The sequence below is a fragment of the Myxococcota bacterium genome, assembly GCA_035498015.1.
Classification (GTDB): Bacteria; Myxococcota_A; UBA9160; order SZUA-336; family SZUA-336; genus VGRW01.
In genome coordinates this window covers 1-43,744 of record DATKAO010000068.1, presented here as the reverse complement: position 1 = coordinate 43,744, position 43,744 = coordinate 1, and the positions used below count along the sequence as shown (strand labels likewise).

General features: G+C 70.6%; 41 protein-coding genes. 20 read left to right on the top strand and 21 right to left on the bottom strand.

Translation table 11 applies throughout. The annotated features are described in order from the left end of the window. The 7 genes from VMR86_05550 to VMR86_05520 form a co-directional block, all read right to left on the bottom strand. On the bottom strand, nucleotides 1-483 hold a 483-nt coding region (locus tag VMR86_05550), incomplete at its 3' end, for an FAD:protein FMN transferase (GenBank protein ID HTO06506.1). Further along, complete coding sequence (locus tag VMR86_05545; GenBank protein ID HTO06505.1) at nucleotides 480-1,016, bottom strand: hypothetical protein; 537 nt, start codon at nucleotides 1,014-1,016, stop codon at nucleotides 480-482. The genes VMR86_05550 and VMR86_05545, both read right to left, overlap by 4 nt. A gap of 4 nt (nucleotides 1,017-1,020) precedes the next feature. After that, entirely contained in the window at nucleotides 1,021-1,569 is a 549-nt protein-coding gene (locus VMR86_05540) for an FMN-binding protein (protein HTO06504.1), read from the bottom strand. Then, nucleotides 1,547-2,896, bottom strand: a complete 1,350-nt coding sequence (locus tag VMR86_05535) for a hypothetical protein (protein HTO06503.1) — start codon at nucleotides 2,894-2,896, stop codon at nucleotides 1,547-1,549. Before VMR86_05535 ends, VMR86_05540 begins: the two co-directional genes overlap by 23 nt. Nucleotides 2,897-2,986: 90 nt before the next feature. Continuing rightward, a complete protein-coding gene (locus VMR86_05530; protein ID HTO06502.1) occupies nucleotides 2,987-6,142 on the bottom strand; it encodes an efflux RND transporter permease subunit in 3,156 nt (1,051 codons plus the stop codon). 1 nt (nucleotide 6,143) lies between these two features. Further along, nucleotides 6,144-7,280 (bottom strand): efflux RND transporter periplasmic adaptor subunit, encoded by a 1,137-nt coding sequence (locus VMR86_05525; protein HTO06501.1) that lies wholly within the window; start codon nucleotides 7,278-7,280, stop codon nucleotides 6,144-6,146. Next, nucleotides 7,277-7,909 (bottom strand): TetR/AcrR family transcriptional regulator, encoded by a 633-nt coding sequence (locus VMR86_05520; GenBank protein HTO06500.1) that lies wholly within the window; start codon nucleotides 7,907-7,909, stop codon nucleotides 7,277-7,279. Before VMR86_05520 ends, VMR86_05525 begins: the two co-directional genes overlap by 4 nt. A 102-nt stretch (nucleotides 7,910-8,011) precedes the next feature. On the opposite strand from VMR86_05520, the gene VMR86_05515 reads away from it, so the two are divergent. The 8 genes from VMR86_05515 (at nucleotide 8,012) to VMR86_05480 (ending at nucleotide 17,686) form a co-directional block, all read left to right on the top strand. Next, complete coding sequence (locus VMR86_05515; GenBank protein HTO06499.1) at nucleotides 8,012-9,163, top strand: pyridoxal phosphate-dependent aminotransferase; 1,152 nt, start codon at nucleotides 8,012-8,014, stop codon at nucleotides 9,161-9,163. Between the two features lie 35 nt (nucleotides 9,164-9,198). Continuing rightward, on the top strand, nucleotides 9,199-9,846 hold the full coding sequence (locus tag VMR86_05510) for a TetR/AcrR family transcriptional regulator (protein HTO06498.1): 648 nt from the start codon (nucleotides 9,199-9,201) through the stop codon (nucleotides 9,844-9,846). Next, nucleotides 9,843-10,748 carry an SDR family oxidoreductase gene (locus VMR86_05505; protein HTO06497.1) on the top strand — a complete coding sequence of 302 codons (906 nt, stop codon included), beginning with the start codon at nucleotides 9,843-9,845 and terminating at the stop codon, nucleotides 10,746-10,748. The genes VMR86_05510 and VMR86_05505 overlap by 4 nt, the downstream gene beginning before the upstream one ends. A gap of 25 nt (nucleotides 10,749-10,773) precedes the next feature. Then, nucleotides 10,774-11,637, top strand: coding sequence for a MaoC/PaaZ C-terminal domain-containing protein (locus tag VMR86_05500; protein HTO06496.1), 864 nt, complete (start codon nucleotides 10,774-10,776; stop codon nucleotides 11,635-11,637). 14 nt (nucleotides 11,638-11,651) lie between these two features. After that, nucleotides 11,652-12,848 (top strand): lipid-transfer protein, encoded by a 1,197-nt coding sequence (locus VMR86_05495; protein HTO06495.1) that lies wholly within the window; start codon nucleotides 11,652-11,654, stop codon nucleotides 12,846-12,848. 9 nt (nucleotides 12,849-12,857) lie between these two features. After that, a complete protein-coding gene (locus tag VMR86_05490; protein ID HTO06494.1) occupies nucleotides 12,858-14,321 on the top strand; it encodes an MATE family efflux transporter in 1,464 nt (487 codons plus the stop codon). Between the two features lie 196 nt (nucleotides 14,322-14,517). Then, nucleotides 14,518-17,214: a thrombospondin type 3 repeat-containing protein gene (locus VMR86_05485; GenBank protein ID HTO06493.1), complete on the top strand. Its 2,697-nt coding sequence runs from the start codon at nucleotides 14,518-14,520 to the stop codon at nucleotides 17,212-17,214. A 16-nt stretch (nucleotides 17,215-17,230) separates the two neighbouring features. After that, complete coding sequence (locus tag VMR86_05480; protein ID HTO06492.1) at nucleotides 17,231-17,686, top strand: DUF1232 domain-containing protein; 456 nt, start codon at nucleotides 17,231-17,233, stop codon at nucleotides 17,684-17,686. On the opposite strand, the gene VMR86_05475 is transcribed toward VMR86_05480, so the two are convergent. Together VMR86_05475 and VMR86_05470 are read right to left on the bottom strand one after the other, a co-directional pair. Further along, nucleotides 17,683-18,228: a hypothetical protein gene (locus VMR86_05475; protein ID HTO06491.1), complete on the bottom strand. Its 546-nt coding sequence runs from the start codon at nucleotides 18,226-18,228 to the stop codon at nucleotides 17,683-17,685. The two genes, VMR86_05480 and VMR86_05475, sit on opposite strands and share 4 nt — an antisense overlap. Before the next feature lie 26 nt (nucleotides 18,229-18,254). After that, nucleotides 18,255-20,045, bottom strand: coding sequence for an AMP-binding protein (locus VMR86_05470; protein HTO06490.1), 1,791 nt, complete (start codon nucleotides 20,043-20,045; stop codon nucleotides 18,255-18,257). A gap of 37 nt (nucleotides 20,046-20,082) precedes the next feature. Here VMR86_05470 and mazG point away from each other — a divergent pair, with 37 nt between their 5' ends. After that, nucleotides 20,083-20,742 carry a nucleoside triphosphate pyrophosphohydrolase gene (gene mazG / locus VMR86_05465; GenBank protein HTO06489.1) on the top strand — a complete coding sequence of 220 codons (660 nt, stop codon included), beginning with the start codon at nucleotides 20,083-20,085 and terminating at the stop codon, nucleotides 20,740-20,742. 14 nt (nucleotides 20,743-20,756) lie between these two features. Beyond that, on the top strand, nucleotides 20,757-23,192 hold the full coding sequence (locus VMR86_05460; GenBank protein ID HTO06488.1) for a CoA transferase: 2,436 nt from the start codon (nucleotides 20,757-20,759) through the stop codon (nucleotides 23,190-23,192). Between the two features lie 6 nt (nucleotides 23,193-23,198). Here VMR86_05460 and VMR86_05455 read toward each other — a convergent pair whose 3' ends face one another. After that, nucleotides 23,199-24,332, bottom strand: a complete 1,134-nt coding sequence (locus VMR86_05455) for an L-dopachrome tautomerase-related protein (GenBank protein HTO06487.1) — start codon at nucleotides 24,330-24,332, stop codon at nucleotides 23,199-23,201. A gap of 97 nt (nucleotides 24,333-24,429) precedes the next feature. Here VMR86_05455 and VMR86_05450 point away from each other — a divergent pair, with 97 nt between their 5' ends. Beyond that, on the top strand, nucleotides 24,430-24,795 hold the full coding sequence (locus VMR86_05450; protein HTO06486.1) for a hypothetical protein: 366 nt from the start codon (nucleotides 24,430-24,432) through the stop codon (nucleotides 24,793-24,795). A 77-nt stretch (nucleotides 24,796-24,872) separates the two neighbouring features. On the opposite strand, the gene clpA is transcribed toward VMR86_05450, so the two are convergent. Together clpA and VMR86_05440 are read right to left on the bottom strand one after the other, a co-directional pair. After that, nucleotides 24,873-27,152 carry an ATP-dependent Clp protease ATP-binding subunit ClpA gene (clpA, locus tag VMR86_05445; GenBank protein ID HTO06485.1) on the bottom strand — a complete coding sequence of 760 codons (2,280 nt, stop codon included), beginning with the start codon at nucleotides 27,150-27,152 and terminating at the stop codon, nucleotides 24,873-24,875. After that, nucleotides 27,149-27,499, bottom strand: a complete 351-nt coding sequence (locus VMR86_05440; protein ID HTO06484.1) for an ATP-dependent Clp protease adaptor ClpS — start codon at nucleotides 27,497-27,499, stop codon at nucleotides 27,149-27,151. Before VMR86_05440 ends, clpA begins: the two co-directional genes overlap by 4 nt. 44 nt (nucleotides 27,500-27,543) lie before the next feature. On the opposite strand from VMR86_05440, the gene VMR86_05435 reads away from it, so the two are divergent. Both VMR86_05435 and VMR86_05430 read left to right on the top strand, forming a co-directional pair. Further along, nucleotides 27,544-28,683, top strand: a complete 1,140-nt coding sequence (locus VMR86_05435) for a GNAT family N-acetyltransferase (GenBank protein HTO06483.1) — start codon at nucleotides 27,544-27,546, stop codon at nucleotides 28,681-28,683. A gap of 7 nt (nucleotides 28,684-28,690) precedes the next feature. Beyond that, nucleotides 28,691-29,539: a DMT family transporter gene (locus VMR86_05430; GenBank protein HTO06482.1), complete on the top strand. Its 849-nt coding sequence runs from the start codon at nucleotides 28,691-28,693 to the stop codon at nucleotides 29,537-29,539. On the opposite strand, the gene VMR86_05425 is transcribed toward VMR86_05430, so the two are convergent. Beyond that, on the bottom strand, nucleotides 29,527-30,279 hold the full coding sequence (locus tag VMR86_05425) for a lysophospholipid acyltransferase family protein (protein HTO06481.1): 753 nt from the start codon (nucleotides 30,277-30,279) through the stop codon (nucleotides 29,527-29,529). The two genes, VMR86_05430 and VMR86_05425, sit on opposite strands and share 13 nt — an antisense overlap. Nucleotides 30,280-30,349: 70 nt before the next feature. On the opposite strand from VMR86_05425, the gene VMR86_05420 reads away from it, so the two are divergent. Next, nucleotides 30,350-30,907: a YkvA family protein gene (locus VMR86_05420; protein ID HTO06480.1), complete on the top strand. Its 558-nt coding sequence runs from the start codon at nucleotides 30,350-30,352 to the stop codon at nucleotides 30,905-30,907. Between the two features lies 1 nt (nucleotide 30,908). Here the strand turns inward: VMR86_05420 and VMR86_05415 are convergent, their stop codons facing one another. Next, the gene (locus tag VMR86_05415; protein HTO06479.1) at nucleotides 30,909-32,063 is read right to left on the bottom strand and encodes a PilZ domain-containing protein; all 1,155 of its coding nucleotides are present in this window, start codon (nucleotides 32,061-32,063) and stop codon (nucleotides 30,909-30,911) included. A 158-nt stretch (nucleotides 32,064-32,221) separates the two neighbouring features. On the opposite strand from VMR86_05415, the gene VMR86_05410 reads away from it, so the two are divergent. Next, nucleotides 32,222-33,007 (top strand): enoyl-CoA hydratase, encoded by a 786-nt coding sequence (locus VMR86_05410; GenBank protein ID HTO06478.1) that lies wholly within the window; start codon nucleotides 32,222-32,224, stop codon nucleotides 33,005-33,007. A 3-nt stretch (nucleotides 33,008-33,010) separates the two neighbouring features. On the opposite strand, the gene VMR86_05405 is transcribed toward VMR86_05410, so the two are convergent. From VMR86_05405 to VMR86_05390, 4 genes are read right to left on the bottom strand one after another with little or no spacing between them, the layout of a single operon-like run. Continuing rightward, a complete protein-coding gene (locus VMR86_05405; GenBank protein ID HTO06477.1) occupies nucleotides 33,011-33,643 on the bottom strand; it encodes a transglutaminase family protein in 633 nt (210 codons plus the stop codon). A gap of 8 nt (nucleotides 33,644-33,651) precedes the next feature. Beyond that, nucleotides 33,652-34,104 carry an OsmC family protein gene (locus tag VMR86_05400; protein ID HTO06476.1) on the bottom strand — a complete coding sequence of 151 codons (453 nt, stop codon included), beginning with the start codon at nucleotides 34,102-34,104 and terminating at the stop codon, nucleotides 33,652-33,654. A 10-nt stretch (nucleotides 34,105-34,114) separates the two neighbouring features. Further along, nucleotides 34,115-35,212 carry a ferritin-like domain-containing protein gene (locus VMR86_05395; protein ID HTO06475.1) on the bottom strand — a complete coding sequence of 366 codons (1,098 nt, stop codon included), beginning with the start codon at nucleotides 35,210-35,212 and terminating at the stop codon, nucleotides 34,115-34,117. After that, on the bottom strand, nucleotides 35,212-35,877 hold the full coding sequence (locus VMR86_05390) for a helix-turn-helix domain-containing protein (protein HTO06474.1): 666 nt from the start codon (nucleotides 35,875-35,877) through the stop codon (nucleotides 35,212-35,214). The genes VMR86_05395 and VMR86_05390 overlap by 1 nt, the downstream gene beginning before the upstream one ends. A gap of 179 nt (nucleotides 35,878-36,056) precedes the next feature. Here VMR86_05390 and VMR86_05385 point away from each other — a divergent pair, with 179 nt between their 5' ends. Genes VMR86_05385 through VMR86_05370 form a run of 4 tightly spaced genes read left to right on the top strand, consistent with a single transcriptional unit; the run spans nucleotide 36,057 to nucleotide 39,962 of the window. Beyond that, nucleotides 36,057-37,241, top strand: a complete 1,185-nt coding sequence (locus VMR86_05385; protein HTO06473.1) for an ATP-binding protein — start codon at nucleotides 36,057-36,059, stop codon at nucleotides 37,239-37,241. Next, nucleotides 37,238-38,161, top strand: coding sequence for a tetratricopeptide repeat protein (locus tag VMR86_05380; GenBank protein HTO06472.1), 924 nt, complete (start codon nucleotides 37,238-37,240; stop codon nucleotides 38,159-38,161). The genes VMR86_05385 and VMR86_05380 overlap by 4 nt, the downstream gene beginning before the upstream one ends. Then, nucleotides 38,158-39,033 (top strand): tetratricopeptide repeat protein, encoded by an 876-nt coding sequence (locus VMR86_05375; protein ID HTO06471.1) that lies wholly within the window; start codon nucleotides 38,158-38,160, stop codon nucleotides 39,031-39,033. The genes VMR86_05380 and VMR86_05375 overlap by 4 nt, the downstream gene beginning before the upstream one ends. Further along, the gene (locus tag VMR86_05370; protein ID HTO06470.1) at nucleotides 39,030-39,962 is read left to right on the top strand and encodes a tetratricopeptide repeat protein; all 933 of its coding nucleotides are present in this window, start codon (nucleotides 39,030-39,032) and stop codon (nucleotides 39,960-39,962) included. The genes VMR86_05375 and VMR86_05370 overlap by 4 nt, the downstream gene beginning before the upstream one ends. A gap of 1 nt (nucleotide 39,963) precedes the next feature. On the opposite strand, the gene VMR86_05365 is transcribed toward VMR86_05370, so the two are convergent. From VMR86_05365 to VMR86_05355, 3 genes are read right to left on the bottom strand one after another with little or no spacing between them, the layout of a single operon-like run. After that, complete coding sequence (locus tag VMR86_05365; protein HTO06469.1) at nucleotides 39,964-40,968, bottom strand: phosphotransferase; 1,005 nt, start codon at nucleotides 40,966-40,968, stop codon at nucleotides 39,964-39,966. A gap of 29 nt (nucleotides 40,969-40,997) precedes the next feature. After that, entirely contained in the window at nucleotides 40,998-42,263 is a 1,266-nt protein-coding gene (locus tag VMR86_05360) for a DegT/DnrJ/EryC1/StrS family aminotransferase (GenBank protein HTO06468.1), read from the bottom strand. Nucleotides 42,264-42,315: 52 nt separating this feature from the next. Then, on the bottom strand, nucleotides 42,316-42,753 hold the full coding sequence (locus VMR86_05355) for an META domain-containing protein (protein HTO06467.1): 438 nt from the start codon (nucleotides 42,751-42,753) through the stop codon (nucleotides 42,316-42,318). Between the two features lie 211 nt (nucleotides 42,754-42,964). On the opposite strand from VMR86_05355, the gene VMR86_05350 reads away from it, so the two are divergent. Next, on the top strand, nucleotides 42,965-43,744 hold a 780-nt coding region (locus tag VMR86_05350), incomplete at its 3' end, for an NAD(P)/FAD-dependent oxidoreductase (GenBank protein HTO06466.1).

Below are 43,744 nucleotides of genomic sequence, written 5' to 3'. Positions count from 1 at the left end.
GGCATCGACCGCCACGCGCTCCGCGCCCACCCGCGCGCGCGCCGCCGCGAGCTCGGCCGCGCCGGGCAGCCGGCCCGCCTCGGCCGCCGCCTTCCACAGCGCGATCAGCGGCCCGACCGTCACGTCGAACGTGCCGCGCGTTGCGGGCGTCAAGGCCAGCGAGTCGGCAGTGAGTCGCGCGAGCGCCGGCGACACGCGCTGCGGACCGCGGCCGGCGGCGCGGTTCAGCGCCGAGACCTCGCTCGCGGCGTCGAAGGTCGAGCTCGCGTGCTCGAGCGCGGCCACCGAGGCGAAGCTCTCGCGCAGCAGCGCCTCGCCCGTGGCGCGGTCCGGCGCGCACAGGCTGATCTCGAGCACCGTGCCCATGCGGTACTGGCCGTCGGAGACCATGGCGGGACACACCACGCGCGCATCGGGCAGGGGCTCGGGCCGGGCGCACGCGAGACACGCCGCGAGCGCGGCCGCGCGCGCGCCGCGCCTCAATCGAGCTCCTCGTCGTCGTCGAGCTCCGCGCCGTTCTCGCCGCTGCGGTAGTTGTCGGAGGTGCCCGACAGCACCGACCAGACCGCGAGCCCGACCAGCGCCGCCAGACTGCCCTGGAGCGCCAGGAAGCCGGCGATCTTCGCCCAGGCGAAGCCCGGAGACACGAAGCGCACCAGCCAGCCCGAGCCCTCGTCGAGCAGCGCCGACAGGAAGGGAGTCACGACGAGCGCAATCTTGGTGCGGTTGCCAAGCGGCACGAACAACACCAGGTGCGTGAGCACCATGAGCAGCATGCCCATCGCGAACAGGTGGAAGTGCGAGATCTCGAGCATGCCGAGATAGCTGCGCGGCTCGGTGAAGGCCTGCTCCGAGCCCAGGTAGTAGCTCACCACCGACGCCGGAGTGAGCGACATCTTGGAGAAGTAGAGCAGGGCGTTCGTGACCCAGAGCAGCGCGACGTACAGCGAGTAGAGCAGCACGATCACCTGCAACAGGCGGTTCCGGCTCATCTCGCCCGAGACCACGAAGCGCATCGACTCACCCCCCCGCGGGCTTCTGGATCAGCACCTGGTACAGCGCGAGCGCCGTGCGCACCGCGCGAGTCACCGACTGCGACGACAGCGTGGCGCCCGTGATCTGCTGGATGCCGCGCTTGAGCTTGAGCTCGTCGTCGAGCTTGCGGCCCTCGAACAGCGCGAGCCAGCGCGGCGGCGGCTGGAACTCGGCCGGCTCGTGGAAGGCCAGGATGCGCAGCGAACGCACCGTGCCCTCGGGAGTCAGCACGACCAGCAGCGCCTCGGGCAGCGTGCGCACGGTGCGCAGGTCGAGCAGCGCGTAGCCCAGCGTCTGCCCCGCGCGCCGCGCGGTGTGGATCGTCCACAGCTTGCGGTCGACCTCGGTCTCGGCAAGCTGGCGCACGCGCTCGACCTGCGCGTCGTCGAGCACGTAGCTCTTGGCCTCGATCGCGTCGGCGTCGGGGAAGGCGTCGTGCAGCGCCGCGTCCTGCGTCGCGTAGACGGTCGCACGCGCCGGGCCCGCCGCGAGCACGAGACAGAGCGCGAGGCTAGAACACCAGCCCGAAGCCAAGGTCGACCTGATCCCCCACCTTCCCGGCAAAGTCGTCGACGTTGCGATAGTCGAGCTTCAGCACGACGTTCGGGATCGGCTTGAACTGAATGCCGGGCACGTACACGCGCTGCTTCCACTGGCGATCCGCGACGAAGCCGGACGGGACGTTGTTCTGTGTGTCGAGATACTCCCAGCGGAAGAACGGCTCGAGAGACATCTCCGAGCCGGGCGACAGCAGCGGCATGACATCATACGCGACCTCGCCGTAGCCGCCCAACATGCGGCTCGAGATCACCGGCTCGTCGTGGTCCGCGGCGCTGAACAGGCTCGACAACTCACCCGCGTTGCCGATGTGCGACTGCGCGTACAGCGCGCGCAGGGTCAGCCCCTGCCAGCGGTAGATCGAATGCAGCTCCCAGATCGAGACCGGTGCCTTGGGCAGCTTCTGCTCGCTGCCCAGCACGTCGATCTTCTGGTTCTGACCCGAGTTGCCCTGATAGTACGAGGTGCCGAGTGACAGGCCCGCGAGCGGCTCCCACTCGAGCCGGCCCACGAACGCGAGATCGTTCGCGAGCGCCTCGCTCGCGGCCTGCCGGCCCTCGCGAATGCCGCCGCTCTCGAAGCCCTGCGCGTTCAGGCCGTCGACGAGATACACGCGGTAGCTGAGCTGTTCGCCGATGCGGCCGTACACGCCGGCTCCGTAGTCCGACCAGGTGGTGGGAATGATCGCGGTCTCGACCTGCGGCTTGAAGGTCGAGTAGTAGAAGGGCGGCTCGTGCACCTCGTTCAGGATGCCCATCGGCAAGAGCAGCACGCCGACGCGCGCGTTGATCTCGGGCTTGAACATGAAGTCCAGCGTCGAGAACTCGACCGTGACCGAGCCGTTCTCTTCGGTGGTCGCGTTCTCGAACTCGATCTCCGAGGTCCAGGCGATCCAGTCGTTGAACTTGTAGCCGAGATACAAGACCTCGCGGTCGAGGTTCGCCTCGTTGTCGCCGCGCGCGTCGCCCATGTCCTTGAAGCCGTAGTGACCCTCGACGTAGCCGCCGATCGAGACGCCTTTGGCGATCGAGTAGACCTTGGCGGCCGCGGGACCGAAGCCGTTCTGCGCCTTGAGCTCGGTCTCCTGCTCGGGCGCGGCCACCTGGGCCCGCAGCTTCTCGACCTCGTCGACCACGGTCGAGAGCTGGCGCTTCAGGTCCGCGATCTCGTCGTCGCGCGCGACGTCGCGGTCACTCGCGGCGGGCGCGGGCGCCGGCGGGTCGGCGCAGGCCGGCGGCGCGCCCGCGAGCGCCCACAGCGCGCAGCAACCCCACCCCAAACACACCACGGCTCGGACGGACATCGACGGCCCTCCCTCTGAAACCGATTTTGATAATCGTTATCAAAAGGAGTCTAGCCGGAGTGCGAAAGCGCGGTCAAACGCGCCCCTGGGCTAGGCGGCGGGCTTGTCGGCCTGGGGCAGGGTGTGCTCCGACGCGCCGCGCGGGGCCTGAGGGGCGGCGGCGTACGGGCGCCGGCGCAGCGTGCGCTTCAGCCACTCGATGCCGTCGTCGAGCTTGATGTAGAAGACCGGCACGATCAGGAGCGTGAACACCACCGACGACAGCATCCCGACCGCGGTCGCGACCGCCATCGGCTGGCGTGTCTCGGCGCCAGGGCCGACGCCGAACGCGGCGGGCAGCACGCCGAAGATCATCGCCACGCCGGTCATCAGCACCGGCCGCATGCGGATCGGCGCAGCGCGGCTCATGGCGGTGACCTTGTCGAGGCCCTCGGCGCGCAGCTGGTTGGCGTAGTCGACCAGGAGGATCGAGTTCTTGGTCACCAGCCCGAACAACAGCAGGATGCCGATCATGCTGAACAGGTTGATCGTGTTGTGAGTCAGGAGCAGGCCGCCCAGCGCCCCGACCATCGCGAACGGCACGGCGAGCATGACGGTGAGCGGGTGCACCAGGCTCTCGAACTGCGCGGCCAGCACCATGTAGATGACCAGGAGACCCAGGCCCACGGCCAGCAGGAACTGCTTGCCGCTCTCCTGGAGTGACTGCGCCGAGCCCGACAGTCCCAGCGTGATGTCCTCGGGCAGGACCTCCTTGCCCACCGCGAACGCGTCCTCGATCGCGGTGCCGAGCTTCTTGTCGGGGGTGAGGTTCGCAGTGACGGAGACGCTGCGCTGCCGGTTGCTGCGTGTGATTTCCGAGGGCGCGGCGCCCGTCTCGAGCTTCACCAGGTTGCGCAGCGAGGTGAGCTTGCCGTCCATGCTGCGCACGTAGAGCTGCTCGATCGCGTCTGGAGTATCTCGGTTCTGGCGGTCGAGCCGCATGCGGATGTCGAAGCGGTGGCCGCCGTCCTTGAATTGCCCGACCTCGAGCCCGCCGATCAGGAGCTGCACGACTTGCGAGAGCTGGGTCGCGTCGACGCCGAGCTCGGCGGCTTTCTCGCGATCGGGCAGCACGCGCACCTCGGGCAAGCCCAATTTCAAGCTCTTGTCGATGCCGACGAAGCCGCCCTTCGCGCGCAGCCGTGCGATGAACTTGTCCGCGGCCTCGTCCAGGTCCTGGAGCGCAAGGTTCCCGCGCAGCATGACCTCGAACTGCGCCTGGCCGCCGCCCGCCTGCATGACCGACGGGTCCATGATCTTGATGTTCTGCCCGGGTACGGCTTCGAGCACGGCGCGTGCGTCCTCGATGATCTGCTGCACGCGGCGCTGCCGAGCGCGCAGCGGCTTCAACGTCGCGAACATGATCCCGCGGTTCGCGCGCGGCACACCGTCGGGACCGCCGAGGCCCACCGCCTCGAACAGCCCCACGAGCTCGGGCTGGGCCATCACGTACTTCTCGTTCACGTCGAGCATCGCCTCGGTCGCGGCGAGTGCCGTGCCGGGCGGTGTCTCGAACATGGAGAAGAACATCCCGCGGTCGGAGGGCGGGAAGAACTCCTTCTCGACCCGGCTGAACATCACCACGATGGCGACGAAGGAGAGCGCGGCGAAGCCCAGCGTGGGCCACTGGTGCGAGAGGGTGAAGCGCAGGCCGGCGCGGTAAGCCTGCTCGAGCTTCTCGAACGCGCGCTCGAGATAGTGGTAGATGCTGCCGTGCGCGCGCTCCTTGGGCGGCGGCACGCGCGCCGCCAGCATGGGAGTCAGCGTGAGCGCGACGAACAGCGAGATCAGCACCGAGCCCGCGACGGTGAGCCCGAACTCCGACAAGAAGTTGCCGATGATGCCCTGCACGAACACCACGGGCAGGAACACGGCCGTGACCGAAAGCGTCGCCGCGGTGGCGGCGAAGGTGATCTGGCGCGTGCCGTCGCGCGCGGCCTCCATGGGTGACTTCCCCATCTCGCGGTGCCGCTCGATGTTCTCGAGCACGATGATCGCGTCGTCGATCACGACGCCGATCGCCAGCGCCATGCCGAGCAGGGTCATCGTGTTCAGCGTGTAGCCCGCGATCCAGACCAGCGCGAAGGTGGTGATGAGTGACACGGGGATGGCCGTGGCCACGATCAGCGTGGGCCGCGTGCGGCGCAGGAAGACGAACACCGTGAACACCGCGAGCAGCCCGCCGAACACCAGCGCGAATTCCGTCTCGGACACCGACTCGCGAATCGACTGCGAGAAGTCGATGAAGCCGTGGCCGTCGCCGATCGTGATGCCTTCGGGCAGGAGCGGCCGGAGCTGATCCAAGCGGCGCTGCACCTCGTCGCAGATCGCGACCGTGTTTCCGCCCGACTGCTTGCGCACCCCCACGCCCACGGTCTGGATGCCGCGGAAGCGCGCGGTCGCGCGCACATCGTCCTCGCCGTCCTCCACGCGCGCCACGTCGCGCAGGAGCACCGGCGCGTCGGGCCGCTGCGCGATCACCATCTTCTCCATGGCGTCGACCGAGTGGAACTCGGCGTCGGTCTTCACCGTCCACTCGACGCGCTCGCCCTCGACCAGCCCGCCGGGAATGTCGACGTGCTCGCGGCGCAGCGCGTTCATGATGTCGGTGGCCGCCAGCCCGCGGGAGCGCAGCGCCTCGCCGTCGACCCAGATGCGGATCGCGCGGTCGCGCCGGCCGAACAGCTGGATGCCGCCCACACCCGGGATCGTCTCGAGCAGCGGCTTCACGTGCCGGCGCACGTACTCCGAGGTCTCGACCGGCGAGCGGTTCGAGCTGAACGGGATCCAGAGGATCGCCTGGTCCGAGAAGTTGAGCTTGCTGATCGTGGGCGGCTCGACCTCGCGCGGCAGGTTGCGCCGCGCCTTGCCCACCTCGTCGCGCACGTCCTGGATCGCGCGGTCGAGGTTGGTGCCGAGCTGGAACTCCACGGCGATCTGCGAGATACCCGTGATCGAGGTCGAGCGCAGCTCGCGCACGCCGGCGATGGTGTTCAGGTTCTCCTCGAGGACGTCGGTCACGTCCTCCTCCATCGCCTCGGGGTTCGCGCCCTCGAGCGTGGCCACCACCATCACGTTCGGGAATTCCATGGGCGGATACTGGTCGACGCCCAGCCGAGTGACTCCCAGCACGCCCGCGACCACGAGCGCGAGCATCATCATCCAGGTCAGGACAGGCCGCTGGATCGCGATGTCGGAGAACGTCATGTCACTCGGTCCGCGCGGGCTCGTGCGCGACGCCGCTCGCCACGTCGGGCTCGGTCAGGCTGCCGTCGGGGTTCCGGATCGCCACGATCGCGCCGTCGACCAGCGCGGTGTGCCCGCGAGTCACGACTTTGTCGCCGTTCGCCAGGCCCTCGACGACCTCGACCTTGCCGCCCTTGTGCGCGCCGGTCTGGATCACGCGCCGCTCGACTTTGTCTGGGCCGGCCATGCGGAACACGACCTTGCCGTCGGAGCGCTCGAGCACGGCCTCGTCGGGGATCATCAGCACGGCCTCGCGGTGCGCGACGCCGAGGTCTGCGCGCGCGAACAGGCCGGGGCGCAGCTTGCCGTCCGGGTTCGCGAGCGTGCCCTTCACGCGCAGCGTGCGCGACGCCGGGTCGATCATGGGCGAGACGAGGGTGACCGTGGCCTGGAACACCTCGTCGGGGAACGGCGCGACGCGCACGTCGACCACCTGTCCGGAGCGCACGCGGCTGGAGTCGACCTCGGCCACGCGGAACTCGACCTCGATCGGGTCGAGCGCGACCAGCTCGAACAGCGGCGTGCCGGGCTGCACGAACTCGCCCACCGAGACGAAGCGCTGCGCGATCAGGCCCGCGAACGGCGCCTTCACCTCGGCGTCGCGGCGCGCGCGCTCGGACTGGCCGAGCTGGGCGGCCGCCGCGTCGGCGCGCGAGCGCGCCAGCTCGAGCTGGGTCTGCGCCGTGTCGAGCTGCGCCTGCGAGGCGACGTTCTTCTTGAACAGCGCCGCGGCGCGCTCGGCGGCGCGCTTCTGGTCGGCGAGCCCCGCCTGCGCCTCGGCGTTGCTGGCGCGCGCGGCGCGCAGATCGAGCTCGCGCCGTTCGGGGTCGATCTCGAGCACGCGGTCGCCGGCGTGCGCGGGCTGGCCCTCGTTGATGTACAGCGAAGTGATTCGCCCGCCGACCTCGGCCGCGATCTTCGCGTGGTTGGGAGACACCAGCTCGCCCGTCGCCTCGATGCGGTCGTCGATGTCTACCGCGGTCGCGTCGCCCAGCGACACGTTGGGCGCGGCGACGGCCTTCTCCTGCTTCTTTCCCGAGCAGCCCAGCGCGAGCGCAGCGGCGAGCGACAGAGTGAGTGCGATGCGTGTCTTCTTCACGACGGGCCTTTTCCGTTGCGGGCCAGGGCGGGGCGGACCAGTCCGCGCAGCACCGTCTCCAGCGCAACCTCGCTGAAATTCTTCGACCAACCGTACTTGGGGTTGCCCAGCCGCAGCGCGACCACGCCGTGCAGCACCGCCCAGAGTGACTGGAGCGCGGCGTCGACGTCGGTCGTCCACAGCCGGCCGGCGGCCGCCAGCGCGCGCAGCTGGTCCGACATGATCTCGCGCGCCGCTTCGGCGGCCTGGATCTTGCGCTCGCCGCCGTCGCTCGAGCCGCGGATCATCACGCGGTAGAAGGTCGGGTTGGCGGACGCGAAGCGGAAGAACGCGCGCGAGTACTCGCGGATGTTCGCCACCGGGTCGGCGACGAGCGCGACGCGCCGGATGCGCTGCAAGAGCCGCGAGAAGCGCTCCTCGAGCAGCGCGTCGATGAGTCCGTCCTTGTCGCGGAAATAGTGGTATATCGTGGGCGCCGTATAGCCGCAGCGCAGCGCGAGCTTGCGGATCGACAAGAGCTCCTCGCCGTCCTCGAGCAGGATCGCTTCGGTCGCGTCGAGGATGGCCCGGCGGGCTTCCTCGCGCTGGCGGTTGCGGCGCAGGGCCGCGGGCTGGAGCTGGGGTTCCATGGAACGGCGTGCAAGTCCTATAACGGTGCGAGACGCTATAACAGTGTTAGGTCCGCGGGTCCTGTATACCACGCGCCGCCGCCCGGACCAAACGGGGCGCTGATGCCGCGCGAGCCCAAGCCCCGCGCGCGCACGTCGCCGATCCGCAGCATGACCGTGGCCTGCGCGCGCGCCGGCGGCGTGAACCTGGCGCAGGGCGTGTGCGACACGCCGGTGCCCGAGATCGTGCGCCGCGCCGCGCAGGAGGCCATCGAGGCCGGCGCCAACACCTACACCCGCTCCGACGGCATTCCCGAGCTGCGCGCGGCGCTCGCCCAGAAGATGCGCCGCGACGACGGGCTCGACTACGACCCCGAGGGCGAGATCGTGGTCACGAGCGGCGCGACCGGCGCCTTCTACGTCGCCGCGCAGGCGCTGCTCGAGCCGGGCGACGAGGTGGTGCTGTTCGAGCCCTACTACGGCTACCACCGCAACACGCTCGAGGCGCTCGGCGTCGCGCCCGTGTACGTGCCGCTGGCCGAGCCCGACTACGCGCTCGACCTGGCCGCGCTCGAGTCACGACTCACTCCGCGCACGCGCGCGCTGGTGATCAACACGCCCGGCAACCCCTCGGGCCGCGTGTGGACGCGCGCCGAGCTTCTGGCCGTGGGCGAGCTCGCGCGCGCGCGCGACCTGTGGCTGTTCACGGACGAGGTCTACGAGCACTTCGTGTTCGACGGCCGGCGCCATGTGAGTCCCGCCAGCCTGCCCGGGCTGCGCGAGCGCACGATCACCATGAACGCGCTGTCCAAGACCTTCGCGATCACCGGCTGGCGCATCGGCTGGCTGGCTGCGCCCCGCGCGCTGTGCGAGGCGTTCGCGCACCTGCACGACCTGGTCTACGTGTGCGCGCCGGCGCCGCTGCAGCGCGGCTGCGCAGTGGGGCTCGGCAAGCTCGACCCCGAGTACTACGCGGCGATCGGCGTCGAGTACCAGCGCAAGCGCGACCAGCTGTGCGCGGCGCTGGCCGACGCGGGACTCACTCCGAACGTGCCCGGCGGCTCCTACTTCGCGCTCGCGGACCTGTCGCGCCTGCCCGGCGCCGACGGCGACGCGCGCGCGATGGCACTGCTCGAGCGCGCCGGCGTGGCCTGCGTGCCCGGCACGGCGTTCTGGCGCGGCGAGGCGGGCGAGCGCGTGGGCCGCTTCTGCTTCGGCAAGACCGACGCCGACCTCGACCTGGCCTGCCGCCGGCTCAGAAACATGCAGGTTTGACTGTTTGTTTCTGACCCCCTAAGCTGCGGCCCGCAGTGGCACCCCCCTCCCCGGCAGCACAGGTGCGCCGTCCCGAACGGCGCACCCAGGAAGAGCGCAGCGCGTCGACGCGCCAGCGCCTGCTCGACGCCACGCTCGAGTCGCTGGTCGAGGTCGGCTACGCGGCCACCTCGACCACCGCCGTGTGCGCGCGCGCCGGCCTCTCGCGCGGCGCGCAGCTCCACCACTACCCGACCAAGGCCGACCTCGTGATCGCCGCGGTCGCGCACCTGGCCAAGCGCCGCGCCGCGGAGCTCCTGGCCGACGTGCCCCGCGAGGGTCCGCCCGAGCTGCGGCTGGCGACCGCGCTCGACGCCATCTGGGCCAGCTTCTCCGGCCCCTTGTTCGCGGCCGCGCTCGAGCTGTGGGTGGCGTCGCGCACCGACGCCGCGCTGCGCGACAACCTGGTGCGCTTCGAGCGCCAGGTGGGCCGCGCCATGTCGCGCCTGTTCGGCGAGCTCGCGGGCAGTGACTCGCGCGACTTCGGCGCGCTGCTCGAGCTGACCTTCCACATGATGCGCGGGATGGCCCTGCAGCGGATCCTGCGCGACGACGACACCGAACGGCGCCGGTTGTTCGAGCTCTGGAAACGCCTCGTTTCCGAGTCACTCGGCGGCGCCAAGGGAAAGGAGAGACGATCGTGAGCGACATTCGTTTCGACGGCCGAGTGGCCGTCATCACCGGAGCAGGCGGCGGCCTGGGCAAGACCTACGCGCTCGAGCTGGCGCGCCGCGGCGCGCACGTGGTCGCGAACGACCTGGGCGGCGCGGCCGACGGCAGCGGCAAGAGTCACTCGATGGCCGACCAGACCGTCGACGAGATCAAGGCCGCGGGCGGCCAGGCGGTCGCGAACTACGACTCGGTCGCCACCCCGCAGGGCGGCGAGGGCATCATCCAGACCGCGCTCGACAAGTTCGGCCGCGTCGACATCGTGATCAACAACGCCGGCATCCTGCGCGACAAGAGCTTCGCCAAGCTCGAGCCCGCGGACCTGGAGATCGTGCTCGACGTGCACCTGAAGGGCGCGTTCTACGTGAGTCAGCCCGCGTTCCGCGCCATGAAGGAGCAGAACTACGGCCGCTTCCTGTTCACCGCCTCGGCGGCCGGCATCTTCGGCAACTTCGGTCAGACCAACTACGGCGCGGCCAAGATGGGGCTGGTGGGCCTGTCGAACGTGCTCGCGGTCGAAGGCGCGAAGAGCAACATCAAGTCGAACGTGATCGCGCCGATCGCCAAGACGCGACTCACCGAGAACCTGCTCGGCCCCATGGCGTCGAACCTGGAGCCGACCACGGTGACTCCGCTGGCCTGCTACCTGGTGTCGGAGGCCTGCGAGCTGTCGCACGAGGTGTTCTCGGTCGGCGGCGGGCGCTTCGCGCGCGTGTTCGTCGGGCTCACGCCCGGCTGGTTCGCGGGCAAGGGCAAGTCGGTCACGCTCGAGGACGTGCGCGACCACCTGGGTCAGATCATGGACGAGAAGAACTACATCGTGCCCAAGAGCATTGGCGACGAGATGCGTGTCATCGCCAAGGACCTCATGGGCTGAGCCTGGAACGAAAGGAGACATTTCCATGCCGATCGATCTGGAGAAGGCGCGCGGTGCCAAGCTGGCGCCGAGCACGGGTGAGTGGGGCCAGGACCAGGTCATCCTCTACCACCTGGGCATCGGTGCGGGCAGCGGCCCGGGCAAGGCGACCGACCCCAAGGAGCTCTCGTACACCTACGAGAAGGAGCTGAAGGTCCTGCCGAGCTACGGAGTGATTCCCGTGTTCGGCGCGGTCGGCGGCATGGCCGGCGTGCCGGGCATCCAGATCAACTTCGCGCTGGTGCTGCACGGCGAGCAGGACATCGAGATCCACCGCCCGATCCCGGTGCGCGCCAAGATCGAGTCACAGGGCCGGATCGCCGGCATCTACGACAAGGGCAAGGCGGCGCTCGTCGTGGTCGAGGTCGAGACCAAGGAGCAGGGCGGGGCGCCGCTCTTCACCAACCGCTTCTCGATCTTCGCGCGCGGCGAGGGCGGCTTCGGCGGCGACGCTGGCCCCAAGGCGGGCAACGAGGCGCCGACGCGCAAGCCCGACGCCGTGGTCGAGTCACCGACCGTGAGTCACCAGGCGCTGCTCTACCGCCTGTCGGGCGACAAGAACCCGCTGCACGCCGACCCCGCGTTCGCCAAGCTCGGCGGCTTCGACAAGCCGATCCTGCACGGGCTGTGCTCGTTCGGGATCGTGTGCAAGGCGGCGGTCGACCAGATGCTCGGGGGCGATGTCGCGAAGGTCGCGCGCTACCAGGCGCGCTTCGCCGGCGTGTTGTTCCCCGGCGAGACCATCGAGACCTCGCTGTGGCGCGAAGGCAACCAGATCCTGATCAGCGCGAAGTGCAAGGAGCGCAACGCGCCCGTCATCTCCAACGCAGCAATCACGCTCAGAGCTTGAGGAGTCACTGAATCATGGGTCGCAAGGTATTCGTCGTCGGCGTCGGCATGACCAAGTTCGAGAAGCCGGGCTCGAAGGAATGGGACTACCCGGACATGGGCCGCGAGGCGGGGCAGAAGGCGCTGGCCGACGCGGGCATCCCGTTCTCGGAGGTCGAGCAGGCCGCCGTGGGCTACTGCTACGGTGACTCGACCTGCGGCGAGCGCGCGTTCTACGAGCTCGGTCTCTCGGGCATCCCGATCTACAACGTGAACAACAACTGCTCGACCGGCTCGACCGCGCTGTTCATGGCCAAGCAGTTCATCGAGGGGGGCCTGGCCGAGTGCGCCATGGCGCTGGGCTTCGAGAAGATGGAGAAGGGGTCACTCGGCATCAAATACACCGACCGCACCACCCCGATGGACAAGCACTTCAAGCTCATGGTCGCCGAGCGCGGCTTCGCCAAGGCGCCGGGCGCGCCGCAGATGTTCGGCAACGCGGGCCTCGAGCACATGGAGCGCTACGGCACCACCGCCGAGCAGTTCGCCAAGATCGGCTGGAAGAACCACAAGCACTCGGTGAACAACCCCTACTCGCAGTTCCAGGACGAGTACACGCTGGCGCAGATCCTCGAGGCGCCGACCGTGTACGGTCCGCTCACCAAGCTGCAGTGCTGCCCGACTTCCGACGGCGGCGCCGCCGCGGTGCTCGCGAGCGAGGACTTCGTGAAGAAGCACAAGCTCGAGTCGAAGGCGGTCGAGATCGTGGGCATGGCCATGGCGACCGACCTGCCGAGCACGTTCGACGAGAAGAGCATGATCAAGCTCGTCGGCTTCGACCTCACCCAGAAGGCCGCCGGCAAGGTCTACCAGCAGTCCGGCCTCGGCCCCGAGAACGTCGACGTCGTGGAGCTCCACGACTGCTTCTCGTGCAACGAGCTGATCACCTACGAAGGCCTGGGTCTGTGCCCGGTCGGCAAGGGCGGTGAGTTCGTCGACTCGGGTGCGAACACGTATGGCGGCAAGGTGGTGGTGAATCCCTCGGGCGGACTGATCTCGAAGGGCCACCCGCTGGGCGCCACGGGTCTCGCGCAGTGCTCCGAGCTCACCTGGCAGCTGCGCGGCCAGGCCGACAAGCGCCAGGTGGCGGGCGCCAAGGTCGCTCTGCAGCACAACCTCGGCCTGGGCGGCGCGGCCGTCGTGGCGATGTACCGAAAGGCTCAGTTCTCCTAACTTGCGCATGTGAGTGAGACGCAGCCCGACTCCGAGCTCGAGGCGCCCTACGAGCCCGAGCTCGGGGCCGCGTTGCCCAGCGAAGCGATCGCGCTGGAGGCGGGCGCGCCGACGCGCGAAGAGCTGCGCCGGCGCGCCGATCGCGACATCGTGCGGCTGGCCTGGCCGGCCGTCGTGTCTCAGCTCCTGGCCACGACCGTCTCGTCGGTCGACGTGTTCATGCTGGGGCGGCTCGGCACCGAGGCCGTCGCCGCCGCGGGCTACACGTCGCAGTACTACCAGCTCGCGCAGGGCGCGCTGTTCGGTCTCTCGGCGGCGTGCGTCGCGCTGATGGCGCGCGCGATCGGCGCGGGTGACCCCGCGCGCGCGCGCCACGCCTTCGCGGCCTCGCTCTCGCTCGCCTTCGTGGGGGCGGTGGCGATCGCGACTGCGGGGCTCGCGTTCCCGCGCGACGCCATGCACCTGCTCGGCGCCGCGCCGCAGGTGGTCGAGCTCGCGGTCCCGTACTTCCGGCTGACCATGAGCTCGAGTGTCTTGTTCGCGCTCGCGCTCACCATGGAGAGCGGCTTCCGTGCCTCGCGCAACACGGCCTTGCCGCTCTCGATCGCGGCGGGAGTCACCGTCGTGAAGCTCGGCCTGAACGGGCTCCTGATCTTCGGCGTCTTCGGCCTGCCGCAGCTCGGACTCACCGGCGCCGGCATCGCGACGCTGGCCTCGCAGGCCGCGGGGCTCACGCTGTTCCTGGCCATGACTCGCCGGCGCGGCCGGCCCGAGAGCCCGGCGCTGCGCATCACGCGCGCCGACTTCAGCGGCGTGCGCGCGCTGCTCGCCGAGACCGCGCGCGTGTCGTGGCCGGCCGCGGGCGAGCGGCTCTTGATCAACTTCGCGCTGTTCATCTACTACCGCGTGCTGTCGAGCTACGGCACGCCGGCGATCGCGGCCTACACGATCGGCGTGCGCATCCTGGCTTTCTCGTGGATCGCGCCCACGGGGATCTCGATCGCGGCGTCGACGCTGGTGGGACAGGCGCTGGGCGCGCGCGACGTGCGCGTGGCCGCGCGCGCGGGCTGGCGCGCGGCGCGGCTGTCGCTGATCGCCGCGCTGCCGCTGTTCATCGTGTTCATCCTCTTGCGCGACCGCTTCGCGCACTTCTTCACGCACGACCCGGCGGTGATCGAGCCGCTCGAGCCGTTCATGGTCTGGCTCGGCGTGGCGCAGCCGTTCCTGAGCCTGCACTTCACGCTCTCGGGGGCGCTGCGCGGCGCGGGAGACACGAAGACGCCGCTCTGGTCGGCGATCTTCGGCAACTGGATCTTTCGCGTGCCGCTCGCCCTCCTGGTCGCCAACGTGCTGCACCTGCCCGTGGTCTGGGTCTGGGGCACGGTCGTGTTCGACCATGTGACTCGCGCCGTCTGGCTCACCTGGTCGTTCCGGCGCGAGCGCTGGGCGGGGAATCTCGGCGCACGGACCTGACACGTCCCGGTGGGTCGTCGGTCGGCGCAACAATTGCTCATGGACGCCGTGGACCGGCGGCGTAGTCTCTCGGACCATGAAGCCTCAGCGAGCCACGCTCGGTATCGCGGCGCTGCTCTTGTCACTCGGACTCGCGGGACCCGCCTCCGCCGAGACCTTTGCGTACGAGTGGGTGTTCCAGGCGGGTCCCAACAACGTGATCGACTCGAACGCCAGCAGCTGCGACGCGGGTGAAGGCTGTTTCGATCGCGGCGGCTACAACTGCTCTGCCACGCCGGGCCAGATCTGTGACCTGGCCGTGGTCCCGGCCGGGCGCTGCAGCCTCGGCAACCTGGGCGCGACGGGCGGCCCGGGTGGCAGCAACACCTGTGTCTGGCCGCACGGCGCCGGTCACTGCTCGGGCGACCCCCATCTGGGTTGTCTCACCGACGCCTATCTCGAGGATCCGGAGATCCTCGACAGCGGGCCGAGCGCGATGTGCGGCTTCGAAGGTCCGGACTGCATCATGGACGAGGACCCGTTCGGAGGTCCGTTCCGCGACGATTGCTCCTGCGATGGGGGCTTCCTCGGCAACGAGCTCAGCGTGTGCGGGAGTCCCAACGGAGTGTGCTCGGACGGGGATCCGGACCGGACGCTCGGAGGCTACGGCCTCGCGCTGGGGCTGGAGCTCGATGTTGGCGGCGGGAGCAGCGGCATCTCGTTTTCGACGCTGGGACCGAGCGTCAACGGCAGCAACGCTCCGACGACGTCGCCGCGCTATCCGATCGAGAATCCACCCGCGTTCCCGACTCCGCAGCGCGAACCGGGCTCGATCGGGCGGACGGGCGTCACCCAGACGCCGACCCACGTGGCAAAGACTCGACTGGCCGTCGAGCGCAGCTCACTCGATGCCGCGTTGGGGATCGAGAAGCTCCGGGGCCTGGGGAACTCCTTCTGGTCGGATTGGGTCACCGAGTCGCCGGACTCGAGTCAGCTGGGGATCGGGAATCCGGTGATCAAGACTCACATCGTCCCTCTGGCCTGCGACCCACCGCTCGGTTGGTCGACCAACGCGAAGATCGACCCGACGCCCGCCAGCGCGAACAGCGGCGACGAGGGATACTGCAGTCAGTTCGGCCGTGACTCAGTCTCGATTCTGTGGCGGCGCGATCTCACGCCTGCCGAGCAGGCGGCGCACCCGACCTGCCCGCCCACCTGCGGCAAGGACTACGATCTGACGACGACCGAGAGCGAGGCACTCCTTGCGACCGGAGTGCAGGACCGCAACGCCGGTCTGCAGCTCGCGATCCAGAGCGGCGAAGGACGCATCGCGGGCGCCGGCGACTCGATTTCTGCCATGCCGCTCACGCTCGGCATCTGGGTTGGAACGAGCGACCTTCGCTGCCGCCTCGCTGGCTGGGGCAACCCGGACGGGCTCATCGGGCGCTGCTCCGACGGACCGCATCGCTGTCGACCTGGGGATCCCGTCAACGGCAACACCCTGTGCGCGAGTCAGTCGCCGGCCCAGGGGGTCTGCGTGGCGTGCAATGGGCCGATCGACTACGCCAATCCCGACACGACCAATGGCCAGCCGAACGCTCTGGGGCTGCCTCCGGGCTACAGCAGCCACGGGCTGCCCGAGCTCGCCTTGGACCAGACAGAGCGCATCGGTGGCATCAGCGGCGCGGTGATCAGTGGCAAGATCCCGCTGTTCCTGGTCGGTACGTCGGGGTACGGCGCGTCGGACTTCCGAGATCAACCCGGCGGCACGAGCCCGCTCGACCACGCGGACATGGGGCTGGTCGATCCAACAGGGCCGGCGTTCGGGGTCGGAATCGGAGCCGGCGGCACGTTCGCGAACGCCACGGTTCTGCCGATCGGCGAGCCGTGCTGTGCGGGAGGTGTCAGTGTGACTTGGCCCGCCGCCGCGATCGGAGCTCCAGTCGCTTCGTTCAATCGCACCTTCGACGCGGGACCGGGCCCCGACGGGATTCCCGGCTGCTTGGGGGACAACACCTTCTCGATGAGGGGAATCGAGGCCTGCAACCAGCGGCTCGGCAACGGCCCGGTCGGGCTCAAGACCGATCCCTTCTATGCCACTGGCTTGGACGACGTGTCCATCCAGTACTCCGTCGGGACGTCGGGCTCGATCCCCGCCAGCAGCGCGAGGTTCCCCGCGCGCTGGTCCGTTGCAGGAAGCTGCCCCGTTTCGGGCTCGAACGCGGCGCCGGTATTCAACCAGGTCTCTGCCGCGGCTTTCCGCGACGCCGATGTGGTCGCCCTCTCGGACAACGTCGATGGGCTGCTCAAGCTGAACGTGACTCTCTGCCCGGCGGTCGGTGCCAACGGCCACGATTGCGCGATCGCCACGTTCCCGGCCGACGCAGACTGTGATGGCGTTCCCGACTCGAAAGACAACTGCCCGACCATCGCCAACCCGAAGCAGCCGGACGCCGACGGCGATGGCGTCGGCGACGACTGCGACAATTGCGTGAACGTGCCGAACCCACGCGTACCCGGGGGGGCGCATGCCTTCCTCGACTTCAATCCGTGGGCCACCTTGACCGGCGACCAGCGCGATGACGACCACGACGGCTACGGCAACGTTTGCGACGGAGACTTCAACAACTCCGGCGGCAATGTGAACGCAGGTGACACGGCCCAGTACAAGGCGTCGGTCAACCACAACCGCACGACGGATACGTGCGGTACCACCGGCCTGCGGCCGTGCGCAATCTTCGACCTCGACCTGGGTCAGAACACGAACAACACCGCCAACATCAACGCAGCGGATACCGCCCGCTACAAGCTGTTGGTCAACTCGCCTCCGGGTCCGAAGTGCACGGCCTGCACCGGTGCCACGACCAACGTGGTGCTGCCGTGCGTGGCCGGCGCCAACGGAAGCTGCCTCTGAGCGCTATCTTCGCGGCATGACCCCCGAGCTCGAGATCGACCTGCGCGCGCGCGAGCGCCGCATCTACGACCGGCTGCGCGCCCAGATCGCGAGCATCGGGCCGAGCTCGCGGCCGGGGCTGCTCGATCTGTTGCTGTTCCTGCCCGACCTGGTCGTGCTGCTGTTCCGGCTGGCGCAGGACCCGCGCGTGCCGATCGGCGCCAAGGCCGTGGCGCTGGCGGGCGTGGGCTACGCGCTCTCGCCGATCGACCTCCTGCCCGAGATCTTCTTCGGGCCGATCGGCTTGCTCGACGACGTGGTGGTCGTGGCGGCGGCGGTCTCGCGCGTGATCAACCACGTGCACCCCGACCTGGTGAAGGCGCACTGGCCGGGTCACTCCGACCTGCTCGACGTGCTGCGACGAATCACTTCGTGGTCGGAGTCGGTCATCGGCAAGACGATGACCCGGCTGCTCGGCTTCAAGTCCGCCTAGGGCGTCGTCTGCACGAAGATCCCATGCGAGCTGACCTTCAGCTTGAACAGTGACTGCGAGGGGAACGAGCTGCCCTCGCCCGTGAGTGACACGGCCTTGGGGAAGCCGGTCGAGCCGAACTTGAGGATGCCACTCGCGCCGCCGGTGAGGTCCTGGAACAGACCGGCGCTCGCCGGCGAAGTCAGCCCGCCGGAGAAGCGCTCCTGGTTCTGCTTCGAGTCGAGCAGGAAGACGCCGTTCTCGAGCGTGAACACCGGGATCACCGGCATCTTGGCGAGCAGGCTCTTGGGCAGGAGCTCGATCACCACCGGGCCGGCGAAGCTCATGACCAGCTCGTACTGATCAGGCGACACCCCGAAATCGTCGAAGATGGTCTGGTTGCTGAGCTTCGCGCTGCCGACCTTCGAGCCCACGGGCAGGTCGACCTGCTGCTGGATGGTGCCGCTCACCTTCACCGACAGGAAGCCGGTCAGCCCCGCCTGACTCGGGCTCGCGCTCGCCAGACACACCACGGCCACCAAGAGACCCACGAGTCGCTTCATCTTCCCCCCTTGGTTTGGTGCCCGAGCTAGCGCTCGAGCAGGTGCAGACGCTCCGCGGCTCGGAACACCTCGCGCACGCGCTCCCAGTCCTGCGCGGTGAAAGGCTTGTAGGCCGAGTCACCGCGCTCCCGGAAGAACAGCGGGTCCGACACGCGCCGCGGGTCGAAGTGCACGCGCTTCAGCTCGCGCACCAGCACCTTCTGCGTGCCGGTGTACTCGAAGTCCTTCACCACGCGCACGAAGTCGGGGAACCACTTGCGGTCCATGCCGCCGGCGGTGACCTGGCGCTCGCAGTAGTCGAAGAAGCCCTTCGGGTCGAAGCGCGCGCCGTCGCGCAGCTTCAGCGCCGCCATCACCAGCTCGTCCGACACCGAGCACGGCACGCCGTAGGCCGCGGCCAGCGGAACGTCGGGGTGCTCCGAGAGCAGGCGCGCGACCTGCAGCGCCGAGAAGTTCTCGCCGTCCTTTCGGATCCAGTCGTCGGTGCGGCCGTCGAAGAACAGGAAGCGCTTGCCGTCGCGCTCGAGCACGTGCCCCAGGTCGCCCGAGTGATACACGCCGCCGCGGTACTTCGACGAGTTCGCGTCGGGGTTGTCGAAGTAACCCTGGAACAGGCCGGTGTCGGTGCTCACGCGGCAGATCTCGCCCACGGCGGCGTCGTAGTTCGCGATCTTGCCGTCGGCGTCGAGCTGCGCGGGCACGCACTCGCGCCCGTCTTCGCGCAGGATGCGCACCGAGGCGTCGGTGATCTCGCCGACGCTGCCGCGCGGGTCGCCCTTGCGGCGCATGGTGCTGATCGCGGCTTCGGTCGAGCCGTACAGCTCGAACATGTCCTCGAGGCCGAGCCACTTCGAGAAGCGGTCGATGTCGACCGGTGACGCGCCGTTGCCGACCGCGAAGCGCAGCTTGTTGCGCGGGTGCTCGGTGACTTCGCGGCGGATGCGCGCCTCGTCGCCGCCGTACTCGCGCTCGAGCGCCGCCAGCACGTAGTGCACCGGCTCGCCGACGTAGTTCCAGCAGGTGGAGCCGTACTCCAGCACGTCGGGCACGAAGCGGCTGCCGCTGAAGCGCTCGCGGAGGCCGACCGAGCCGCCGACCCAGAAGCAGGGCATGAGACACACGAACATCGAGTTCGAGTGGAACAGCGGCATGCAGGCGTAGCCGACGTCGTCCTGGCCCATGCCCGTGCTCTGGGACACGCCGATGCCGGTCGCGCACAGCTTGAAGTGGTTGTTGTTGATGCCCTTGGGCAGGCCGGTCGTGCCCGAGGTGTAGATCACCATCAGGTTGGTCTGGGGAGTCACTTTCGCGTCGGGGAAGGGCAGGGCCTTCGACGCGGGGCCGTGCTCGCGCTCCAGCGCGGCGGCGTACTCGGGCAGGCTGAGCAGGTTCTCGGGCGCGATCCCCTTCAGCTCGCGGCGGATGCGCTCCACCTCGGGCATGAGCTTCTCTTCCACCACCAGCAGGCGCGCGCGTGACTGGTTGAGCACGCCCGCCAGCGTCTCGCCGCGCAGGCCCGTGTTCACGCCGAACAGGGTCGCGCCCGCGACGGCGCAGCCGCCGTACAGCGTGAGCAGCTCGATGTGGTTCTCGAGCAGCATGGCGACGTGCGGCGCCGAGTCACCCGTGGCCGGGCCCAGCCGCCCCAGCAGGAAGTTCGCGGCGCGCGCTGACTCGTCGCGGAAGCCGCGGTAGGTGACTCGCCGCGCATCGTGCAAGAGGAAGACCTTGTCGGCCGACTCCGGGTGCTCCGCGCGCACGCGGATCTGGTCGCGCACGGTCAGCGGAGCCGGCGGAAACTGCATGGGAGCGCTCATCGGCCCCTCCTGTCCGATCTTATCCTAGAATCCGCGCGTGACACACGCGCACGTCGAGCGACTGCTCGAGCTGATGGCGAAGCTGCGTTCCCCCGACGGCGGTTGCCCGTGGGACCTCGAGCAGACGTTCGAAACGATCGCACCTTACACGATCGAAGAGGCCTACGAGGTCGACGACGCCATCCGTCGCAAGGACTGGTCCGACCTAGCGGACGAGCTGGGCGATCTCTTGCTGCAGGTGGTGTTTCACGCGCAGATGGCGCGCGAGTCAGGGCTGTTCGACTTCGACGCCGTGGTCGAGCGGCTGTGCGAGAAGCTGGTGCGCAGACATCCCCACGTGTTCGCAGACGCCTCGGCCCGGGACGCCGACGAGGTGCTGCGGGCGTGGGAGGAGCACAAGCGCGCCGAGCGGATGGCGCGCGGCGCCGACCCGCACGGCGAGGTGCCCGTCGCGCTGCCGGCGCTGCTGCGCGCAGCGAAGCTCGCCAAGCGCGGGAAGCGCGCGGGCGTGGCGCCGCCGGCCGATGCGCTGGCCGAGCGCCTGGCGCCCGAGCTCGCTTCGGCCGACGCAGTGCGTTGGGGCGACCTGTTGTTCGCGCTGGCCGCGGCCGCTTCCAGCGGCGGGGTCGACCCCGAGGCGGCGCTGCGCGACGCCTGCGCGCGCTTCGCGGCGCGAAAACGGGACGGAGCCGCGTAGCGTAGGATCTCGCCGTGCTGCACGGGCTTCGCGTCCTCGATCTCACCGACTCGCTCGGCGCGCTGTGCGGGCAGATCTTCGCCGACCTGGGCGCCGACGTGGTGCTGGTCGAGCCGCCCGGCGGCTCGCCGGCGCGCCGCAGCCCGCCGTTCTGGAAGGACGAGCCGGGCCCGGAGCGCTCGCTCGCGTTCTGGTCGTACGCGCGCGGCAAGCGCAGCCTCGTCCTGGACCTCGAGCGCGCCGACGACCACAGCGAGCTCGTGTCTCTGGCGCGCGGCGCGGACTTCCTGATCGAGTCGGCGCCGCCCGGCCGCATGCGGGCGCTGGGGCTCGACCCCGCCTCGCTCGCGCGGCTGAATCCGTGGCTCATCCACGTGTCGATCACTCCGTTCGGCAGCGACGGTCCCAAGGCGGACTACGCCACGACCGATCTGGTGGTCGCGGCTGCCAGCGGCCCCGTCTTCCTGTGTGGTGACTCGGACCGTGCCCCGCTGCGCTGCGCGCTGCCGCAGGTGCACGCGCACGCCGCGAGCGACGCCGCGGTCGGCGCGCTGGTCGCTCACTTCGAGCGCAAGCGCTCCGGGCTGGGGCAACACGTGGACGTGTCGGCCCAGCAGTCGATGACCTTCGCGACCCTGTTCCGCAGCCTCGACGCGCCCTGGCGCCAGCCGCAGGGTCAGCGCAGCTCGGGCCTCCTGCCGCTGGGCAAGCTCGTCATGCGCACGCGCTACCCGACGCGCGACGGCTGGGTCGTGCTGGGCCCGGGCTTCCTGCCCTCCACCGGGCCGTTTCTGACTCGCCTGGCGCGCTGGCTGCACGAGGAGGGGCTGTGCGACGAGTGCTACGTGAAGGAGGAGTGGTCGAGCTTCGCGCTGCGCATGCTGCTCGGGCAGTGCGAGCCGGAGTTCTACGCGCCCTTCGACGCGGGCCTCGAGCGGCTGTTCGCCTCGCGCACGAACCAGGAGCTCCTGCGCGAGGCGGTGGCGCGCAAGCTGCTCGTCGCGCCGACGCTCGCGGTCAGCGAGCTCGAGTCACTCGATCACTTCCGTGCGCGCGAGAGCTTCGTCGAGCTCGAGCACGCCGACGGCACGCGCGTGCGCTATCCGGGCCCGTTCGCGCGCTTCGGCGCGTCGCCGCTGCGCTATCTCCGGCCGCCGCCGCGCGTGGGCGAGCACTCGGCCGAAGTGCGCGCCGAGCCGCGCGCGCCGCGCGGCGCGGGCTTCGCGCAGGGCGCGCCCAGCGGCCAGGCGCTCGCGGGCGTGAAGGTGCTGGACCTGTTCTGGGTGCTCGCCGGGCCCGCGTCCACGCGCACGCTCTCGGACTTCGGCGCGACCGTCGTGCACGTGGAGTCGACGCGCCGCATGGACACGATCCGCACCATCCCGCCGTGGCACGGCGGCGCGCCTTCCCCCGACGGCTCGGGGCCGGTGCAGGGCGCGAACGCGGGCAAGCTGTGCATCACGCTCGACCTCGCGCACCCGGAGTCACGGCCCGTGGTCGAGGCGCTGGTGCGCTGGGCCGACGTGGTGACCGAGTCGTTCGCGCCCGGCGTGCTCGCCCGCCTGGGCCTGGACTACGCATCTCTGTGTCGCCTGCGGCCCGACGTGATCCTGATCTCGAGCGCGCTCATGGGCCAGAGCGGCGAGCTGCGCGAGTTCGCGGGCTTCGGGAACCTGGCGGCGGCGGTGTGCGGCTTCCAGCACCTGGTGGGCTGGCCCGATCGCGCGCCCGTGGGTCCCGCCGGCGCGTACACCGACTTCGTGGCGGCGCGCTACAACGCGATCGCGATCCTGGCTGCGCTCGAGCACCGCGAGCGCACCGGCCAGGGTCAGTGGATCGACCAGTCACAGGCCGAGGCCGCGTTCCATTTCCTGGCGCCCGCGCTGCTCGACGCCTCGCTGAACGGGCGCACGCCGGTGCCCATGGGCAACGACGACGCCGAGCTGTACCCGCACGGCGTGTTCCCCGCGGCCGGCGCGGACCGCTGGCTGGCGCTGGCGGTGCGCGACGCGCGCGACTGGTCGGCGCTGTGCGCGGCGCTCGGCCGCGCCGACTGGGGCGCGGATCCGGGGCTCGCGGAGGTGACTGCCCGCCGTGCGCGGCGCAGCGAGATCGACGCCGCGCTCGCAGCCTGGTCCGCCGAGCGCGACGCGCACGCCGCCGAGCGCGAGCTCCAGGCACGGGGCGTGCCCGCGCACGCGGTGCTCGACATGGCCGAGCTCTATGCCGACGCGCAGCTCCGCCACCGGGGTCACTACCTGGCCATCCCGCACCCGACCTTGGGCAGCGTCACGGTCGAGGCGCCGCGCTTCCGCCTGTCGCGCACGCCGGCGCGCGTGCCCGAGCGCGCGCTCAGCTACGGCTGCGACAACGGGCGCGTGCTGGGCGAGATCCTGGGCTTCGACCGCGAGCAGATCGCCGCGCTCGCGGCGTCGGGGGCGCTGGGCTGACTCCGCTCAGTGACCGGGCACGCCGGTCACTCCGGGCTTGAAGCGGAAGATCTGATAGGGCGCGTTCGCGCGCCGCTCGTCCTGGCCGCGCAGGATCACGTGGTGCAGCGCGCTGCAGGTCACGTACAGCCAGCCGTCGGGGCCGAACGACAGGCCGTCGGGCCAGCGCAGGCGCGGGTCGCGCAGCCAGGTGTGCAGCGTGCGGTCGCGCGCCAGCTCGACCACGGCGTCGTGCTCGGGGTCGGTCAGGATCAAGTCGCCCTCGGAGTCGATCGCGATGCCGTCGCTCATGGTCTTCTTTGCGAAGCGCTCCACGCGCGACTCGAGCGTCGCGCGCTCGAGTGACTCGTCGTCGAGGTCCTGGGTGCGCACGCGGTACAGCCAGTTGTTGGTCACGGGCGCGAAGTACAGCCACTCGCCCGCGTCGTCGAGCGCGATCGAGTCGACGCCGGGCCGGATCGCGAACATGCCGAAGAACTCCATGCGCACGCCCTGCACCACGGGCACGTAGCGCTCCGGCAGCACCGACTCGTGGCCTTGCAGGAGCCGGCGCGCGCGCTGGCGCGAGACGTCGTAGTCCACGATCGCGGGCACCTGCGCGAAGATGCTCGCATCGGCGATGTACACGTGTCTCCCGTCGGGAGACACTTGGAAGTCGTTCAGCTGCGAGCCGGCGAACGCGACCTTCGACGGGAAGTCGTGGCGGTGCACCAGCGCGTCGGTCGCCAGGTCGAACGCGAGCAGGCGCGGCGCGCCCAGCCCGTGCCGCCCGTAGTCGAGCACCCAGAGCCGGTTGCGCCGGTCGATGCGCAGCGAGAGCACCGACTGGTAGCCGAGCCCGCCCGGCAGGCCGCCCGGCGGGTACGGCACGGGCTTGCCATCGACCAGCTCGAACACCGCGAACGGCGGATCGCCTTCCGGGTGGAACGTGGCGAACACGCGTCCGCTCGCCGAGACCGCCACGTTGCCGGGCGGGTAGTCGAGGTTCGCTACCACTTCGAGCGCGGACGCGCCGTCGAGCTCGGGCGGGCCGGTGCGGTCCGGGAAGCGCTCGCCGCCGCCGTAGCGCGCGCGCAGCCCGAAGTACACGAGCGCCGCGAGCGCCACGAAGAGAACGAGAAGCGCGCGGAGCACACGCACGGGCGCAGCCTAACACCGCGTCCCCTGTGACGTCCCTCACGGTCGCCGCAACCGGGCCAGGCAGATGCTGTTTGAAAGGACGGAGGCAATTCGCACCATGAAGAAGCTCACGCTCCTGGCCCTGTTCGCCGCCGCCCTCGCGTTCCCGACCCTGGCGTCGGCGCACGATCTCCATCGCGGTGGCTGGCACGGCGGTCCCGCCTGGCACGGCGGCGGCTGGCACGGTGGCCACGCGCACGTGGGGTTCGTCGCGCCGTTCCCGGTGCCCGTGCCGGTCGGCTACGTGCGACCGAGTTACTACGGCTACTACGCGCCCGCGCCGGTGTATGTCGCGCCGCCGGTGTACGCGGCGTCCGCACCGGTCTACTACCCGCCGGCGCCCGTCTACGCGCTGGGTCCGGCGATCGCCATCCGCACGCCGCACGTGGCGATCAGCCTGCCGCTTCCGCCGCTTCCTTTCTAACGTCCCTCATGGGGGGATCGGGACCGAGCTCGCATCGGAGCGACGGCCCGAGCAGCCCCGCGCGAGTCAGGCCCGCGCTAACTCGCGCGGGGCTCGCATGCGAAGGTGAGCACGCCGTCCACGGCGTCGACCGTGACCCGGCCGCCCTTCGCGAGCTTCCCGAACAAGAGCTCGTCGGCCAGCTTGTCCTTGACCTCGGTCTGGATCACGCGCGCGAGCGGCCGCGCGCCGTACAGCTTGTCGTAGCCCTTCTCGGCCAGCCACGCGCGCGCCGCCGGAGTCAGCTCGATCTGGACCTTCTTCTCCGCGAGCTGTGACTCGACCTCGCGCACGAACTTCTCGACCACCCGCGCCATGATCTCGGGCGAGAGCGGCTTGAACTTCACGACTTCGTCCAGCCGGTTGCGGAACTCGGGGCTGAACAGGCGCTCCACGTCCTTCTGGCCCGAGCCGCGCGCCTCGCCGCCGAAGCCGATCGAGCGCGCCGCCATGTCGCGCGCGCCCACGTTCGAAGTCATGATCAGGGTCACGTGGCGGAAGCTCGCCTCGCGCCCGTGGTTGTCGGTCAGCGTGGCGTGGTCCATGACCTGGAGCAGGATGTCGAACAGGTCGGGGTGCGCCTTCTCGATCTCGTCGAGCAGCAGCACCGCGTAGGGCGTGCGCCGGATCGCGTCGACCAGGATGCCGCCCTGGTCGTAGCCCACGTAGCCAGGAGGCGCGCCGATCAGGCGCGCGACCGCGTGCTTCTCCATGTACTCACTCATGTCGAAGCGGATGAACTGGACGCCGAGTGTCTTGGCGAGCTGCTTGGCGAGCTCGGTCTTGCCGACGCCCGTCGGGCCCATGAACAGGAACGAGCCCACCGGCCGGTCCACGCCGCCCAGGCCGGCGCGGCCGCGCTTGACCGCGCGCACCACGGTCGAGATCGCCTCGTCCTGGCCGAACACCACGCGGCGCAGGTCCTCTTCGAGCTTGCCCAGGCCCTCGAGGTCCGAGGTCGAGGCGGTCGGAAGCGGGATCTTCGCCATCTGGGACAGCAGTATCTCGACGTCGCGCACGCCGACGGTCTTGCGCTTCTCGCCCTTGCGCAGCCGCACCGCGGCGCCGACCTCGTCCATGACGTCGATCGCCTTGTCGGGCAGGAAGCGGTCGAGCAGGTGCTTGGCCGAGAGCTCCACGCACGCGCGCAGCGCGGGTGCGGTGTAGTGGACCCCGTGGTGCTTCTCGTAGTGCGGCGAGAGCCCTTCGAGGATCTTCACCGCGTCGTCGATCGACGGCTCGTGCACCTCGATGCGCTGGAAGCGGCGCGCGAGCGCGCGGTCGCGCTCGAAGTGCCGGTACTCCTGGAACGTGGTCGAGCCCATGCAGCGCAGCTCGCCGTTCTGCAGCAGGGGCTTCAGCATGTTCGAGGCGTCGACGGTCGCGCCCTGCGCGGCGCCCGCGCCGAGCACGGTGTGGATCTCGTCGATGAACACGATCGGGTTGGGCCGCTCCTTCACGGCGGCCACGAACGCCTTGAAGCGCGCCTCGAAGTCACCGCGATAGCGCGTGCCCGCGAGCATGGCGCCCAGGTCGACCGCGAACACCTCGGCGTTCTGCAAGTCACTCGGCACCTGGCCGTCGTTGATGCGCTGCGCGAGCCCTTCGGCGATGGCGGTCTTGCCCACGCCCGACTCACCGACCAGGATCGGGTTGTTCTTGCGCCGGCGCGCCAGCACGTGGATCACGCGCTCGATCTCGGCGTCGCGTCCGACCAGCGGATCGAGCTTGCCCTCGCTCGCGCGCTCGGTGAGGTTGGTCGCGAAGGCGGTCAGCGGGTCGCCGATCTCCTCGCCGTCGTCGTCGCCCATCGGCCGGCGCCCCGGCGAGCCGCCCGCGCCCGAGCCGTTGGGCGCCTCGGAGCCCGAACGCGACTCGGGCAGCTTCGAGATGCCGTGCGACACGAACTTCAACACGTCGAGCCGCGAGACACCCTGCGCGCGCAGCAGCGCGATCGCCTGCGAGTCGGGCTCCTGGAAGATGGCGGCCACCAGATCGCCCGCGTCGACCTCCTCGCGCTCGGCGTTCTCGGCGTGCGCGAGCGCGCCCTGGATCACGCGGTGGAAGGCGAGCGTCTGGCCGGTCTCGACCGGCCCCTCGCCGGGCTCGGCCGCGATCTCCTGGTCGAGGAACTGCGCGAGCTCGCTCTTCAGCCGGCGCACGTTGGCGCCGGAATTGCGCAGCACCTCGGCGCCGCGCTCGTCGTGGCACAGCGCGAACAGCAGGTGCTCGACCGTGAGATAGGCATGGCGGCGCCGCACGGCTTCGCGCATGGCGGCCTGCAGCGTGAGCTGCAGCTCTCGGCTGAAACGACTCATTCGGGCTCCGATCCCGCGCGCAGCGGATAGCCGCGCTCCTCCGCCTTTTGATGCACGGCCGCGACTTTGGTCTCGGCGATCTCGAGCACGTACACGCCGGCGACGCCCATGCCGCCCTTGTGGATCTGCAGCATGAGCTGCGTCGCCTCCGACGGGCTCTTGCCGAACAGCGTCTCGAGCAGCGTCACCACGAACTCCATCGGCGTGTAGTCATCGTTCCAGAGGATCACCTTGAAGCGTTTCGGGCGCTCGACCTTCGGCCGGTCGCGCGTCGCCAGCCCGCCTTCGCGCTCGCGCTCGCGCTGCGGGGGCTGGATCGGCGGCGGCTGCTTCGGCTCGTCGGGCACCGTTGCAGGATAACCGAGCGTACCCCGCGGTACACTGCGCGCGGATGCTGGAGGTCGAGACTCTCTCGGGCGTGCGCGAGCTGCGTGCCGAGGAGTGGAACGCGCTCGTCGGCGACGAGTCGCCCTTTCTCGAGTGGGAGTGGCTCGCATCGCTCGAAGAGGCGGGCTGCGTGGGCGGAAACAGCGGCTGGGCGCCGCGGCCGATCGTGGCGCGCGAGCGCGGCCGGCTCGTGGCCGCGGTGCCGCTGTACGTGAAGACGAACAGCGAAGGCGAGTTCGTGTTCGACTGGGGCTGGGCCGACGCGGCGGAGCGCGCGGGCATCTCCTACTACCCGAAGCTCCTGGTCGGCGTGCCGTTCACGCCCGTGACCGGCGGCCGCTTCCTGGTCGCGCAGAGTGAGTCACGCGCGGAGTGGCTGCCGCGGCTGGGTGCGGCGCTGCTCGAGCTGTGCCGCGAGAACGACCTGTCCGGCGTGCACGTGAACTTCTGCCGGCGCGACGAGGCCGCGGCGCTGTGCCAGCTCGGCTTCGAGCTGCGCATCGGCGTGCAATACCACTGGAAGAACGCCGGCTACGGCTGCTTCGACGACTGGCTGGCGCGCTTTCGCAGCAGGCGGCGCAACCAGATCCGGCGCGAGCGGCGCGAGGTGGCCGAGGCCGGCGTGCGCGTGGAGACGCTCGCGGGCGCGGCCATTCCCGACGCGCTGTTCGAGCCGATGTTCCGCTTCTACCTTTCGACCGTGCGCTCCCGCGCCTGGGGGCGGCAGTATCTCAACCGCAAGCTGTTCGGGCTTCTGCGCGAGCGCTTCCGCGAAAGACTCTGCTTCGTGGTCGCGAGCGCGGGCAGCGAGCCGATCGCCGGCACCTTCAACGTGGCCAAGGGCGACGCGCTCTACGGGCGCTACTGGGGCGCGACGCGCGAGGTGCGCAACCTGCACTTCGAGGTGTGTTACTACGCGGCGGTCGAGCACTGCATCGCGCGCGGGCTGGCGCGCTTCGAGCCCGGCGCGGGTGGCGACTACAAGCAGGCGCGCGGCTTCGACGGCGAGCCGACCTACAGCGTGCACTGGCTGGCCGAGCCCCGGCTGCGCGCCGCCGTGGCGCGCTTCCTGGCCGACGAGCGCGAGCGCGCCGAGGGCGGGATCGAATGGCTGCGCGAGCACAGCGCGCTGAAGCCGAGCTGAGCGCGCCGTGCACCTGGACCCGTTCGCCGCCGGACTGGTGCTGTCTTCGGCGCTGCTGCACGCGAGCTGGAACGCGCTCACCAAGTCGAGCGGCGACCGCGTGGTGACTCTGGGCGCGCTGATGGCGACCTGCGTGGTCCTGGGCGGCGTGGCGTCGTTGTTCGTGCCCGTGCCGGCGCCCGAGGCGCTGCGCTATCTCGGCATCTCGCTCGTGTTCCACTTCGGCTATCAGGTCTTCCTGCTCTACGCGTACCGCTTCGGCGACCTGTCACTCGTGTATCCGATCGCGCGCGGCTCGGCGCCGCTGCTCGTGACCCTGCTCGGCGCGGGCTTCGCCGGCGAGGTGCCGGGCCCGGTGCAGGCCGGCGGGATCATGCTCGCGTCGGCCGCGATGACGAGCTTCGCGTTCGACCCGCGCGCGGCGCACCCCGACGTGGCGCGCTCGATCGGCGCGGCCTTCCTCACCGCGGCGATGATCGGCTGTTACACCTATCTCGACGGGCAAGGCGTGCGCCACTCGGGCAGCACCCCGAGCTACATCGCCTGGAACATGTGGGCCACGAGCCTCGCCTTCTGCGTGTTCGCCCTGGTGAGACAGCGCGGGCGGTTCGCGCCCTTCTTCGGCCCGGACGGCCGGCGCGGCATGGCCGGCGGCCTGCTCGCGATCCTGGGTTACGGGATCGTGCTGTGGGCGATGTCGCGCGGCGCGATGGGCAACGTCGCGGCGCTGCGCGAGACGAGCGTGGTGTTCGCGGCGCTGATCGGCTCGCTCGTGCTGGGCGAGGGCTTCGGCGGGCGCCGCTTCGCGGCCGCGGCCTGCGTGGCCCTCGGGGTGCTCTTGCTTCAGGCGGGCTGATGCTCGGGCGGCAGCTCCCGGGCGATGATCTGGCGCACGCGCTCGGCGAGTGACTCGGGTGTCTCGCTGCCGTAGGTCGCCGGGTCGAGCGGCGCGAGCAGGCGCACGCGGATCGGATGGCGGCCCTGCAGCAGATAGCCCCGCTTGGGCAGCGCGCGCGCGGTGCCGTCCAGGGCGATGGGCAGGATCGGTGCCTTGGTGCGCAGCGCGAGCTCGAACGCGCCGGTCTTGAACGCCTTGAGCCGGCCGTCCGCCGAGCGCGTGCCCTCGGGAAAGATCATCACCGAGCTGCCCTGGGCGAGCGTCTGCTCGCACATCGCCATCATCGCCACCACGCTCTCCCGCTGGCCCCGCACGAGCGGGATGTAGCGGTTGAGTCGCATGTTCCAGCCGATCAGCGGCACCCGGAAGTTCTCGATCTTCGAGACCCACTTGAAGTGACGGAACAGCCGGAACAGCACCAGGATGTCGACCAGCGATTGGTGGTTCGAGGTCATCACGTAGGCCACGCCGTCCGCGACCTGCTCGCGGCCCTCGACCGTGACCGGCCACGCCGGGTTGAGCCAGGTGTAGAGCGAGCCCCAGAAGCAGGTAAAGCGGTGCAGGACCACGAGCCGCCGGTCGAACGGCGCGGTCACCGCCCAGATCGCCAGCGCCAGCGGGAACAGCGCCACGGAGGACAGCACCAGGAACGCCCAGAACGCGAGTGAGAGCAGGTGTAGGCCGAGCACGGCGCGCATTCTCGCGCGTCCAGAGCGCCCTGAAAAGGCGCTGAAATGGCACACTCCGCTCGGCTAGACTCCCGCCCCGATGGCCGAGCTCAAAGTCAGCTTCACCCTGGGCGAGCGCGACTTGAAACACTTCCGGCGCGTCATGGCGAAAGCGATCGACGTCGCCAACCCCGCCAAGGAGCAAGAAGTCACTGCGGCCGCCGTGGCGCTGATCGAGCAGGCGCGCGCCGCCGAGCCGCCCGACTACGTGCGCGAGCGGCTCGACCGGCTCGAGCGCATCGTCGCCATGAGCTACGACGACGAGTGGCGCATTCCCGAGGCGGTGAAGCGCCGGGTGATCGCCGCGCTCAGCTACCTGACCGAGGCCGACGACATCATCCCCGACAGCGTGCCGGGTCTGGGCTTCCTCGACGACGCGATCATGATCGAGCTCGTGAGTCACGAGCTGCGCCACGAGCTCGACGGCTACAAGGATTTCTGCACCTTCCGCGTGAAGGAGGACAAGCGCGTGTTCCACCCGCAAGGGCGGATCACGCGCGACCGCGCCGTGGCGCGCCGCCAGCGCGACCTGCGCGCGCGCATCGCCCAGCGCGAAAAACAGGGCACCGAGGGCCGGCGCCGCTTCCGGCTGTGGTGAGCTAGCTCGGGCGCGGCGAGCGCTTGAGGCGCGTGGCGAGCACCGTGCCCACGCGGCGCGCCTCTTCGTGCAGCGCCTCGATCGAGGGCAGCATCGCGACCAGGCGCTCGAGCTGGCGGCGTGACTCGGGCGAGAGCCAGTCGAAGCGGAGCGCGAGCCCGCCTTCGCCCTCGTCGCGCAGCACGGTGGCCTCGACCAGCACCGGCTCGCGCGGAGGGTTGAGCTGGATCGCGAGATTGATCTTCGCGCCCACGGTGATGCCCTCGATCGGCTCGATCTTCATGCCGCCCGCGGAGATGTCGAGACACAGGATCATGTACGACTCGTCGCCGGCCAGCGCCGTGACCTGTTTGCGGTAGCGTGCCCGCGCGCCCTGGCGGCGCTTGCGCCGCGGCGGGGCGTCACCGTGCTGTGTCGCCTTGGCGCCGGCCTGGGGGGCCGTGGCGGCCGGGGTCGGGGTCGCCCCCTGGCGCGCTTCGGCCGGCGTGAACGGCACGGCGCTCGCGAGCGCGGAGGGACCGATCACGCGCTCGGCCAGCACGCTGCGCAGCCGCTTCTGGGCGCGCGCGTTGAGCGCGCCGAAGCGCATGCCCACCGAGTACTCCTCGGCCACACCGCCCTCGCGCTGGGCGGGCGACACGCGCACCGCGTGCCCGGCCAGGACCAGGGTCTTTCCGCCCGCGAGCTCGCGCGGCAGCTCGACCTTGAGCGCCACCTTCTCCGCGAGCTTCGCGCGCATCAGCAGGCGGCAGCCGCGGGGAGACAGGTCGACGAGCGTCGCCTGCTTGGCCCAGAAGCCGGTCCGGTATCGGACCGGACAGCCGAAGGCCACGCGCGGCGCGCGGCGCGAGTCCGTGCCCTTGAACAGCGCGCGCTGCAAGAGCACGCGCAGCGCCGCGGGGTGCACCGGCTCGCGGATCAGAAAGTCGAAGCCCGCCTTTTGCAGCGCGTTGCGCTGGGTCTTCGAGTCACCCACCACGAACGCAATCCAGGTGGCGCGGTCGGGCGACGGCAGCAACGTGCGCTCGAGCCGCAGCGCGTGCGCCACGCGCGCGGTCGTGATCAGCAGCCGCGTCGGCAGAGTGACTCCCGCGCCCGCGTCCACGGCGCGCACGCGCTCGAACTCCGCGCCGACGTCCTCGAGCAACAGGCGCACCGGTTCTAGCTCGCCATCGTCAAGCAACAAGACGGGCGGCTCGCCGGTCATGACTCGCCCGGTGAACGCATTCCAATCCGATCGGGAATACGCAACCGGCGCTTGAGGCGGGAGTGTCCACGGGGCCGCGGGGGAGGGCTCTGTTACACTCCCGCGCGATGAGTGGAACGGTTCGGATCGAGAAGGACGGGTCGATCGGCTGGGTCATCTTCGACCACCCGGAGCGGCGCAACGCCGTCTCCGCGCAGATGTGGCGCCAGATTCCCGGTGCGGTCGAGGCGTTCGCGAAAGACGACGACGTGCGCGTCGTGGTCATGCGCGGCGCGGGCGAGACGGCGTTCGTGTCCGGCGCCGACATCTCGGAGTTCGAAGCGCAGCGCGGCGCTGGCGGCAAAGCCTCCGAATACGACCGCGAGTCGGGCCTGGCGTTCCGCGCCCTTTCGGCGCTCGACAAGCCGCTGGTCGCGATGATCCACGGCTTCTGCGTGGGCGGCGGCGTGGCGCTCGCGCTGGCGGCCGACCTGCGCTTCGCCGCCGACGACGCGCGCTTCGCCATCCCGGCCGCGCGCCTGGGTCTGGGTTACTCCGCCGGCCTGCTCGAGCCGCTGATCGTGCTCGTGGGTCACTCGCGCGCGGTCGAGATCCTGTACACCGCGCGCCGCTACCGCGCCGACGAGGCGCTCGACATGGGCCTGGTCAACGCGATCGCGCCCAAAGCCGCGCTCGAGGCGCTGGTGCGCGAGACCGTGGACCGGATCGCCGCGAACGCCCCGCTCACCCTGCGCGGCGTGAAGATCGCCGCGCGCGAGCTGGCCAAGGAGCCCGCGCGCCGCGACCACGCCCGGATCGAGGCCGCCGTCGCCGCCTGCTACGAGAGCGAGGACTACAGGGAAGGCGTGCGCGCGTTCCTCGAAAAGAGAAAGCCTGCCTTCAAGGGGCGGTAGGCGCTAGGCGGCGGGCGCTCCCGCGGGGCGAGTCACTCCCGGCAGCTCGTCCGGAATGTGCTCCGCGATCCGGGTGAGTGACTGGTTGCGCGAGAGCAGGTCCACCACCACGGGCGCGGGGCGGGTGTAGATGGTGGGGTAGAGCCACTCGCCGCGCGCGGGATCGGCCGTGACCGCGAGCCGTGGAGCGTCGACCGAGAACTGCGCGTCGAGGCCCTCGCGGTTCCCGCGTGCGTCGAGCTGGACCCAGCGCGCGCGGCTCGAGAGATAGCAGCCGTTGAAGCCGTACAGCACGCGCTCGGGCTGGTCGGGCGCGCGCCGCACCACCTGGTAGCAGAAGCCGGTCGGGAGCCCGAGCGAGCGCAGGAGCGCCGCCAGCAAGTGGCTCTTCGCGAACCCGATGCCCGTGCCCGCGGCCAGGACTTCACTCGCGCGGCAGGGCAGGGCGTCCCCGCCCGCGTCGGCCGTGTGCGCAATCTCGTCGCGCACGAACTCGTAGCAGGCCCGTGCCTTGGCCTCGTCGCTCGGGCCCGCGGCGGCCAGCGCGCGCGCCCGCTCGACGATCGCCGGCGTCTGCCAGTCGATCACGATCGTGTCCTCGAGATAGCCGTTCCAGGCCTTCGACTCGGGCTGCATCCCTGGAGTCAGTCCTGCGGGACGACCGTGACCTCGGTCTTCACTGAGTTCGCGATGAAGCAGTGGTGGTGGGCCGACTCGTGCAGCTGCGCGAGCTCCTCGGCGCCGGGCCGGTTGGCGCCCGAGAAGACGATGCGCGGCCGCAGCTCGCAGCGCGTGACCGCCAGCACGCCGTCGGCGTTCTTCTCCATGTGGCCCAGCGCCGAATCCTCGTAGGAGTCCACGGTGAGCCGCTTGCGCGCGGCGATCGAGAGGAAGGTGAGCATGTGACAGCTCGAGATCGCCGCGACCAGCGCCTCCTCGGGGTTGGGCAGCGCCGGGTCGCCCAGATACTCGGGCGCCGACGAGGCGTCGACCTCGGTGCCGCCGTTGAAGCGCCAGTGATGCCCGCGCGGATAGGTCTCGTACGTGAACGACTTCCCGCCGCGCGACCAGTACAGCTCGACCTTGTGCTCCGACATGCCGGACAGTCTAGTGCTTGATCTCCGGCATCACGATGTCCCCGGTGCTGCCTTCCTCCATCGACTCGAGCACGCTCGCATCCTCCCAGACCGGGATGCCGGCTTCCTGGTAGAGCTCGCGCGTGCGCGGGGTGACGGCGCCGACGCGCACCAGCGCCGGCATCATCAAGTCCTTGAAGCTGTGGATGTGACCCGGCGGGAGCTTCGCGTTGATGCCCGCGGCGCCCGCCTCGATGATGCCCTTGATGAAGTCCTGGGGGTCGATCGAGCAGTGCTCGAGCACCTTGAAGAAGCCCGGGTCGCCCTTGCGCTGGCCGGTGCCGTCCACGCCGCCCTGTGAGTCGACCATGCTCTTCACGGCCTCGAAGGCGAACTGCGCCACGTCCTCGCGGTCGTCGGGGTGCATCCCGGCAATCGTCTCCTTCACGTAGACGTTTCCGAAGGCCACGTGGCGCGACTCGTCCTGCAGCACGTAGTGAGTCAGGTCGCGCAGCAGCGGGCAGGTGGCCTGGCGGCGCATGTTGTGGAACGCGGCCAGCGCCAGCCCCTCGACCACCATGTTCATGCCGATCAGGATCTTCACGAAGTGATCCGCCTGGAGCGTGAGGTCGATGACTTCCTTCAGCCAGGGCGAGATCGGGTACACGATCGCGAGCTTGCGCACGTAGCGCTCGTACACCTCGACGTGGCGCGCCTCGTCCATGGTCTGCGTGGCGCCGTAGAGCTTCGCCTCGTAGTCGGGGCAGGCGTGAGTCGCCGCCGCCGCCGTCATCAGCGCGCCCTGCTCGCCGTGCAGGAACTGCGACAGGAGCTGGGCCGTGGCGTGCGCCGTGAACATCTCGCGCTGTGACTGCGACATGCGCTGCATGAACGGCATCTGCAGGAACATGAAGCGGTCCTCGCCGACGATCGGCTTCGACGGATCGACGTGCGTGTCCCAGGCGAGCTGGCGCTCGCCGTCCCACTGGTTCTGCTTCGCCTTGGAGTACAGGTTGCGCAGCTTCTCGATGTCGATCTCGTAGTCGAACTGCCAGGCGATCTCCATCGGGGTCTTGTAGGTGTCCAGCACCTGCCAGTCGAGACGGGGGGCAACGGGTTGCGTGGCCATCAGCGGGTCTCCTCGGTGAAGATGTAGCGGCAGATCATGTCGGTGAGTCCCTCGAGCATCCGCTCGGGGGCGGGATCGGTCATGCGGTGCACGAACACTTCGGTCGCGGCCGCCTCGATCGAGCGGCGCACCAGCACCGAGGCGGCGAGCGGGTCGATCTCGGCGCGAATCACGCCGCGCTTCTGACCCAGCGCCAGGAGGTCGCGCAGTCTCTCGTCCGCCACCTGGTTGATGCGGTTCAGGCGCTGGCGCGCGTCGGAGTCGCGCTCGGCCAGCTCGAGCAGCACGAGATAGAAGCCGCCCTCGCGGCAGAGTCTCTCGTAGCTCGCGCGCAGGTCGTCGCCGAACGCGGCGCGCGCGCCGGCGCCGATCAGGCGGTCGGCGTCGTGGCGGTTGCGGCCATGGGCCAGCTCGCGGTCGCCCCAGTCGTCGATCAGCGCCAGCAGGAGCGCGCGCTTGTCGGGGAAGTGGTGGTAGAGCGTGCCCACGCCCACCGAGGCGCGCTCGGCCACGTCGGCCATGCTGGTGGCTTCGTAGCCGCGCCGCGCGAAGAGTGACTCGGCGGCCTGCAGCACGCGCCGGCGGGTCGCCACGCCGCGCGCCTGGGTGCGGGCGCGCGCAAGCACGACGACCGACTTCGGGACCGAGCGGGGAGTACGGGCCATCTCGCCGCGCAGCCTACGTCAGCCGAAAACCGAATGCAAGTTCGAAATCGAGGCGAAAAAGCCAGTGCAGTCGATATGTTGCACTCCACCACGAAACGGAAGGCCGTGCCGCAAGCGCGGCTGCAGTGAGTCATGCGGGGGGGTGTTGTAAGTTGCTCTGGCGACCGATGTCCTCCTCCATGTCCAGCGATCCCGTGGTCGCGGCCCTGCGCGCGGCCGCAGCCGTGAAAGACAGCCCCGAGCTCCGGCTCGCGCTGGCGCGCCGCTGCCTCGAGCTGGGAGCGCCGCAGGAGGCGCTCCAGGAGGCCGGGCTCGGCCTCACGCTCGACCCGGCGAGCCGCGACCTGCAGGAGATGGCGCGGCGCGCCCACGAAGCGGCTCACGCTGACCCGGAGCAGGTGCCGGCGCAGGGTCAGGGCGCGCAGGCTCGAGAGCCGCAGGCTCCGGCCCCGGCGCGCGGCCGCCTGCGCCTGGTCAGCGAGGAGGACGTGGCCGAGGCGGCGGAGGCGCGAGTCACCTTCGCCGACGTGGGCGGTCTCGACGACGTGAAGCAGCGCCTGACTCGTTCGTTCCTGCTGCCGCTGCAGAAGCCCGAGCTGTTCGCGCAGTTCGGCAAGAGCCTGCGCGGGGGCCTGTTGCTGTACGGCCCGCCCGGCTGCGGGAAGACGTTCATCGCGCGCGCTCTGGCAGGCGAGCTCGGCGCGCGCTTCCAGTCGATCGGTCTCTCCGACGTGCTCGACATGTGGCTCGGCGAGAGCGAGCGCAAGCTCCACGAGCTGTTCGAGACCGCGCGCCGGCAGGCGCCCATGGTGCTGTTCTTCGACGAGGTCGATGCGCTGGGCCAGCGCCGCACGCAGCTCAAGCACTCCGCGGGCCGCAACGTGGTGAATCAGTTCCTCGCCGAGCTCGACGGCGTCGACGGCCGCAACCGCGACGTGTTCGTGCTGGGCGCGACCAACCATCCCTGGGACGTCGACACCGCGGTGCGCCGCCCCGGGCGCTTCGACCGCATGGTGTTCGTGCCGCCGCCCGACCTGCCCGCGCGTCTGCGCATCCTGTCACTCAAGATGGAGGGCCGGCCCGGTGCACCCGACCTCGGACGCGTGGCGCGAGATACCGAGGGCTTCTCGGGCGCCGACCTCGAGGCGCTGGTGAACGCCGCCTCCGAGCTCGCCTTCGAGCGCACGGTCGACGCCGGCGCCGTGCAGCCGATCGACGACAAGCTGCTCGCGGCCGCGCTGCGCGACGCGCGCCCTTCGATCCGCCCCTGGCTCGACACCGCGCGCAACTACGCGGTGTACGCCAACGAGGGCGGCGTGTACGACGACCTGCTCGCGCACCTGCGCGCGCGAGGCCTGGTGTGAGTGAAGCGTCGAGCCTCGCGCGCGCGCAGGCGGCGCTCGAGCTCGGCCGCTGGCAGGAGGCGGTCCACGAGGCGCTGCGCGCGATCGGCGAGGATCCCGAGGGCCCGAGCGGCCATTACTTCCTGGGCCGGGCGCTGTTGGAGCTCGGGCGCGAAGAAGAGGCGCTGCACGCGCTCGAGACCGCGTGCGCGAAGTCACCGACCTGGTCCCCTCCTCACGTGCTCCGTTCCGACGTGCTGCGCTTCGCGGGCTCGTATCGCCAGGCGCTCGCGGCCGCCGAAGAGGCGCTGCGTCTCGATCCCCACTCTGCCACCGCGCACATGGCCGTCGCCTTGTCCGCGCAGAAGCTCGGCGACGCGGCGCGCGCGCGTGGGGAGTCGGGGCGCGCGCTGGCGCTCGCACCGCGCAGCGCGCCGCTGCAGCGCTGTGCCGGCGACGTGTTTCTCGCACAGCACGCCAACGCCCAGGCCGAGAGTCAGTACCGCCGCTCGCTCGAGCTCGACGCCGGCGACGCGCTTGCGCTCAACAATCTCGCGCTCGCCCTGCAGAGACAAGGCAAGGCCGATGAGGCGCTCGACGCGTTCCGAGCGGCCGTGAACGCCGACCCGAATCTGCACGTCGTGAAGCGGAACCTGCGCAACCTGCTCGGCAAGAAGCTCGGGAAGGCGGGCATCGGCGGCATCGGCGTCGTGATGTGGCTCGTCTTGCAGCTCGGCCATGTGGGCTCGAGCCTGCCCGAGAACGCGCAGACGTCGGGCGGCGACGTGATGTTTCTGTTCATGCTCTGCGGCCTGGCCTTCGTGGCGCTCGGGGTGCTGGGAGTGAAGAGCGAGTACCGGCGACGGCTGAGTGAGCTCGACCCGGACCTGCGCTCACTGCACGAGCGCCTCGAAGCGGACCACCACGCGGGAAGGCTGTGAGTCTCGCGCGCGCCAACGCGGCGATCGAGCTGCGGCGCTGGGACGACGCCGTGCGCGAGGCGGGGCTGGCGATCGCCGCCAACCCCAACGACGCCAACGGCTACTACGCGCTCGCGCGGGGTCTCTGGGGCCTCGAGCGCAATACCGCTGCGCTCGAGGCGCTCGGCACCGCGAGCGCGAAACGGCCCGAATGGTTCCTGCCCCACGTGCTGCGCTCCGACATCGAGCGCAGCCTCGGCTGGCCGCGCAAAGCCCTCGCTGCCGCGGAGGAAGCGGTGCGCCTCGGACCCCACTCCGCCGCGGCGCACATCGCGGTGGCGCTCTCGGCGCAGAAGGTCGGCGAGTCTCTGCGCGCCCGCTCGGAGTGCGAACGCGCGCTCGAGCTCGCTCCCCAAGACGCCTGGATCCAGCGGCTCGCCGGGGACGTCTACCTGGCGCAGAAGCAGAACGTCCTCGCGGAGAAGCACTACCGCCAGTCACTCGCGATCTCGGCCGCCGACGGCGCGGCGCTCAACAACCTGGCGCTCGTGCTCAACCGGCAGGGCAAGACCGACGAGGCGCTCGACACGTATCGGGCTGCCATCCGTGCGGATCCGACGCTCCGGGTCGCGAAGCGAAACCTGCGCAGCGTGCTGCGCACGAAATCGGCCAAGGTCAGCACCGGCGGGCTCTTCTTCCTGGCATGGATCGCGCTCTACCTGGGTGCGGCGGGCGGCGCGATCCTGGCGGCGCTCGGGGGCACGGCCGCGCTCGCGCTCCTGGCATACGGGGTGGCGCGCCTGTTCCGCCCGCCGCGAGTCAGCTCGCGTGACCCCGAGCTGCGCGAGCTGCAGAAGCGCCTCGACGCAGACCACAAGGCGGGACGGCTGTGACTCGGGCGGCCGACGAGAGCCTGGCGCGGGCGCACGCGGCGCTCGCTCTCCGGCGCTTCGAGGAGGCGTTGGACCACGCCGGCCGCGCGATCGCCGCCGATCCGGCGCGCGCCGCGAGTCACTATGCGCTGGCCCGAGCGCTCGCCGGCCTCGGCCGGAATCACCAGGCGCTGCGCGCGCTCGAAGCGGCGAGTGCGCGGGCGCCGGAGTGGTCGGCGCCGTATGCCAGGAAGTCGGAGGTCCTGGGCGCGCTCGGCGATCACCTGAACGCGCTGGCCGCCGCCGAAGAGGCGGTGAGACTGTCTCCCAGCTCGGCCTGGGAGCACCTCATGCTGGCGATCGCAGCGCTGAAGCTCCGTGACTACGGTCGGGCGCGCGCAGCGGTCGACGTCGCGGCGCAGCTCTCCCCCGCGAACCCCGACGTATGGAGCGTGAGCGGCGATGTCTGTCTCGCGCTGGAGCGCTACCCGGCGGCGGAGCAGGAGTACCGCAAGTCACTCGCGCTCGACCCCGCCGACCCGCACGCGCTGAACAACCTGGCGGTGGCGCTGCAGCGTCAGGGCAAGGCCGACGAGGCGACGCAGGTGTACCGCTCTGCGATCCGACTCGATCCGACCCACGGCCTCGCCAAGCAGAATCTGCAGGCCCTGCTCGATCAGCGCCTCGGCAAGGCCGCGGGCGCCCTGGCCGCGCTCTGGGTGCTGTGGTCCGCATTCTCCCGACTCACGACCCCGCACGTCGATGGGATGAATCCGGCTTCCGACGACCTCGAGCGAGTCCTCACGGCGGTGGCGGCAGTCACCGGCGGGACCATGCTCGTGATCTGGGCCAGGAAGCTCCAGCTCCGCTTCAAGCTGCGCAGGACCGACCCCGAGCTGTTGGCGCTGCACCGGCAGCTCAGGGCCGACGAGAAGGCGCGCCGCCTCTGAGTCAGCCCAGCAGTGAGCGCGCGCGCTCGAGCAGCGGCACGATCGACTTGCCGGTGACCTCCCACAGCGGGTCGTGGCGCTTGCCGCGCCGGTGCAGGCCGAGGTTCAGGCCGGTGATGATCGCGAACTTGTAGGCGGCGAGCGCGCGGAACCAGTCCACGCTGGCGAGCTCCTCGCCCCAGGCGCGCTGGTACAGCTCGACCAGCTCGTCGGCGGGCAGCAGCATGGGAGTCACTGCGCCGCCCTTCGCCCAGGCGTCGGGGTCGTTGAAGGTCGCGACCCAGCCCACGTCGTTCAGCGTGGCGCCGATCCCGCACAGCTCCCAGTCGATCACCGCCAGGAGCGTGCCTTCCCTCGACCAGAAGGTGTTGCGCCAGTTGTAGTCACCGTGGAACAGGCCGATCGGCGCGCCGTGCGGCAGCGAGGCCAGGAGCTTCGCGCGCACCTCGGGCACGAGCGCCATCGACTCGGGCTCGGCCGCGCGCTCCACGAAGCGGTCCCAGCGAGTCACGTCGTCCTCGAACGCGATCGGATCGCCGAGATACCCGCATTTCGCGCGCCAGTCCACGCGGTGGATCTGCGCCAGCGCAGTCATCGCGGCCGCGGCCATCTCGCGCCGCTTGGCCAGCGGGAACGGCTCGGCCCACTCGCCGGGCCCCAGCATCAGCACGTCGCCCTCGAGCTTTTGCACCACGAAGTAGGGCCGGCCGAAGAACTCGAGCTCCTCGCCGGCCCAGCGCACCGAGCAGTGCGGCACCGGGCCGCCGTCGAGCGCGCGCAGTGCGCTCACCTGCCGCAGCACGTCGGCCGTGCCCTTCCACTGCACGTTCGGCGGCGGCAGGCGCAGGAACCAGCTCTCGGCCGCGCCGCGCGAGCGCACCGAGAAGCCGTACGAGAAGCCCGCGTGACCGGGCATCTTGTGCACGGCGAACACCTCGGCCGCCGGGTCGGCGTACTTCGCGCGGGCGAAAGGGACCAGTCTCTGCTCGAGCTCGGGCAGCTCCATGGGCGCTCACTCTACCCGAAGCGCCGGCACTAGCGGCGACTGACCGGGCCTTGCGGCGGGCGCGCGCGCAGCTCGGCCGCGTGGCGCTGGATGCGCGCGCAGGCCTCGGCCACGTCGTCGACCTCGCGCTCGCCGCCCAGGAACAGCTCGTGCGGCAGCCAGATCGACTCCTCGAAGGCGGCCCGATGCGCGCGCGGAAACGCCGCCGGGTCCCAGCGCACGCCCTGGCGCGCGGCGGGATTGGTGAGCGGGTCGGGCGCGAACAGCGGGTCTTCGGCGAGCGGGGTGTAGAAGCGGCCGGAGCAGGGCACGCCCTCGGCGCGCAGCGCCAGGATCACGTGGTCGCGCGGCACGCCCGCGAAGGCTCTGGCGTCGTAGCGCAGCACGAACTGGTAGGCGGCGCGGGCGGTGACCCGCGGGTCGCGGCGGAGCGGAGTGAGTCCCGGCAGCGACGCCAGTGCGCGCTCGAGCCGGACCAGGTTTCGCTCGCGCCGCGCGTTCTGCTCCGGGAGTCTCTCGAGCTGGGCGCGCAGCACCGCGGCCTGCCACTCGGTCATGCGCAGGTTGTGGCCGAGCATCTGCTCGGGGAAGGCGTCGGCACCCGGCTCCTTGCGCCCGCAGTTCACGAGCGACGCGAGCCGGGAGGCGTGGGTCGGATCGCTCGTGGTGACCACGCCGCCTTCGCCAGCGGTGAGGAGCTTCGAGCTCTGCAGCGAGAACGAGCCGAAGTCGCCGATCGCGCCCGCACCGCGGCCGCGCCAGCGTGCGCCGTGCGCGTGCGCGCAGTCCTCGACCAAGAGGAGTGAGTGCCGCGCCGTGATCTCGCCCAGCGCGTCCATGTCGGCCATCGTGCAGGCCAGGTGTACCGGCAGCAGCGCCGCGGTTCGCGGAGTCACTGCAGCGGCCACCGCCGCCGGGTCGATGCAGTAGGTCTCGGGGTCGATGTCGACCAGCACAGGCACGCAGCCCGCCGCCAGGATCCCGCCCGCCGTGCCCACGAACGTGTAGGCCGTGGTGATCACCTCGGCGCCGGGAGTCACGCGCGCGGCTTGCAGCGCGAGCATCAGCGAGAACGTGCCGTTCGCGCAGGTCACCGCGTGCGCTGCGCCGGCGAAGCGCGCGAACTCTTCGGCGAATGCGCGCGCTTCGGTGTTGGGGCTCGGGAAGCCGCCCCAGTTGCCGCTCGCGAGCACGCGCTCGAGGGCGGCGCGCTCCGGCGCGCCGTGCTCGGGCCAGACCGGCCACGGCGCGCTGCGCAGCGGCGGGCCCCCGTGAATGGCGAGTCGCGTTCCCACGTTCAGTCTCCGGGCTCGCTTCGGCAACTCGGGAGCGAGTCTGTCGCGCGCCTCAGGGTGGCGGCTGGAGCGGCCGGAAACGCAGCGCGGTCTTGGCGCCCTCCGGGCCGACCAGCTCGAGCTCGCCGCCGGAGAGATGCAGCTGGTCGGCCGCAGCGAGCGCCGCGAGGTACGCGCCCTCGAGCTCCATCCCCTTCTCGCACGCCATCCTGGTCACGGCCAGCGGGCCGAATCTCAGCTGGGCGCCGTTCAGCGTGTAGCCGCCCGCGAAGCGGTTGCAGCCCGCGAAGCCCGAGACCTGGGCCTTCGCCGTGTCGAAGAGCAGCGTGAGCGCCGGCCCGCTCTGGCCGTCCGGCACGTCGGAGCGCTCGCCGAGCCGCGTGAGCCTCCAGTCGTGGACCGGCGCGAGCGGGCTCTGCGCCGTCGGGGGCGGCTCGCAAGCGGAGAGCGCGAGCAGGGCGAGCACGAGCCAGATGCGGGAGCCGCGCATCCGGCGACTCTACCCGGGGGACCGAGCGCGCGAAAGCGGACCGCCGACGAGTCACGTTCCGATCAGTCACCCTTCGCCCGGATCATATCGCCGCGCGGCGCGGACTCCCGGCCCGCGGCCGTGCGGTCCGCGAAGTGGCCGTGCCGGCTGGGAAATCGGGCGCCGGCCAGTGACTTGAAGCGGTGCCCCCGGGAACGCCAAGATCTCGCCCATGACGACCACCCAGAACCCGCCCGACCTCGGCTTCGATCCCGATTCGCTGCGCGCCCGCTACCGGGCCGAGCGCGACAAGCGCCTGCGCGCCGATGCCAACGACCAGTACGTCGAGGTGAAGGGGCAGTTCGCCCACTACATCGAGGACCCCTACGTGGCGCCCGGCTTCACCCGCGCGCCGCTTTTGGACGAGGTCGAGGTGGTGGTGATCGGCGGCGGCTTCGGCGGTCTGCTCGCGGCCGCGCGCCTGCGCGAGGCGGGCATCGACGACCTGCGCGTGATCGAGAAGGGCGGCGACTTCGGCGGCACCTGGTACTGGAACCGCTATCCGGGCGCGATGTGCGACGTGGAGTCGTACATCTATCTGCCGCTGCTCGAAGAAGTCGGCTACGTGCCGAAGGAGAAGTACACGCGCGCGCCCGAGATACTCGCGCACAGCGCCGCGATCGGCCGCAAGTACGACCTGTACCGCGACGCCTTGTTCCAGACCGAAGTCACCGAGCTGCGCTGGGACGAGGCGGCGGCGCGCTGGATCGTGAAGACCAACCGCGGCGACGCGCTGCGCGCGCGCTTCGTGGTCATGTCGAACGGCCCGCTGAACCGGCCCAAGCTGCCGGGCATCGCGGGCATCGACTCCTTCAAGGGTCACTCGTTCCACACCAGCCGCTGGGACTACGGCTACACGGGCGGTGACTCGAACGGGAATCTCTCCGGCCTGCGCGACAAGCGGGTCGGCATCATCGGCACGGGCGCCACCGCGGTGCAGTGCGTGCCGCAC

Bases quoted from the DNA above. Each gene is read 5' to 3' on its own strand.
- VMR86_05500 (HTO06496.1), top strand. From the start codon at position 10,774: ATGCCGATCGATCTGGAGAAGGCGCGCGGTGCCAAGCTGGCGCCGAGC.
- clpA (HTO06485.1), bottom strand. From the start codon at position 27,152: ATGAGTCGTTTCAGCCGAGAGCTGCAGCTCACGCTGCAGGCCGCCATG.
- VMR86_05410 (HTO06478.1), top strand. From the start codon at position 32,222: ATGAGTGGAACGGTTCGGATCGAGAAGGACGGGTCGATCGGCTGGGTC.
- VMR86_05385 (HTO06473.1), top strand. From the start codon at position 36,057: ATGTCCAGCGATCCCGTGGTCGCGGCCCTGCGCGCGGCCGCAGCCGTG.
- VMR86_05470 (HTO06490.1), bottom strand. From the start codon at position 20,045: ATGAGCGCTCCCATGCAGTTTCCGCCGGCTCCGCTGACCGTGCGCGAC.
- VMR86_05405 (HTO06477.1), bottom strand. From the start codon at position 33,643: ATGCAGCCCGAGTCGAAGGCCTGGAACGGCTATCTCGAGGACACGATC.
- VMR86_05545 (HTO06505.1), bottom strand. From the start codon at position 1,016: ATGCGCTTCGTGGTCTCGGGCGAGATGAGCCGGAACCGCCTGTTGCAG.
- VMR86_05390 (HTO06474.1), bottom strand. From the start codon at position 35,877: ATGGCCCGTACTCCCCGCTCGGTCCCGAAGTCGGTCGTCGTGCTTGCG.
- VMR86_05400 (HTO06476.1), bottom strand. From the start codon at position 34,104: ATGTCGGAGCACAAGGTCGAGCTGTACTGGTCGCGCGGCGGGAAGTCG.
- VMR86_05515 (HTO06499.1), top strand. From the start codon at position 8,012: ATGCCGCGCGAGCCCAAGCCCCGCGCGCGCACGTCGCCGATCCGCAGC.
- VMR86_05365 (HTO06469.1), bottom strand. From the start codon at position 40,968: ATGGAGCTGCCCGAGCTCGAGCAGAGACTGGTCCCTTTCGCCCGCGCG.
- VMR86_05425 (HTO06481.1), bottom strand. From the start codon at position 30,279: ATGCGCGCCGTGCTCGGCCTACACCTGCTCTCACTCGCGTTCTGGGCG.
- VMR86_05480 (HTO06492.1), top strand. From the start codon at position 17,231: ATGACCCCCGAGCTCGAGATCGACCTGCGCGCGCGCGAGCGCCGCATC.
- VMR86_05450 (HTO06486.1), top strand. From the start codon at position 24,430: ATGAAGAAGCTCACGCTCCTGGCCCTGTTCGCCGCCGCCCTCGCGTTC.
- VMR86_05355 (HTO06467.1), bottom strand. From the start codon at position 42,753: ATGCGCGGCTCCCGCATCTGGCTCGTGCTCGCCCTGCTCGCGCTCTCC.
- VMR86_05475 (HTO06491.1), bottom strand. From the start codon at position 18,228: ATGAAGCGACTCGTGGGTCTCTTGGTGGCCGTGGTGTGTCTGGCGAGC.
- VMR86_05495 (HTO06495.1), top strand. From the start codon at position 11,652: ATGGGTCGCAAGGTATTCGTCGTCGGCGTCGGCATGACCAAGTTCGAG.
- VMR86_05520 (HTO06500.1), bottom strand. From the start codon at position 7,909: ATGGAACCCCAGCTCCAGCCCGCGGCCCTGCGCCGCAACCGCCAGCGC.
- VMR86_05395 (HTO06475.1), bottom strand. From the start codon at position 35,212: ATGGCCACGCAACCCGTTGCCCCCCGTCTCGACTGGCAGGTGCTGGAC.
- VMR86_05535 (HTO06503.1), bottom strand. From the start codon at position 2,896: ATGTCCGTCCGAGCCGTGGTGTGTTTGGGGTGGGGTTGCTGCGCGCTG.
- VMR86_05420 (HTO06480.1), top strand. From the start codon at position 30,350: ATGGCCGAGCTCAAAGTCAGCTTCACCCTGGGCGAGCGCGACTTGAAA.
- VMR86_05435 (HTO06483.1), top strand. From the start codon at position 27,544: ATGCTGGAGGTCGAGACTCTCTCGGGCGTGCGCGAGCTGCGTGCCGAG.
- VMR86_05530 (HTO06502.1), bottom strand. From the start codon at position 6,142: ATGACGTTCTCCGACATCGCGATCCAGCGGCCTGTCCTGACCTGGATG.